Origin of the sequence: Echinicola strongylocentroti (assembly GCF_003260975.1) — a bacterium.
Classification (GTDB): domain Bacteria; phylum Bacteroidota; class Bacteroidia; order Cytophagales; family Cyclobacteriaceae; genus Echinicola; species Echinicola strongylocentroti.
In genome coordinates, this window is the sequence record NZ_CP030041.1 from 2,306,374 (window position 1) to 2,364,044 (window position 57,671).

Below are 57,671 nucleotides of genomic sequence, written 5' to 3' on the forward strand. Positions count from 1 at the left end.
CCACAGAAGTTCAGGGACCGGTTGCTAAAGGAAAGTGGCAATTTGGATAGGGCGGATTTAGAGAATTTATTTGAGGCTTATTATTGGAAATAGACATGAGAAATCTTTATATAATAGTAACACTTGCTGTTGCAATAGCATCTTGTGATCCAGTAACATTTATCAGTTATAAAATAGAAAACTCCAGTAATGAAGAGCTCTCTATCTATTTTTACAGCTCTATAAATGAGGTTCAGGACACATTGGTTTTAAAGGCAAAGTCCACTGAGTTTTGGCAAGATGTATCGGTTGGGGCAGATACTCCAGAAAAAATTGATTTAAATCAATACTATGATTCCATTAAAGTAGAGTCAGCAAATAGGGTAATAATCAACTACACCCCTGAGACCACAGGCAAAACAATATATGACTACAGTTACTGGTCAGAGCACAAAAAGGGCAAACGGAATTACGAATACGTGTATGAGATCACGGAAGAGGATCTCGCTTCGGGAGCTGGGCAGTAGGTCCAGTAGATTAAACATGAAATATATGCCCCTAGCAAAACCATCCGCCCCTCGCTTGGCTTACTAATTCCTCATAGAGAAAAGTGTAGCTGGTAACATGATCAAAAAAAAACCGATGTAGGTGGTATGGAGGTAAAAAACTCCATGCTAGCGGTTCCGCAGCTCAGCTGTCGGAACAACGGCTATCTGCTGTGCGCTTAAGCTGCTTCAACCCGGTTTATGCATTAGGAATCGTCATCGCCTGTCCCGATAGCTATCGGGAAGGTTTGAAACTGCAAGAAAATCAGACTGTTTGGAGATTGAGGCATAGCACAGCTATGGTGAAATCGAAAACAGCAGCGAAGCAACTGATTTTGAAGCAGTTTCAGACCGCAATAGATAGGCTAATGCATATTCCGGGTTAAAGGCGATTTAATTAGAAAACCCCAGCAGCCTCCTTTCAGCGTGCTGGGGTTTTCTCTATTTTTACTTGATCGATGGGCTTATTTCACCTCTTCCAGGTTGGGCTATATTACTTCACACCAAAGTGGTATTTGATGTTATGGCTGTAAGTTTCTCCGGGGTTTAACCTCGCCGAAGGAAAGCTCTCCTCATTGGGAGAATTTGGGAAAGTCTGCGGCTCCAGGCAAAGTCCAAAATACTGATCGTAAGAGACCCCGTCCACGGTGATGGTTCCATCAAGGAAGTTGCCGGAATAAAACTGTACTGCAGGAGAATCTGCATATAACTCCATCACCCTACCTGACCCGGCATGATAGAGCTCGGCCATTTTGGTCATTTGACCATCCGCTTCGGCCTTTACGACATAGTTATGGTCGTAGCCACCTTTTACCTGCTCGATACGCTCACCGATCTGGTGTGCAGTAGTGAAGTCAAATGGGGTTCCCTTTACCGGCGCCACTTCTCCAGTAGGAATCAGCGTTTCGTCCACCGGAGTGTAGTGATTGGCATACAAGGTCAACTCATGTCCTAGAATATTTTCCTTCAGCCCGCTCAGGTTAAAATATCCGTGATGCGTCAGGTTAACGATCGTAGCTTTTGTCGTCACTGCTTCGAATGCCACCTCTAAGTTGTTGTCATTGTCCAAGCTGAACGTAACGATCGTGGTCAGCTCTCCAGGATAACCTTCCTCTCCATCAGCACTTACATATGTCAATGAAAGGCCTACTTTTGCTGGGTTCTCGATCGTCTTGGCTTCCCAAAACACCTTGTTGAAGCCCTTGTCACCACCGTGCAGATGGTGAGCTCCATCATTGGTGGCCAAGGTATATTCTTCTCCGTCCAGTTCGAATTTTCCTTTGGCGATCCTATTGGCATAGCGGCCTACCGTGGAGCCAAAATAATTGGTACTGGTACTGTACCCCTCCAAATCCTGATAATGAAGTACCACATTTTCCAGGTTTCCTGCCTTATCCGGCACCACCAGTCGTGTGATCACTCCACCATAGTTGGAGATATCCACTTCCACTCCATTGCTGTTTTTTAGCGTATAGATCTGGGCTTCCTTACCTTCTACGGTAGCACTGGCCTCAGAAATACTTAGCCCACTGTCTGGAGATTGGGCGGTGACCTCTTTGGATGACTTCTCTGATGATTTTGGGTTACAAGCGTAAAAAGATAACGCAGCAGCAAGTACTACGGCACCAATAGCATTCAACTTTAATAGGTTCATAGGTTTTATTTAGTTATTTGGATTATATCACTAGTCATTGTTCTTTGATCTATGGCCTTGCTACTCGGCACTTCATACCTCGTACTTCTTAGCAGCCTTGTCCATAGTAAGCATCCTTACCGTGCTTGCGCTCATAGTGCTTTTTGATCAAAGCCTCTTTTAAGCGTGCAGCATTAGGATTTATTTGCAGGGTAAGATAGGCCATTTTTGCTACTTCTTCCAAGACCTTGCTATTATAAACTGCCTTGGCTGCTGATTTCCCCCAGGTGAACGGCCCGTGGCTCCCCACTAGGATCATTTCCACTTCCTCATAGTCCAAGCCTTTCTCTGCAAAACAATCCAAAATCTGCTTCCCTGTCATGTGCTCATAATCTCCTTCGATCAGCTCATCAGCCATGGGAGGAGCACATGGAATGTCCTTGGTCAGGTGATCAGCATGCGTAGTGCCAAAAATCGGCACGTCCATCTGCGCCTGCGCCCAAGACACACCGTAAAGCGAATGGGTGTGGACAATTCCTCCAATATTTCCCCATTCCTTATACAGGTAAGCATGGGTTTTGGTATCGGAAGAAGGACGCATCTCGCCTTCCACGATCTTCGCCTCAAAATCACAAATCACGATATCTTCCACCTTTAGTTCTTCATACGCCACACCACTGGGCTTGATCGCAAAAACACCTTCTTTTCTATCTACGGCACTGACATTGCCAAAAGTATACACGACCAAGTCCAGCGCGGGAAGCTGCATATTGGCTTCGTAGCATTCTCGCTTTAGCTCAAGGAATCTACTCATTGGTTAATTATTTTATGGGTTGTGAATGTCTCATTGCTTAACAACCCACAAGTTAAAAATAATATTTGTAAATATTACACTTATTACTATCGTATCATTGAAAAGGCAACTACTAGACTCTACCCTTAATTTATCAAAATGAAATGGACGACTTCATAAACTCAACAGACTTAAGACCGCCCTCAAGGATAACAAAACAGGTCTAATTTACACGCTTTGAAATAAATTATCTGCACTTCGTAGATTCGTCATCATCCCAGGCGAGATAATTTTATTCTACAATTTACGCAAAAACCTAGGAGAGTTATTTTCCCCAACAAAAAACAATCCTACAAGAAACACAACAACTGCTCCATTTTCATCTATAAATACACTAAATTAAGTATTGATTATGAAGCTACACTTTGCAAATTTTACCCATGCAAAAAGTCATACCTTATTACTGGTGCCTATTTCTGTCCATTTTTGCCCACACTGCCTTCCCCCAAGCGTCCCTCCCTGTCTTTAGGGCTTATGGTGCCGATCAGGGGATCAACCAGCCTTTTCCCTATGACATCCTCCACAGTGAAAGTGGATATGTATGGATAGCTGGTGAAAATGGCCTTTGGAAATTTGATGGGCAGAATTTCGGGCATTATACCCATGAGGTAGGCGACAGCGCCTCATTGGCATTTGATTTTATCTGGGTGCTTTTTGAAGACAGCAATAGCAATATATGGGCGGGAACATATGGAGGTGGTGTCAGTAAATATGACCCAAGAACGGATCGATTCACCAACTTTTCGTACAAAGAAAATAACCCCAACAGCCTTAGCGATGACCGAGTCAGGGGGATCGCCGAAGATCCTAACGGCAATATCTGGTTGGGCACCAGCAATGGACTCTGCAAGTATGCTCCTTCCAGCGGTCAGTTTACCCGATACAGCACTGAGGATGGGCTGTTCAGCAGCACCATTCGTCAGATCAAACTGTCAGCAGACCAGTCACAGCTTTTTATCGCCACCGGAAACGGACTGAACTTCTTGGATTTAGAGACCATGGAGTTTTCCGGTATTCAGCATGCAGCTGATGATCCCCAAAGCCTGAGCCATTTCTATATTTATGACCTTCAAGAGTATCCCAAAGGCACCTTATGGATCGGGACTGGCGAAGGCCTGGACAAGTTTCATCTGCCTTCTGGTCGATTTACCCACTACCAATCCTCCTCAGCTCCTTCCATGATCAGTCATGATGTTATCTTCTCCATTGAGCATCACCCTGACCATCCTGGCAAGTTATTCGTCGGTACCTTGGATGGGCTAAATGTGCTGGACATCAAAAAGGAAACGTTTGAGCGCATCCGGTCAGACCGCTCCAACCCCAACAAGCTCCAAGGAGACAATATCTATAAAGTAAGTGCAGGACGGGATGGAAGCCTTTGGGTGGCAGTATATAACGAAGGTGTCTTCCAGTATCATCCCCACTACCACAAATTCAACTCCCTCCGACTTATCCCTGATGCGACGGACAAATACTATTCCCGTGTATCCAGCATGATCCAGCACGATGAAGACGAGTACCTGTTCACCACTTACGCTGGGCTTTTTGTCAGGAATTTCAAAACGGGAAAGACAGAAAAATACACCATCAAAAAAGGTGATCAAAGCAGTGTCAACAGATTGGCCATGATCACCAGGATCAGTGAAGACATCTACTGGATTGCTACCTGGGCGCACTTTGTCTATGAATGGAACCACCGCACCAAAACCCTCCGCCCACTTCAGCACAAGACGCCTTCTGGAGAGTTTTTTCCGGAATTCAACCTTCCGATCTTGCATGATAGCCAAGGGAGAACATGGATTGGCAACTCAGAAAAAGGGCTTTTTATCTGGAATCCTGAGACCCAAACGGCAGTTCCTTTCCCACTCAGTGACAGGCTTATCCAAGGGGACAACCACGATGAATTTATCTCCTACATTTTTGAGGACAGCCAGCACCGGATTTGGGTGGGCAGTCAGGGAGGGCTTAACCTCCTTAATGAAAAAGACAGCAGCTTCACCAAGTTTGCCCACGAAGAAAACAATCCCCAAAGCCTCACCAACAATAAAATCAACCATATCTCAGAAGATCATCTGGGCAACCTGTGGGTAAGCACCGAGCTTGGACTAAGTAAGTTCAACGTGGAGAATAAGACCTTCACGAATTATTACACGCGCGATGGCCTACCGAGCAATGTCATCAGCTCCACACTTGAAGACACCCAGCATAACCTTTGGATAGCTACTGCGGAGGGTATCTCCATGATGAACGCAGCAGATGAATTCAGGAATTACAACCAACAGGACGGGTTAATGGACAATTACTTTATCTTCCGCGCTGCCTACAAGGACGATGACGGAAGGCTGTTCTTTGGGTCATCCAGTGGTCTGGAATATTTTGACCCGCTTAGGATTCCTGAAAATACCAGTCCGCCCAACGTTCAGATTACAGGAATTGACTTGTTCAACACCCCGATAACTCCTGGGGATTCCTCGGGGATATTGCAGAAGGCCATCCCTTACACTGAAGCCATCACCTTTGACCATGAGCAGTCAGTCATTTCCTTCCACTTCACTGCCCTAAACCTGGTCAATGGCCACAAGAATAAATTCCAGTACCGGCTTTATGGCTATGACAAAACCTGGCGACCAGTCACTTCCAACCGAAGTACTACCTACACCAATTTACCCCCGGGCAATTATACTTTCCAGGTCAAAGCCTGTAATAACGATGGCTTTTGGTCCACTGAGAATGCCAGTATTGCCGTCACGATCTTACCGCCTTGGTACTTGACTTGGTGGTTCAAGACCCTATTTACGATTGCATTGCTAGGCGTAATTCTTTACCAATACCAGCGCATTTCGCAAAATAAAGAACGACTCGAAAACCTCGTGGTACAGCGCACTGCCGAAATCCAGCTACAGAAAGAGCAGATAGAAGTACAGCACGACAGCTTACAACAAAAAAACCAGCGGATCGAAAGTCTCCTGCGCGAACTGAACCACCGTGTCAAAAACAACCTCCAGCTCGTCTCCAGTATCCTCAACCTTCAAAGCAGAAGTGTCAAGGACAAAAACGCCAAAGTGGCCCTGATCGATGGAAGGATGCGGATGCAGGCATTGTCCCTTCTTCACCAGAAATTATATGTCACTGACGATGATTCCCAAGTCAACTGCAAAAACTACATCAATGATCTATTTGACCAGATAGAAGCAGCCTTCAAAAGCAGGTACAAAGCTTTTCAGTATGATTTTACAGGAGATGATTTCTCCTTAGGACTGGACAAAGCCATTCCGCTGGGATTGATCCTGAATGAGTTGATCACCAATTCTTTCAAGCATGTTCAGAAAGAAAAGATCGAGATCCACCTCTCCTTGCGATTGGAAGAGCAAATCGTTCATTTTACCTTTTGGGACAATGGGCGGGGACTTACCGCTTCCACCATTAGGGAGTCCCACTCTTTTGGGTGGAGTATGATCCGGTCACTGGTGCTGCAGCTGCATGGGAAACTGGATATCTCAGAAGGCGAAAACACTAAAATCCAACTTATTTTCAAGAAATAAAGCGATGGAAAACACCAAAAAAGTACTGATCATAGAAGACGAAATGCTCATTGCCAAAGACCTTTCCTACTTGCTCGAGGACATGGGCTATAAAAACATTGGAATCGCCAATAATGGGGACAAAGCCCTCGAGCTATTTTGTGACAATCACGTAGACCTGGTGCTGTGTGACATCAATATCAACGGGGACAAGGACGGCATCGAAACTGTACAGGCCATCCTTCAATATAAAAAAACTCCCATCATCTATATCTCGGCCTTTTCGGACAATAAAACGGTACAAAGGGCGATCGCTACCGCCCCTTCTTCCTTTCTCACCAAACCCTACAACGAACGAAGTGTCCAAATTGCCATCGATTTGGCTTTCGCCAATTTTGAGCAAAAAGCCCTCCACTTGGAGGAAAATGAAATTTACCAAAAGCTCACCCAGCGCGAACGTGAGATCATTGCCTTAATAGCAGAAGGGAAAACCAGTGCTGAAATTGCCGAGCAGCTTTTCATCAGCCCTACCACAGCCGCCAAACACCGCAATAACATCTTGGCCAAAACAGGCTGTAACAACACCTCGGAGGTCATCAAACTAATTTACACGTAAGGCCAATTCTTATTTACCTCAGTTCGATTATAAAATCGTTTCCGTACAGTGGTCGGAACATACACTGCGAGGCTTAGAGGGAGATTTGAGGGCTGGAAGCCGTGGCAGCTCGCCGCGGCGAGTTGCCACACCCTTTTCCAACCCACATCCTCCTTAAAAGGGTTCGCTTTTAATACTAAAATTAAGTCGAGCTCAGGTTAATACATAAATTTTGCTGTTCGTGAGTTGTATTTCCGAATCGAGATAATGGGAATTTGAAACCGCCCTATGCCCTATGTGAATTTACAGACATCAATAAAATATAGATTTTCATCAACATACATGCGGTAGCCTGACTACTATTATTGTCCCGACAGCTGCGCTGCGGAAACACGAGCATGGAGTTTTTAACCTGATTTATGGATGCCTAAGACAGCCTCACCATTGCCTTGATGACCTTATTTGCCGGATCTAGCCAAGAAGCAAAATCAGCTTTCACTTGGTCAAAGTCCACCTGATGGGTAATATAGGAAGCTGCTTTCACTTGATGTTCTTTCAATGCCTTCAGTACAGTATCAAAATCCTCTCTGGTGGCATTTCTACTGCTCATCAGGGTCGATTCCCGTTTGTGAAACTCCGGATGGTTAAACTCAATGGGGCCTTTTTGCAAGCCTACCAATACATACCTTCCACCATGTGCCATCAGCCCAAAGCCATTGTGAATAGCGACCGAGCTACCCGTGGCATCGATGACGGATTCGGCAAAACTTCCGCCTGTAATTTCCTCGATTGCTGCTTTGTAATCACCTTTGGCATTGACTGTGTGCTCGATGCCAAGTGTTTCGCGGCAGAAGGCCAAGCGATCCTCGTTAATGTCCATGGCAATTACTTCTCCTCCGGCAATCCGCGCAAACTCCATCACCCCAAGACCGATCGGGCCGGCTCCCATTACCACCACAAATTCTCCTGGCCGCACTCCTGCTCTTCTCACGCCATGCGCTCCGATGGCCAATGGCTCGGCCAAAGCCAGCTGGTCAAGAGTGAGTCCTTCTTGTTTGACCAAAGACGAAGAGGGCACAGTAATATATTCTTTCATCCCTCCATCTTCATGCACGCCAAAGACACTGATCGTGGCACAGCAGTTTGGCTTACCCGCCTTGCAGGCCACACATGTGCCACAGTTAAAGTACGGAATAATGGTCACCAGGTCTCCAGGTGAAAAGCCATCAGCCCCATCGGCTTCTACCAATTCACCGGCCAGCTCATGCCCCAGCACCCGCGGATAGCTAAAAAAAGGCTGCGTACCCTCAAAAGCATGAAGGTCCGTGCCACATATCCCAATGCGCTTGATCTTTATAATCGCTCTTCCTGACGTTAGTGAAGGCTTTTCTCCTTCGCTACAGTCAAAATTTCCTGGCGCTGTACAGGTTAGTATTTTCATAAGTTGGTTATTGGATATTTAGTTATTGGATAATTCAGGTATGGGAACGGTACCAAATGTAGTTGACAGAACTGATGTTTCTGCCTTTGGTACCTTTTGACGCTTGACCAAACCCAAAAGTCTCCCAAAGGTCATTAACTCCTTACTTCGTTCCATCCTGCCCTTTCGGGTGTTGCATTCCAACAATTATTGAACCTTATAAAACAGGGCATGTGGAAGCAATACACTGTTTTGCTCCCACATGCCCTTATTTTTAATTTAAATTCCTATCAATCTCCTGCTGCCATTGCAGGGATCTCTTTCTTGTGTTTGTAATGGTAAAGCCCATAGGCTACTACTACCAAATAACAAGCTGCAGGGACAAAGAATGAAAGGTGAATACTGTCCAGACCATCGGAAACCAATCCTTGGATAAATGGGAATATAGCACCACCCAAAATGGCCATGATCAACCCAGATCCACCCAGTTTGGTGTCATCACCTAGGCCTTCCGCAGCAAGCCCATAAATGGTCGGGAACATGAGGGACATACACCCTGAAATGCACACCAGCGCAACAGACCCTACCATGCCATTTCCGAAGATCACGACCATGGTCAGCGCAATAGCACCCATAGCAGAGATGGCCATCAGCAAGCTAGGCCGTACGAATTTCATCAAAGCAGTAAACAAGAAACGGCTCACCGTAAACAATACAATCGCTGCGAGATAATAATCTGAGGCATCGCTTTCGTTCATATCAAGCTCTATCATGACATAACGGATGGTATAGGACCAAATCCCAATTTGCGCACCCACGTAAAAAAACTGCGCCAATACCCCAAAGACATAATTTTTATTGCCCAAAAGCCGTTTTAGACCATTTCCTAGAGAATCCTGAAGACCTCCTTCTGAGGCAGTTGGCATTTTGGTGAATTTGATCAATACCCACATCAGCACCAAAAACAGCGCAACCCCAACATAGGTACTCATCACTGCATCCAACTCTGCTTGCCTTACCTGCTGCAACTGCTCTATTGTCATTTTACTTCTCTCATCTGCCTCCGCCACATTCAGCTGGGAAAGAATAAAGAGTTTGCTCAGTAATACTCCAATGATAGAGCCTACGGGGTTAAAAGACTGAGCAAGGTTAAGACGTCTTGTGGCCGAGGCTTCTGGCCCCATTACCATGATATAAGGATTGGCAGACGTCTCCAAGATGGACAGACCTCCTGCCAAAACATACAAAGCAAAAAGGAAGAATCCGTAGGACATGGTAATGCTGGCGGGATAAAACAACAATCCTCCAACGGCAAACAAGCCTAGTCCTAGCAATACGCCAGATTTATAGGTGTATTTCTTGATGTATATCGCCGCTGGCAAGGCCAAGCAGAAATAGGCACCATAAAAAGCCAATTGGATCAGACTGGTCTGCGTATCGCTCATGCTGAGGATTTTCTTGAATGCCGCCAGCAACGTATCTGTCATATTATTGGCCAGTCCCCAAAGCAAGAAGAGACTGGTAAGGAGTATAAATGGCCACAGGGTCGCTTTCGATACCAAGGCCGTTTTTGATGGGTTATTCATGAATTTATAGTTATTGGTTATTTGGTTACTACGTTATTTAGTTAATGGTTATTGGGACGGTGGTAGTCGGTGTTCGACTTGACGCAAATCGGGACTTGTCTTCATTCTCGTCAAATGTAAACTCCCACTGTCTGCAACAGCTGTAATTTATCAATTTACTACCATTTATAAAGGACTGTGCTCGTGCAGCAATCCTCTTTCATGCATTGCTGCCCAAAATTCAGCAGGCAAGGTTTTTTCCGTCGCGTCCACATTCCTTTTCACCTTGGCAGGGTCAGAGGTGCTAAGTGCGACACAGGCCACTCCCGGAGCAGACAGTCCAAACTGTACACAGGCATGTGCTGGTGGTATTTCAAATTCCTTACAGAGAGCAAAGAATTGCTCTCTCCACTCAAAGCGGGCCTTATTCTCTGGTGAATCAGGCTTGATCAATTGGTAATCGTAATAATCTCCCCCCACCAAAAAACCGGATTGGAAGACAGCAGAATTCAGAATACCGACACCATCATCGGACAACTTCTGCATAAACTGCAATAATTCTTGTGGGTGGGAATGGATGGTCATGCTATTGGCAAACATCACCCAATCCAACTTGATATGCTCATAGATCCTCGGAATGACCTTCCAATCTTTTGCGCCCACGCCAATTCCTTTTACCAAGCCTTTTTTCTTTAAATCCTCCAAAGCCCTGTAGGCTTCCAAGACATCTTCAAAAAGGGCTTTTTCCTCCTCAGCAGAAGTGGCTTTGGCCAAGTATTCATCAGGATCATGGACAGATGCCAGTTGTGTGGAATACCCCTGTAGCAGTTCATTGCCTTCTTCAAAACACTCCAATATGCCATTATAGCTGATTTTTTGGACCGCATCATGCTTCAGGTCTCGCCATACGCCTTTCTCAAACTGCGGCTCATCCCCTACCAGCGGGCTTCTCACCCAGCCTAGTTTGTTGCTGACCACTACTTGGTCTTTGGGCACGTTTAATGCGTTCAGGGCATTGCCCAAGGATTCCAAGGCCAGACCGGCTCCATACTTTCCTGCCGAATCGAAAAAAGTCTGTGGCTGGGTATGGCGAATGCTCTCTTTTACAATGGCTTCTTTTTCTTTTGGATCAAGGGCTGTAAACAAATTGCCCAGTGTACTGGTGCCAAAAACGATGGATGGTACTTTGATTCCTGTGTTACCTAATGGTCTTAATTTCATACTCTTTATTCCTTCTCATTTTGGGAAAAACACTCCAATTTAACCATATTTTTGGTCAAAAAAATACCCCTGCCAATTCTCATGGAAAAGCAAGTACCTGCAAAGGTTTGCGAGAAGCTTTGCAGGTCAAAATAATTTTATTTTTTTTACATTATGAAGAAAAAAAGGGTAACACTGAAAGACCTGGCCAATGAACTGGGAGTGTCCATTTCAACAGTAAGCAGGGCACTAAAAGACCATCCTGACATCGATAAAAACCTTACCAAGAGAATACAGGCCCTCGCCCAAAAGTGGAATTACATCCCTAATCCGCTCGCCATGGGGCTCCTCCGTCAGCAGACTCGGGTAATCGGAGTGATCGTCCCCGATCTGGTGACCTATTTCTTCTCCTCCATTATTTCCGGAATCGAAGACGAGCTTCAGCAATCTGGCTATTATATCGTCATCTCATCCTCAAAGGAATCGATGGAAAAGGAAATCGAATGTGTCAACAATCTGCTTAACTTACGCATCGATGGCCTTATCGTCTGTTTGGCACAAAACAGTAACAACAGAGAGCACTTTAGAAAAGTAATGGAACACCACGTTCCCTTGGTGTTTTTTGACAGGGTGTGTTTAGAAAAAGAGGTTTCCACAGTGGTCGTGGACAATGTCTCCATGGCCAAGGACATCACAACACACTTCCATGCCAATGGCGCCCGTACTCTCGCCCATATCACGGGACCAAAGCACCTGAACATCGTAAAAGAAAGAGCAGAAGGCTTCCTTAAAGGCCTAGAAGAAGTAGGCATCCCGTATGACGAAAAGTACTTGGTACATACAGACCTCTCTACAGAAAGTGCAGAAAAAGCCATCACAGGGCTTCTTCGCCTTCCCCAGCGGCCAGATGCCATCCTCGGGGTAAATGACACCGTTATCTTCGCCACCATGAAGGCTATCAAAACATTTGGCCTAAAGATCCCAGATGATGTGCTACTGGCAGGTTTTTCGGATGAGTTCCACGCTACCGTCGTCGAGCCCAACCTCACTTCCGTGGCCCACCCCACACATGAGATCGGCCGCAATGCTGCCAAACTAATCCTCGAACAAATCGAAGAAGAAAAGCCTATCCAAAAGAAAATAGTCCTCAACACCTCCCTACATATTAGGGCCTCTTCCCAACAAAAATCAACTATTACTCCATGACCATGGACCATTATCTCTCTAGGAACAGCGAACTTCCTTAAAAATAAAGCATATGCTTCCATAACTTTTGGTACCTTTGCTCAATAGAACACTACCGGCAGAGTGCAAATAGCCGGAAAACATAAACATATTTATCCATCCATATCCGGAGATTTTGTCGGTTTCGGCCATAAATTAGGCCCAAAAGCAAATCCTGCACTCGATTGTTGACCTGCCCGGGAATACCCCTTATCATAACACTATGAAATTTAAAGACCTGAGGATCATTCCTCCCATATTAGATGCATTAGAGGACAAAAACTATAGTGAACCTACCTCTATCCAAGAACAGGCCATTCCATTTATCATTCAGGGCAAAGACGTTTTGGGATGCGCCCAGACTGGTACTGGAAAAACAGCCGCCTTTGCCATTCCCATCATCCAGCATATCCACGAAGCACCCTATGCCAATGAATCAAGGCCCAAGATCCGTTCACTAATCGTCACACCGACGAGGGAACTGGCCATTCAGATTGGTGAAAATATTGAAGAATACGCCAAATATACCAATATCAAGCATACAGTGATTTTTGGTGGTGTAAAACAAGGAGCTCAAGTCAATCAACTGAACAAGGGTGTACATATTCTTGTAGCTACCCCAGGGAGGCTCCTTGACCTGATCAACCAAGGTCATATCAGTCTAAAGGACATCGACTTATTTGTACTGGATGAGGCGGACCGGATGCTGGACATGGGCTTTATCAATGATATCAAAAAGCTCCTCAAAATCCTTCCCAAAAAACGCCAATCCCTTTTCTTTTCGGCCACCATGCCGGACAATATCCTCCAACTGTCCAAGGAGATACTGAACAACCCACACAAGGTAGAAGTCACACCTGTTTCATCCACTGCGGAGACCATCCAACAATACCTCTACTACACTAACAAAAGCAGTAAAAAATCCCTACTGATCCATATTTTGGAAAAAGAAGGGATGGATCAGGTTTTGCTGTTTTCGCGCACCAAGCACGGTGCTGACAGGATCGTGCGGGACCTCAAGAAACAGCATATAAAAGCGGCTGCCATCCATGGTGACAAGGCCCAAAACCAACGTCAACGGGTACTCAGTGATTTCAAAGATGGCAAACTACGTATCCTAGTGGCCACGGATATTGCAGCTAGGGGCATTGACATTGACAAGCTTAAATATGTCATCAATTTTGATATTCCAGACACTCCTGAAACCTATATCCACCGTATTGGCCGCTCTGGAAGAGCAGGGGAAGAAGGAAACGCTATTTCACTCTGCGAACCAGAGGAAAATGCAGATGTAAAAGCCATAGAAAAACTGGCCAACAAAAAAATCACCGTCATCAATGACCACCCCTTTCCCCAAACGGACAAACCGATGACCGCTCAGGAGAAAAAAGAATTCAACAAAGAAAAGCAGCGCAGAAAGCAAGAATTCTTTGCCAGCAGAAAAAACAACAGGGGTGGATCAGGAAGAAGATAAATAACGCCTTTACTGATAGGGGCCAGTATTAGCTCTTTCAGATCACCCTTAAGGACATCGCCCAGTAGAAGCCACTCCAAGGTTTTCTGCTGGGCGATACGCTTTTTCATCATTTCCACCAATAGCCTACCCTGAAGGCTTCCGAGGAAAAAATGCTGGCTGCTTGAAAAGGTTTACCTGCATAAGGGAAGGTTTTAATTAATTGATACACAACTGTGTGCCATGGCGCCATTAGTCAAGCCATCCACTTAACCATTTTAGCATACAGAAGGCCAGCGGGGATGTTCCGCTAGGAGCATTAGCTTGGTAACAGAGCGTACACACAACACCCAACCAGTGCCATAGGTACTGAACAAGAGCCTGAGTACCAAACCCATCGGTCCATGAATTCCTTCGCCCACTACTGCCCATTACCGCTTAACTTACCCAGCGTAAATCCAGGGCAAACGCGTTTAGTGTTTTGAAGGGAAACAATTTTCGTGTCGGCATAGCTATCATCCGTGCCGCTGGCACTTCTTCGGGAGGTTGAGGAGAGCTTAAGTTCCTGCGGATGAATCCGCAGGTTACAAAATTTATCGTGCCGCTGGCACTTTGCCCCGATTTGTACATTGGAAACCGCAGTAGCCTATCTTACCGAATGGGCTGAAAGAATGATTAGTTGATTTGGTTGAGGTTAAACCCCGAATATGCGTTAGGAACTGAGCATCCTGCCTAATCCGCCTTTGGCGGAGGGTCATATAGAAGGTGCAGGTGACAACCTGCACCAAAAATGATTACACACAAAAGGGTAAGTTCCGTAGGAACGGCAGATATAAATGCAAATAGGAACATTTTTTTTAAATGCGTTTGCCCTGGCGTAAATCATCTAGAATCGAAAAAAATCAGTATTTTGGGTAAAGTGCACAAACTATGGAACAAGGCGACCTACAAACCATCATCAGCTCGGTCAGGGATTCCTGGCAAAACTTCCTGGCTAGTATTCCCGGAATCATTTTAGGGATTATCATTGTGGCCATTGGCTACCTCATCGCCCGCCGGATAGGGGAAATCACCAGGACACGAATCAGGCGAAAGTCCAGCGACCCGCTGATGAGCCGATTTCTGGGCAATACCGTGAAAATCTGTTTGTTACTTTTGGCCATTATTTATGCCATGAATATTGCTGGACTGGGAGAAATCACCACTTTTTTGATCACCTCCATCGGTGCCTCAGCCATCATTATTGGCTTTGCCTTTAAGGATATTGGTGAGAATTTTATCAGCGGTATTATACTGGCCTTTAGCCGCCCATTTAATGTCAACGACACAGTGGAAGTCGGTGACCTGTTCGGGAAGATCAAATCCTTGGAATTCAGGTACACCAAGCTCAAGACCTTTGATGGCCGAGACGTGTACATCCCCAACAGTGATGTGCTCAAAAAACCCGTGATCAACTATACAGAAGATGGTTTTTTCCGTTGGGATTTTGTGGTGGGCATTGCCTATGAAGACGATGTAGAAGCCGCCAAGCGTGTCATTATGGACACCATCAACAGCCACCCTTCCGTGGTGCAGGACGGGATACATGAAAACTATGTCGCCGAGGACCAATTGGCCACCAGTACAGTAAACTTGAAAGTCTTTTTCTGGGTAAATACTTTTGAGTTTCGTCGGGAAGCAGTAATGGTGAGGGGCGAAATCATGAAACAGATAAAAGAAGCCCTTGAGACCGGCGGATTCTCCATGCCAAGTGATATTGTAGAACTAAAGCTGTACAGCAGCCAAAAAGACCTTCCCGTGAAGTTGCAGCAAACAGATCAGAAACAGTAACATATATGGCGACAGACTGGATGAAGCAATCTATCTGGGAGGATTTACGACACACTTTCTTAAACCCGGTTTTTGCAGTACCCTATCTGCTCCACGACGCACAGGTATTGTAATCTGATCGCGGCGGACAAAATCAGACGCTTCACTTTAGTTTTCGGTGTAGACGTAGCAACGCAACGCCTACACCGAAAACTAACTGATTTCCTTGCACTTTCAGCTCTTCCCAACAACATCGGGACAGGCTACTACGATTCCTAATCCATAAATCGTCTTCAAAGAAAAGATTGCTTCTTCCCGCTATCGCTACATTCGCTATGATGCATTGATAGCTGTTTTATGATCGAACTCAGGTTAAGGGCAACATCTTATTGATCAGCAAGAGCGGCCGATTTTTCGCCTTCCACAAAGGCTCCAAAATCAGCGTACTTAGCATATAATGTTTTATAAACTGCGACATTCTCCGGAATCGGCTCATAGACTTTGTCAAAGCCATTGGTCATGGCTGCTATTGCCGACTCGGTGTCAGGATGGATCCCTGCCGCCACGGATGCATACATCGCCGCTCCCAAAGCGGGCGCTTGATCAGAGGTAGCGATTTTAATCGGCATGTTCAGTACATCGGCCATGGTTTGCATCACCAGTTTGGACTTCTTCGCAACACCACCCATTCCGATCACCGCATCGATGGTCACGCCTTCTTCCCTGAAGCGGTCCACGATCTTCTTGGACCCAAAACAGATCGACTCCACCAGTGCCTTAAAGACCCTAGCGGCATCAGTCCCCATATTGAGACCCATAAGTGCGCCTTTGAGCGATTGGTTGGCATCAGGCGTCCTCCTGCCGTTCACCCAGTCCAAGGCCACAGGAGCGGTCTCAGAGAGCGGGATGTTAATCGCTTCTTCTGATAATTTGATCAACAGTTGGCTATCGATCTCATTGATCAGGGCTTCTTTCTTGGCATCATCAAGCGCATTGCTCGCACGGATAAGTTCCGCAGTTGGCTTGACCACGAGGTTTTTAAACCAGGCCAACACATCACCAAATCCAGACTGTCCAGCTTCCAGGCCTACAGTCCCCGGAATAACAGAACCATCCACCTGACCACAAATGCCCTTCACCAGATTATCGCCAATGGCTTCATGGGAGGCCACCATGATATCACAGGTAGATGTTCCCATCACCTTTACGAGGGTATTTTCGGTCACCTCTCCACCTACGGCACCGGCATGGGCATCAAAAGTCCCCACGGACACCACGGTATCGGTGCTCAGCCCCAATTTCTTGGCCCATTCCTCACTCAGGTTACCCGCAGGCAAATCGGAAGTAAATGTCTCGGTATAAAGCCGATCTCTCAAATCTGCTAACCTCGGATCGAGCTTGGAAAGGAATTCCTTTGGAGGAAGGCCATCCCAGCTTTCGTGCCATAGGGCTTTGTGGCCAGCAGCACATCGGCTACGCTTCAGCTCCAATGGGTCATCAGAACCGATCAATTCGGACGTAATCACATCACAGTGCTCCATCCATGAATAGGCCGCTTCTGCTACGGCTTCATCTTCACGGATGACATGAAGGATCTTTGCCCAGAACCATTCTGATGAGTATATACCTCCTTCATATTTGGTATAATCCTCGCCTCCCCATGTCCTGGCCAACTCATTGATTTCGTCAGCTTCTTTGATCGCGGTATGGTCTTTCCATAGCACCATCATGGCATTGGGGTTTTCAGCAAATTCAGGAGACAATGCCAGCGGTTTGCCCTGTTTATCCACTGCCATGGGGGAAGAACCTGTGGTATCCACACAAATACCCTTGATCTGGTCAGAAGGCACACTGGATTCCTTGATCACTTCCCGGATGGTCTCTTCCAAGCCTTCCAAGTGATCCAATGGATGCTGCCGAAACTGATTGCTTACAGGATCACAGTATTTTCCTTCCTTCCATCTGGGATACCAAAAGACATGGCTGCCCTTTACTTCCCCATTGCTCGTATTGACGATTACGGCCCTGACAGAATCAGAGCCATAATCCAAGCCAATGACAAATTTATCGTTCATCTTCTAGTTATTGATTGTTCTTTATTCGTTAGCGGTACTTTTTTCTTGATACATGATCGCCATTTGTCTCAAGACTATATCTCAAGTCTCATATCTCAAGACTCAAGACTCAATATTCATACCCCAAATCTCACTACTACAAACCTACCTTACTTTACCCGAAGAACTATCACGGACTTTGCTGGTACCTTTACGTTCAGCAAACCATTTTCCCATTTGAAATCATCAAACGCTTCAATGCTCACCACATCATTGTTTTCGAAGGAATTGTGGCTGCTCAGTTCAGGGGCGGTCAAGTACCTTCCCGACACATCCTTAGCATCCGTACCATGAAGGAACACCTCCAGGTCAATGGCCTTATCAGGGTCGACATTGGCAATACTGATATTCACTGTACCATCTTCAGAAAGTGAAGAAGACACGTTAAGCGCTTCCATCTCCACATCACCTGCTTTCACCTTTTCGGAAGTCAAGTAAGAGGGCAACAATGTCGCATCCATATGTGGTTTATAAAGGTCAAATACATGGTAAGTTGGCGTCAGCAACATTTTATCCTCCTCAGTAAGGATCAATGCCTGAAGCACGTTTACCGTTTGTGCCAAGTTGGCCATGTGGACACGGTCGGCATGTTGGTTAAAGATATTCAAGGTAATCGCTGCTACAAAAGCATCCCGGAGGGTATTTTGCTGGTAAAGGAAGCCAGGGTTGGTATTAGGCTCCACATCGTACCAAGTCCCCCATTCATCCACGATCAGCTTCACACGCTTCTCTGGATCGTACTTGTCCATTCTGGTTTCATGATTGGTCAATAGTTGATCCATAAAGGCTGCTTTTTCCAAAGTCGTCAGGTATTCTTCTTTGGAAAATTCCGTGGATGAGCCCTTTTTGCCCCAAGTACCCGGCACGGTATAATGGTGGAGTGACATCGCATCCATCATGTGTAATGGAATTTTCTGCATCAGCACTTCTGTCCAGTTGTAGTCGGTAGAATTGGCACCACCGGCGATTTTATAGAGTTTTGCCCCTGGGTAATCTCTCGCAAAAGTGGCGTATCTTCTGTATTCGTTGGCATAGTACTCGGGGGTCATGTTTCCTCCACAGCCCCAGCTTTCGTTCCCTACTCCCCAGTATTTGATCTGCCAAGGTTCTTCCCTGCCATTTTTCTTTCGCAGTTCGGCCATTGGGCTCACTCCGTCAAAGTTGATATATTCTACCCACTTGGACATTTCTTCCACAGAGCCACTGCCTACATTGCCGGTAATATAGGGCTCGGTGCCCAGCATCTCCACAAAACCAAAAAATTCGTGTGTACCGAAAGAATTATCTTCGGTCACGCCACCCCAGTGGGTATTGATCATCTTAGGGCGTTCACTTCGTGGACCGATCCCGTCCGTCCAGTGATACTCATCTGCAAAACACCCTCCTGGCCACCTGAGGTTGGGAATGTCCAATGCTTTCAAGGCTTCGAATACATCTGTTCGGTAGCCATTGATATTATCGATTTCCGAATCAGGGCCGACCCAGATACCACCATAGATACAACGCCCTAGGTGTTCACTAAAATGTCCGTAGATATGTCGGCTAATTTGGGTCTTTCCCTGGTCTGCATTGATGACCAGTTTGTTTTGGGCCATGGTAGCGAATCCGGACAGCATCACTACTACCATCATCAGGCCGCCAAATATGGTTTTCTTCATGATTTTAATTAGGTTTATCGGTTATTAAGTGTCTAAATTACATTTTTTATTTCATTTGGAAAAGCACGAACCCTTTATTTGCTGACAACTTCACCTCATCCATATCATTAGCAACCACTTCCCTCACATTGAAGCTCGATAAATCATCCGTGTCGGTGATCAATAGCCACTTGCTGGACGATGCTGCAAATGATAAATCGAGCGGAATGTTCTTGTCTTCGTCTGATCCGTTAATTCCTGCCACATACCAGCCTTCCGGTCCCTTTCTTGCAAGCACCACGAACTCCCCGGGGTAGCCATCGATGAACCTGGTGTCTTGCCACGTTTTGGGTAAGTGCTGGAGGTATTCGATAATTTCTTCAGGTTGCTTGGCGGTACCTTCAGGCGATTCGGCCAAATGCTGAATACCGGATTCATAAATCACCGTCAAAGCCAACTCAAAAGCCTTGCTGGTCTTCCTGTCAATGTTTGGAATCTCATCGAGAGACATCGGCGTAAAATCCATCGGATCAAAAACATTCCGCGTAAAAGGCAGCACTGCGCAATGTGCCGCCACCCTATCCGCAAAAGCCTGCTCAAAGGTGATCATCTCAAACCCTTTCACTGACTCCATGGTCATCAAATGAGGGTAAGTCCGCTGCCAGCCTCGCGGCAATGTCGTTCCGTGAAAGTTCACCATCAACCCAACTGCGGCGGCATCCTGCAAAATAGCATGATAATACCCGATCATCGATTGGCCGTCGCCACCGAAGAAATCAATCTTCACTCCTGCCACGCCCATTTCCTTGATCCGCTGAAACTCCTTCCTTCTGCCTTCATCTTCTACCAGCTTATTCCTCGGGTGGTACGGGGTGGTGTTCCAGCTCCCCGCGGAATTGTACCAAAGATGGACGCTTACACCTTTCTCCGCTGCATAAGCTACGAGTTCGGCTATCTTGTCATCCCCGATTGTGGTGTCCCAATTGACATCGATCAGGCAATGCTCGTAGTTCATCTTGGCCGCAAAATCAATGTGCTCTTTCTGGATATCATAGGTAATGGATTGGTCTTTGCCCAATGCCCAGCTCCAAGCTGCTTGGCCAGGCTCGATAAAATCCGTAGACATGGCTATTTGCGGCTTTGCCAAGTCCGTCCCCAGCGTGGATTCGACTACTGTCCCAAGGGTGCCTACCGCCAAAATCCTCCACGGAGATTTCCATGGCAATGTGCTGGTGGGTTTGGCAGGACCACCGGGAAAAGCCTCTTCGTCGCTGGGGAAGGTCACGGCATATTCTCCTTCTGGAGACTCGGCATGGAGCCTGGTAGCACAATAATCACTTCCAAGTCCCGCTTCCGACACCAACACCCATGTGTCATGGCTTTCGAAAAGTGCCGGATAAACCCAACCTGAAGGGATCGGTGAAACCGTACCCACCAGCACGCCCATTTGATACTCCTCTTCATAAGATGGATTGCTACTCTCCCAACCGGTATTCACCTCGGCTATAGGCTGCATCCAGGCCTTCGCACTCTCGGGAAAATTATAGGTGGTCTTTTCTTCTTCGATGGTATAGGCCGCTTTACTTTCTCCATCAAATTGGTACTGAAATGCCAAACCGTCATCACTCAACCGAAAGGCGATTGCCATTTTCTCATCTTTGGCATTGCCAAAAGTGAACACTTTCTCATGGGCATAGTAATCGATCTCACGCTTCTTTCCATGTACCAGCGCATAATGTTCTTCCACAGATCGCTTATCAGTAACTTCCTTCAGTGCCAGGCCCTCAAAAAAATCACCTTTGTCCATCACCAAGCCCAGTCGTGACCATTCGAGAACTTCCTGACCATTTCGGCTGAGGTGATAGTACGCGTTTCCTTCTTCCAGCTTCACATCCAAGGTGAGCTGGCCATCAGGCGACTGCAATGTCATGTCTTCTTTCTTCTCTGAACATGCCCAACAGCTGAGAATCAGACATACAATTAAGGTTGTTTTCGTCATGAGTAATGAGTATTAAGTAGTGAACTTATAGTGGGTTAAATTTCGATTTGAGGGGAATACAAATCCCTTTTATTTGAAGTTCGGATGATAAATCCGGACTAGTGCTCTAGCGGGAATGCTGGCTTTGGCTCCATCAGCCTTCACACTAAACACCTACCATTTTCACCGCATCAAGCGCACATAATAAATCCGCTCGGTTGATTGGCCGTTCTTCGCCCTGAACTCCAGTACCAGTCGCGCTTCCTGCTGTAATGATGCTGGCAGTGGGTAATCGATTTCCTGACTAGATCCCTCTTTGTTTTCTAACTTGACTTCCTGAAACATTTCACCGTTGATAAAGATATCAAAAGGGTTTCCATCCACCTTGGCAGGAAAAACCACCCTCAGTTTTTTGCCTTGACTATTTTTATTTTTCAGTTCGTAGCTAAACCAATCGGTAGTGCTTCTCCAGAAGTACCCTTCATTATTGCCCGACAGGGTATGCTCACCTTTGAAGAAGTGATCCGATTCTGGTTGCTGCTCACCAGTGGCCACTTGATCTACCGTCGCCCGCTCCAGAGCCAGCATTAGCTCATCTTTTTCACCGATTGCTTTACGAGTAGCAGTAACCTTGTCGGGTTTACTGATTGGCCAATACACCTGATAACGCGCCTCATGCACTTGATAGAATGGCCTAAGTGTAAAGGCATTTTCTTCCGCATCTACAGAGGCCAATGCAAACTGCATTGGATTAGAAGAAGGTACTGCCAAGTCCTCTGGGCGAATGCCCTCCGACACCAAAACTGGTGTCTCTGCCAATGGGACCATCTTCCCTGCTGCCACATGCCCCATTCTACTGTCATCAGCGAAGAGGCCAGGCATATCCTCCGTTCCCTCAGTGGCTGCCAAGACAATCGGACCGTACACAAAAGCCCCCCAATCAGATCCATCAGGTAGTGGCTCCCACTGCATATTCATAGGTAACTTCACCTCCAGCCGATCACCATTTTTCCATTTTCTGTCAATGGTCACGAAGGAGGAAGGCGCTGCGTCCACCTCAACCGGGCGGCCGTTTATTGAAACCGCCAAAGCACCTTTTGCTACCCATGATGGATAACGCAACTTGATGGCCACCTTTTGCGGCTTTTTCATTGCTAATGTAAAGGCACTACTGGCTGCTTCAGGGAAATTGTTTTCCTGCTTCAGCACCATTCCCTTTTCATCCCAGTGCAACTCAGAAGGAATAAAAAGATTGATGTACAAGGCATCCTCCGAATGAGCGTAGATAAACTCCCCGTATTTGGCATGGTTCTCCAGTCCCGATCCCACACAGCACCAAAATCCCTGATGTGGCTGGGAATATACCCGATAGTGTTCGGGGCGCATCGGGGTGAAATATACAAAACCGCCCTTCTCAGGATGCTGGCTCGACAGGATATGGTTATATAATCCCCTTTCGAAGAAATCTACATATTTTGCTTGTGGATTGGATATGAAAAGCTGCTCGCTTAGTCGGAGCATATTATAGGTGTTGCAGGTTTCGGGACCTTGGTTGGAGGAGACCATGGAAGAAAAGTCATTGACAGGGTGAAAGTGCTCACGGACGCTGTTTCCGCCAATGGCCACTGATCTTTCTTCCACTACATTATGCCAGAAAAAATCCGCTGCGTCTTGCCAGTTGGCTAAATTGCCCTCTTGGGCAATCCGCTGAAATCCGATCACCTTGGGGATTTGTGTATTGGCATGCATGCCTGTAAGTTTGTCCTCTTGCTGCTCTAATGGCTCCAGCACCAACTCATGTGACATCTTCTTGGCCAGTTCCAAGTATTTCTCCTCTCCGGTAATGGCGGCCACATCAGCAAACACTTCGTTCAACCCTCCATGCTCACTGATCAGCATTTGCTGGAACTGCTCATCGGTAAGTCCTTTGGTCAGTTCATAAAACCACTCGGTAAGGGCTACAAGAACAGTTTTGGCTTGCTCATTTTGCCCTATCCAGTAGGCATCTCTCAAGCCTGCATAGAGCTTATGGATATTGTATAGCGGCACCCATTTTTGGTTAAGCGAAAAACCTCCTGCATCGATTTTGCCCTGGCCGATTTCCTCCCACATGGCCATTCCTCCAGGAATACCTCCCACATAGCCGTTTCCATTTTTACCTTGGGCGATGGCCAGCTGACCCACCATATAATCCATCCTGCGCTTCATTTCTTCATCTCCTGTACTGGCATACATCATCGCTAAAGCAGAAAGATAATGACCACCAATGTGTCCGTCCAAACCGGTATTTTCCCAATTGGGATAGCGTTTCGCTGGCCAATCTAGCCCTGCCTCCAACATATATGGGGCAAGTAAACGGTCCACATCCATGGCTTTCATATAAGTCATGTCCACTTGCTGTGCTTGGGAGAAAGGACTCGGTGACAATGTGACCTGATCAAGTCCAAAAAGCTTTAACTGTGCCTGCTGGGCAATCGCATTCCCCAAACAACAACAAAAAGCTGTGGTCAAGACCATATAGCTAAACGTTGAGTAAGCCGTCGATTTCATAGTTGTCAATTGTAGGTTGCTAATAATATTAAACTTCCAATCTCAGGGCATAAAGGCTACTAATAGCCTACTTCTGGCCAACCTTCTTCATCCCAGCTGATCTCTCTTATAAATAACCTTGGTCTTCCATTTTGACTGGCATCATAGCCATGAAAGATCAAATAATCCTTTCCGTCAAATGTGTAGGCAGCATTATGACCTACGCCATACCAGTCCTCGTTTCCTGCCAAGACCAATGTACCTCCACCATTATACATGCTATTGCCTTCTCTGTCCAGGTAAGGGCCGGTCAGGTTTTTTGACCTTCCCGCCATCATCTTGTAGGTACTCCGCTCCCCTCTGCAGCAAAGATCAAAAGACACGAACATATAATAATAGTCATCTTTTTTGAAAATAAACGGCGCTTCGGCAGCGGCATCCCCAGGGTCTCGCTCATCCAACTCAAAAGTCCTCTTCCTTCTCACTAAAGTAAACCAGTCCTCAGGGCCATTTTTTACAGATAACATATCATCAGAAAGCTTCACCAATTTCAGCCCAGCCCAGAAGGACCCGAAGGACATCCATGGCGTCCCTTGCTCATCGGTAATGATATTGGGGTCTATCGCATTCCACATGTCCCGACCAGGTACACTTTCGATGACAATACCATGATCTGTCCACCTAAAATCAGGCGAAGAGGGATCGAGTGTTTTATTGGTGGCCACACCAATGGCAGAAGTGTTTTTGGCAAATGAGGAAATGGAATAATAGAGGTAATACTGACCATTATGGAAAGAAATATCAGGTGCCCAAATATGGTTTCCAAAATCAGGGACCACATTCTTTGTCCAAGTGGGTGCTTCCGCAAAAATCGGTGCTTCCCGCTCCCAGTTTTCCATGTCTGGAGAAGACCAAACCGCAATTCCCCTACCCGTACAAAACAGGTAATAGGTATCGTTTTCTTTGATCATCACAGGGTCATGGACAGAAATGCTCTGCGCCATTCCAGCTGTAATGCATGTCAATATCAGTAATAAGGCTATTAGTGGTTTTTTCATGTCAATTCATATAAATGAGAATTCAGCCACCCTTTCAGATGGCTGAATTTCCCGGTTAATTAGTCGGTGATCGTTACAACTTAATTGATGGACACATTGTCCACTTGTGAATAAAGCAACTCCTCCACTCCAAGGGTTTTCACACCTACTCGCACAAACAAGTCCCCTCTTCCACGCAATCCGTTAGGGATCGTAACATCTACTGTAGCTGGAGTCCCAGGAGTAATTTGCTCTCCAAAAACTTCTTCATCCCCTTCTTTCCTTACTCTATCAGTCAATGAAGTCCTGCCCAAATATACCGCTGCTAATTCCAAGGTGCTCGTAGCATTGATTTGGTTGACCGTGAAATTGGCCCGTACAATTGTGTCATTGACAATCTCATAACTTGGCGCATCTATGGTAAAGTAAGGATTTACTTCCACATCGATTTCCTGAGATCCGCTCAGTGAAACGTCCAAAGAGTCAGTCTGATCCATCCACGGTCCATTGCCACGGATCAAGGTGAGCTTGTAATCACCGTTAAATAATTTGGCAGAAAAGGTTCCGTCCTGCGAAACATAAACAGGTATCTTTTGGAACAGGTCATAGCCGTGTTGCCAAAGTTCCAGTTGGACCCCTTGATTTCTTACCCCAAGTGGCTCTCCTTCATACACAATCCTACCGGTCAAGGTGGATTTTGGTTCTTCGAAATTATCGTACTCGCAGCTGGCCACCATAAAACCCAGCACCAGCAAAAGGCACGATTGAATGATATTTAGTTTCATAATTGGCATCTTTTAGTGGAATGGATTTCTTACAATTTTCGGATTGGCATCTATAATGTTCTGCCCGATCAAGGAATAATAATTCCCCAAGCGGAAGAAGCGGGGAGCCCTGAATCGTGGCACCACTTCTTTTACAAACACAAACTTGCCATCTCTAGGATCACCTGGCCTTACCACCCTGTACGGATACAGGCTATAGGCCATACTTTCAGGGTTTTCGGTACTTCCTGACCATTTCAGGTGCGCTACTCTCCATCGCTTATAATCCCATACCACATGGTCTTCAAAAGCCAGCTCCACTCGTCTTTCATGACGGATTTGTTCCAATGTCACGCTAGCAAGACTATTGGCTCCGAATCCAGCTCTTTCTCTCAGGGTATTGACATAACCAAGCGCCTCACCGGACTCCCCTAGTTCAAAAGCAGCCTCGGCAGCATTCAGGTAAATCTCTCCCAAACGGAACCTTACCCACCATACCTCACTCAAGTTACCCCTGGTACTCGCTCCAGGAGTATCATCTACATACTTGCGAAGGTAAAAACCAGTATTACTTACATCTTGCAGGCTTCTGTGGGGGCCAGCTTCAGCTTTCAGTACTCCGCCATCAGCGTACACCGAACCAAGGTCTGGCTGCTGATCAGCAAATTCAATCCTATCGTAGCCTGAGCCGTTCCACTCCATTACCCCTGCTTGCATAAAGATCTCTTGCCCCCTGAACGGAGCCCCTGGATAGATGATGGTTCCGTAAAGACGGGCATCTTTATTGGCAAAGATATCTTCCACATTGTCATAATAAATATAATCTGAACCGTCAGCGGTGCGGGTTCTCAACTCTCCTGAGCTACCATCCAAGTACTCATAATCTTCCACCAGATTCAAGATCGGCGTAAGTGCCGATGAAGCCAAGTTATCTTCCCGTACCGACCTCGCCACGTTATCATAGGTAAACCAATGACGCTTATCTGCAGAGGACAGGTAATCTTGCACCCACAGAACCTCCGAATTACTGGACTTGGAGACAATCGCTTCGTAGAAGTTTTCACCAAGATCAGGATTGTTGTTATAAAGCGCATATCCACCTTCTTGGAGGATGCTTCTCGAGGCTTCCAAAGATTTGGTAAAATATCCCTCAGCAGCTGAGGCAGGAATTCCTACCTCACCTCCAGGCAGGGAAATCGGTGATGGCATCAGGTTGTTGTACTTGGCAATCGACCCAGCATACAGGGCTGCCCTGCTCACTACGGCCAAAGCAATAAAGCGATTGGCTCTGGTGATGCTTTGTCCATTGCCCAGTGTAGGCATGATTTCTTCCATCTCGCTAATCACAAAATCGTAAACTTCCTGCTCTGTATTTCGCGGAAATTGGAGGTAGGTAGGATCACCACTGAAGTCATAAACCAATTCTTCCGTAATGATCGGTACACCACCCATCCGCTTCACGTGCTCGAAATAGACAAACGCACGGATAAAGCGCAGCTCACTGATAAACTGCGTACGCTGATCCTCAGATAAAGTGGAATAAGTGTTTAATTTCTGGATCGACAAGTTGATGTCCCGAATCAAATTATAATCCCACAAGCCCCATCTGCCATAGTCATAAGTGAGCAGATTATTCAGGTAGTCATTCCCCGTATAGCCTGACCACGTGGCTTCGTCATAGGCCGCAAAGTCCACCCATCCCGCTTGTAGCGTAGTATGTGCCGGCAAACGGTCATAGAAGTTGGACAGGACACCGGTAATGGATCCCGGGTCATTCCAGACTTGGTCATCAAGCAATATATTTGGTGGCTCACGGTCCAACCAATCGGATTCGCAGGAGCTCATTATCAAACCTGCAATTACCGCCAGTGTTATAGTTATTTTAGATAATCTCATCATTTTGGGGTTTAGAAGGTTAGGTTAAATCCAAAATTAAACAGTCGTTGCTGCGGATAAACCAGCCCATTGGCAGAGCCAATTTCCGGATCGATACCAAAGCTCTTGACATTGTCAAAGGAAACCAAGTTGGTACCATTGGCATACACCCTCAGTGATCCGATGCCGTATTTCTCCAAGAAGGCTTTTGGCACGCGGTAACCTAGCTCTAGGTTTCTCAGTCTCAGGTAACGAACGTTGGTCAGCCAGAAATTACTGTGTCTGTAAAGGTGGTCAGCCCCTGCTCTTCTGATGGCCGGGTAAGTGCCCGGTACCCACTCGCTGTCAGCATTGAAGAGGTCTTCACGGTGCCACCTGTCCTCAAACATAAAATCGGGCGAGTTACCATTGTTCTGAAAGGGGTATCTCAGCTCCCAGTTTCTGGTAAAGGTCTGCATAGAAGCCCCAGCAAAGCTAAAGTATAGCTCGAAGCCTTTATAGCTGGCCGATCCGTTCAGGCCAAAACTCACATAGGGATTGGCTCCTTCTGCATATCCGATAGGACGTTCATCGAGGTTGTTGATCAAGCCATCCCCATTGACATCTTCATAGATAAAATCTCCAGGAAGGACATTTCTATTGCCATTTCCATCGATATCCACTGGATAGTTTTCGATTTGCTCTTCACTTTCAAATCTTCCGACAACATTATAGCCCCAGTTGATATTGTTCCATCTGCCATCATCCATATCACGGTATTGGTTCCAAGAATTACCGAAACGAGGCTTATACCTTTCCAGTGTTTTCAAACGTGATATGGTCGCATTGGCACTTAGGGAGAAGTCCACTTCACCAGTCCTTCCGGTATACGTCACCATTCCTTCTACGCCGCGGTGTACATCGGACTCTAGGTTTTCGACCGGGAGGGTATATCCTACCTCTACTGGCAATAGCACATCATATCGACTGGCCGGAATCCCTGTTCTCTTTCGTTGAAACACATCGGCCTGCAAGAATAACTTGCTATTGAAAAGGTACGTATCGATACCGATATCTACATTCGTATTGGTCACCCAAGACAGATTGGTCACCGGCAGTCCTCGCGGATCCACACCTGGCACAAAGCCGCCGTCCAAAACGGCACTTCCACCAGCACTTGGGATAAAATCGTATCCAGCATAATAGCTAAATGGCGCTACGATAAATTCATCGCTGCCGATCCATCGGTCATTTCCGGTCTGCCCCCAAGAGGCGCGGATTTTCATGTCCGAAAGCACATTGCCTTTGACATTGTCCATAAACGGTTCATCGGTGATTTTCCAACCTGCCGAAACCCCAGGAAAAAAACCGTAGCGGTCTTCTTTAGGAAAAAGGAACGATCCATCGTACCGGGCAATAAACTCTACTAGGTATTTTTCCTTGTAGTCATAGTTGATTTTACCCAAATAACCGTCTCTGGCTTCCTGATAAATCTCATCGATCAGCACATCCTGATCGGCAAAGGACATCAATGGAATGTAATTATTAGGTGGCACGGTGTGCACGATCATATAATGGGACTGTTGGTCCCATCGCTCATAACCTAGGATTGCAGACAAGTTATGGGCGCCAAAATTCTTGGCGTAATTGACCTGAAATTGGCCTACACGGTCTACAGTGTTTCTTTTCCTTCGTTCTCTCCAAGGGTTTTGGTTACCCATATTGTCATTGGTAAAGTACGTATCCGTCGCTTCATCATAACCGTAACCATCATACGTGTACTCAAAACCATCAAAGTCCAGATTGGTATAATTGTACGAGTAAGTACCTTTCATGGACAGGCCAAAATCAAAGTCATACTGTGCAAAGAAATTGCCCTTAATCGCTCGTTGTACTTCATTTACATAACCTGTGATGTCCTTGGTATAGGTAGCAGGATTTACGTTGATGTTGTGCACCTCGCCATTGACATAGTTTGGATTATCATTGGCATACGGGCGCTCTGTAGGCCACATGGTAAAAATACTCAGGAAAGGGTTAAAGTAATCATCCAAGCCTGGTACACCTACCTGTTCTCTATTCTCGATACGGCCACTGAGCTGCATCCCTACTTTAAAACCATCGGCCAATGTCACATCAATGTTTGACTGGAAGTTGGTTCTTTCGAACAGATAATCCTCGATCGTAGCATCTTGCTTCAAATGTCCCAATGAGATATAGTATTTCGTATTCTCAGAACCGCCCACAGCACTCCCGTTTAGGGAATATTGCGGCACATTTGGTTTGATCACAAAATCATAATAGTCCGTGCTGACATAGCCCTTTTCCGTACCTTGTTGCCATTTGGACAGTTCATCAGGGGATATTCCCGGTGCTCTTCCTGCATTGACATTGGACTCCGCGTTGGCGCGTAAGTATTGGTATGCATTGGCTGGCTCAGGGTAGCGGGTAAAGTTCTGCAGACCATAATAGCCACTTAGGCTGATCTCTGCAGGTTGGTTGGCTTTACCTTTTTTGGTCGTCACCAATACCACACCATTGGCTGCACGCATACCGTAGATCGCCGCAGAAGCATCTTTCAGTACAGAGATGCTTTCGATGTCATTTTGGCCTAGATTGTTAAATTGCGCTGCATCAGAAGGGATTCCATCGATCACATATAATGGAGTCCCCATATTTCGGATTTGAATGGATGCACTAGATCCTGGCCTTGCATCAGTCTGCCTTGCTGTCACTCCTTGGATCTTCCCCACAAGGGCTTCGGAAGTAGTGACAGAAGGTGTTTTGATCAAGTCTTTTGAATCTACTTCACCTACCGCACCAGTAATGGTGCCTTTCTTTTGGACACCATAACCTACGACCACTACTTCTCCAAGGTCACTGAGGTTTTCTCCCAAGGTAATGTCTATGGTCGATTGGTTACCCACAGTGACTTCCTGCGCTTCGTAGCCTAAGTACGAAAATACCAAAATGCTTTCTGATGATGGCACATCCACGGTGTACTTACCATCCAAATCGGTGGCTACACCGATACTGGTTCCCTTTACCAATACGCTGACTCCGGGAATGGGCATTCCCTCCTCGTCCACCACTGTACCAGATACAGTAAGCTCCATTGCTTGGCTTTTAAGGAAATTGGGGGTGGATAAGTTAGGGTGAGTGAGCGGTGCTGCTCCAAGTGGGGGGACTTGCTGTAACAGAAAGGTTACCAGCAAAGTCACCACAGCAAAATGCTTGTGTAAAGCTTTACATTTCATATTAATGGGGTTTATTGAAAATTAGAAACTCATTAACTACTTATTAACCCGCTAATAACGAGTACCTTGGGCGACAACATTCCACTTCACCCGATTGCTTTAAAATTAATAAGTGGCTTTAGTACACTTATTAATTATTTCGAATATTAGAGAATATTCTACTCTTTCGCAATAATTAAATGTGTTTTAAACACTAATAATTTATAAAAACAGCTGGTGGTAAATTCTGTAACAACAGGTTTCGGGAAGGATTTTTAAAAATCTGGAATTTTAAAGTGTATTATTAACAATTATTAGTAAAAAAATCGAGCGCTATTTATAAAAAGTGGAAAAAAGTATTTTAGGGAAATTTTATTTTCACTGCTTTGCCCTTCAATCAGAAAAACATCTATGCTAGCCAACCATTTAGAGGAGACCGAACTGGGTTTTATCACAAAAATGCTTTCCGGCAATCGTCCCCGGCTACATTATTGGCCATAAAAAAAGGCGGGATTTCCCCGCCTTTTTATTAAACCTTAAATATATATTCACTCAAGGATCATTCCTCTTCATAGATAGCAGAAGGCCATTTGTCATTACCGATATTCACATCAGGCAACACTTTGTCAGGATCGATCACGATGCTTTTCACTTCCTTATCGGTCTTGTAAAGATGGTTCCACTGATCTCCTCTCTGCCAGATTTCCACTGGCAGCTTAAATCTCTCAGAAGAGCCATCTTCAAAAGTAACCTCTACCAATACCGGCATCGGCACGCCGCCCCTGTTGGACAGTGCCAACACATAATTGCCACCATAAGGATAAACCCCATCTAGGGACAGGTCAATGTTTTCGGTACCGTAGAACCAGTTCTGCCAGAACCAATTCAAGTTCTCACCCGCCACATTCTCTATGTGGTTAAAGAAATCTGTAGGCTGAGGATGCTTAAATGCCCAAGTTTCGATATAAGACTTGAAGGCATTGTCAAACCGCTCGTGTCCAAGAATATACTCCCTCAACATGATCAAGCCCATTCCCGGCTTCATGTAAGCAGTCATTCCCAAGTTACTGGTATTGACCACATCTGGATAGGTGTCGATTCCTTCGCGGGTTTCTCTATTGAACCAAGAAACGTACTTTCTGGTATGGTCCAGATCAGCTGGATACTCACCATTATTGAACTCCAGTGTACTATAATGGTTGATAAACGTATTAAACCCTTCATCCATCCAAGGATAAAGCCGCTCGTTACTTCCTACGATCATCGGGAACCAGTTATGGCCAAATTCGTGATCGGTCACGCCCCAAAGCGACTCGCCTTTGCTTTCATATCCACAGAAGTTAAGGCCAGGATATTCCATTCCTCCAATATCAGCGGCCACGTTGGTAGCGGTAGGATAAGGAAATTCGTACCATTTCTCTGAATAGTGCTCTATCGACGCCTTGCTGTATTCCGTAGATCGTGACCAAGCTTCCTGTCCATCACTTTCCTTGGGATATACAGATTGTGCCAAGATCGTTTTGCCGCTAGGCAGGTCTATTTTGGCTGCATCCCAAATAAATGCTTGGGAGGAAGCAAAAGCAATGTCCCTGGAATTTTGGATCTTAAATTTCCAGGTCAACGTGCCGTCCTGCTTTTTCCTTGTAGCAGGGTCAGCCACTTCATCCGGCGTAAGAATATACACGGTGCTGTCGCTTTCCATGGCCTTTTCCATCCGATCTTGCATGGTACTGGACATCACATCACCCGGATTCAATAGTTCCCCAGAACCAACGACAATATGATCTGAAGGTGCCGTTACAGAATATTCAAAATCACCATATTCCAGATAAAACTCACCTGCGCCCAAATAAGGCTCCGTGTTCCAGCCTTTGACATCGTCAAAAACTGACGTACGAGGATACCACTGTGCGAGGGCATAGATCGTACCTTCTTCTACGTCAAGACGTCCCATTCTGTCCATGCCCTTTTCAGGGATTTTGTAGGAAAAGTCCATCGAAATGGTCGCTTCACCGCCCTTTGCAGGAATCGGCTCGTCCAAAAACACTTGCATTCTGGTATCGTCCACCAAGTATTTGTTAGAAGCATCACCTCTCTTGCCCACTTTAGCAGAAACATTGGACAACTGGTATCCGCCGTCCACATCGCCATTGTAGCGGTTACCTTGGATCGGTGTGGTCAAGGTACCCCGAGAGTCTTCGGTAAACCTGTTCTGCTCCAGATAAAGCCATACAAAATCCAATGCTTCCGGACTGTTGTTGGTGTAATGAATGGTCACACTTCCAGTGATGGTATGTGCCTCATCGTCCAAGGTCACATCGATATTGTAATCGGCACGGTTTTGCCAATACATCGGCCCAGGCTTTCCTGAAGCCGATCTGTACATGTTTCCTTTACGGTAAATAAAATCGCCAAATTCACTTTGGTTGTTCTCTTCCACCTGCTGTGCCACCGTAACCTGCACCATAAACAAGCATAAAAACAAGATTGAGAGTTTCTCTAAAGTATATTTCATATCTTGAGTTGATTATAATATTTCGCCAAATTTACATAAAGATTGACGAACAGAAAATGTATTTATTTTAATGGTAGGGAATTAAAAAATCAACTGCCGGAAACATTACCAAAGTTTACTTCCTAGACTACCTATAAATCTCAAAAACCAGCAAGCACATCCAAGCCTTTACTTATTTGACGGAATATTTTAACCTGTAGGATTTTAAGGCAAGCGTATCACGGTCTGTTAGGCTCTCCAAAAAGTCCTCATCAAATTCATTATGGCGTGTCCCAAAGTCCACAGACACCAATTTATCATCTTTATCATAGCGAACAAGCTTAAAATATTGTAATGCCACGTCAAGGGCTGACCGTTCATCACCATACATGACATGATGAACACTATACCGTCCGTTATCGGTGACATCATATGGATACTTAAAAAAATCGGACTCAACCAACGGGAAGTCCTCCACCTCATTGGTCACTTTTGACTTCATGATTATGGTCCCATCTTTTCTTTTCACCTCTATGATTTGTGAGGCGTAGTGAATCCTACCATCAGCAAAAAAGGTGATTTCTGCGCCATCTCCATAATTAGCCCCTGGCTCCACAAATTTGGAATTATAAGAAGTAGAACCGATGCTATAATACCTATCCAAAAATTCTCCAATCACCTCAATGTCCCCGTTACTATCCAATAGCTCGCCTCCTGCAAATACACGCATTTCAGATACTGTGACTATTTTATCAAAAGTCATGGTAACTGGATAATCAGGAGTCTCCTCTTCCTGTCCACATGATCCGAGAATAACCACTAAACCTAATAGCACTATACTTCGCTTAAAGTCCATAATATTTTCCATATTCTTTATGTATTAACTAACCTGACTCATACTTCCTAGTATGACCTTTCTCATTTAATTCACAGCAATTACGCAATGAACAAGCCATTTCTGAGAAAGCTGGAATTTATATAATAAAGACCAGGGGCAGGCTAAGGCCGAACTTCTATTGAATTAAAAATCCATTGTCATGTCAACCAACTTCCATGCGAAACCGCCCAATCCCCATAATTCCACAAACTTAATCATTAAAATTTCACCAAGTGGTGACATAAATTAAATTTTGTCACCACTTGGGAATATATTAAGAAACTAAACCATTATTTTACCAGATTACTAAAACAGCAAATCATTATGGCTCGAAAAATCCCGCATGGAGAATTTCGTAACAAGGAACGTACGAAGCTAAAACTCATCCAAGCAGTAGGAGAAATCATCCGCACCCAAGGTTATACCAAACTTGGAGTCAACCGAATTGCAGATACCGCTGGGGTGAGCAAAAAATTGATTTATCGATATTTTGGAAATGCAGACAAACTGATCGAAACCTACATTAGAGGCGAAGACTACTGGATGGCCTTCTATGATTCCTTGAGACAATTGGCAGACCACAAAGACGATGATTATGGAAAAAAAACGATAGAAATGACACTTAAAAATCTCTACGAGCACATGTCCAACTCACAGGAAGCTCAAAAAATTATTCTATGGGAGATCAGCGAAAAAAGCCAACTGATGTTTGAAATCTGTAATGATCGTGAAAAGCTTGGTGCTACAATATTGGCTAAAATGGATCCTCTTTTTGATAAAACGGATATCGATATCAGGGGAATCCTAGCATTAATACTCGGAGGGATATACTACATTGTCCTCCATTCAAACAGCACAGGAGGAAGCTTTTGTGAAATCGAAAACGAAAACAGGAAAAATCGAATCTCCCGAAGTATAGAGACCATCCTAGAGTGGGCCTATAATGAAGCGGAGAAACAAGCCAAATAGACAAAACAACCAACGTAAAATAACACTTCCGCATTCACGCTAGCAGTCGAAGGAACCGTTTTCTGTTTTTCCATGACTTCACCTGCAGCTCCCTCTCTCTGACTGCTGACTTTGAGGGGTATAGCTCAGCATAACAAAGTTGCCAGCCATTTCCCGGCCACCAAATCCTTTGTGATTGGCATTATGCCGTCGTAGGCACTGTCCAGCGCGTCGATGTATGACCGGTATAAAATCTATCAAGTTGTTGGGAATAATGAATATAAAAGTAATGATCCAATACGCCTTAAAATAAAATTAGCCTTGGTGTGCACCAAGGCTATTCAAGTGGGAATTGAGGGATTCGAACCCCCGACCCTCTGCTTGTAAGGCAGATGCTCTGAACCAACTGAGCTAAATTCCCATTATTTTTAAACCACTTTATGTCTCCAGCCATTGCCGGGAAACGCTGTGGGAATTGAGGGATTCGAACCCCCGACCCTCTGCTTGTAAGGCAGATGCTCTGAACCAACTGAGCTAAATTCCCATTATTCATCAACCATTTGTTGTTGAATTGGATTGCAAAGGTAGATGCTTTTTTTATTGCAGCAAATAATAATTAAAAAAAAATATCAGCCAGATACTAACTGGCTGATATCCTGAAATAAAAGTTATCGAGATGACAATTGTCAAATATCAAATTTTATTCCTTGGGCCAAGGGAAGCTCAGTGGTATAGTTAATCGTATTCGTCTGTCGCCTCATATAAGCTTTCCAAGCATCCGAACCTGATTCTCGGCCTCCTCCTGTTTCCTTTTCTCCTCCAAAAGCCCCGCCAATTTCTGCTCCTGAAGTTCCAATATTGACATTGGAGATGCCACAGTCCGATCCTTCACTGGAAAGATAACGCTCCGCCTCACGCATATTAGTGGTCATGATTGCAGAAGAAAGGCCTTGGGGGACGTTGTTTTGCATAGCAATGGCCTCCTCAAATTCCTGGTACTTAATAAGGTATAAGATGGGACCAAATGTCTCTTTTTGGACAATTTGAAAATGATTTTCTGCTTCAAAGACACTTGGCTTCACATAACACCTAGATGAATAATCCTCTCCTTCTAAAAGCCCCCCGGCTACCAATTCGCTTCCACCTTCTGCTTTTACCCTTTCAATCGCCGTAAGGTAGTTTTGTACTGCTTGCTCATCAATCAGCGGACCTATATGATTGTTCTCATCAAGTGGATTCCCTATGGTTAGCTTGCCGTATGCCGAGACAAGTCTTTCCTTTACCTCATCAAAAACTGATTCTTGAATAATCAACCTCCTAGTGCTCGTACATCGCTGCCCAGCTGTCCCCACTGCACCAAAGAGTGCCCCTCGGATCGCTATATCCAGATCAGCATTTTCGGTAATGATAATGGCATTATTACCACCAAGCTCCAAGAGCACCTTACCTAATCTACCCCCAACGGTCTCGCCGACTGCCTTGCCCATATCGGTAGATCCCGTGGCTGAGATAAGTGCTACCCGTGGATCTTGGGTAAGAAATGCACCTACTGTAGCACCTCCAGTGAGCAGGGAAGAAACACCTTCAGGAAAGCCGTTTTGCTTAAAAACCTCCGACGCCAACACCTGGCAGGCCAACGAAGTCAACGGGGTCTTTTCGGAAGGCTTCCACACACACACATCACCACATACCCATGCGATCATCGTATTCCAAGACCAAACAGCCACAGGAAAATTAAACGCCGAAATCACCCCCACGACTCCCAACGGATGCCACTGCTCATACATTCTGTGGCCTGGTCGCTCAGAGTGCATCGTTAGCCCATACAGTTGACGGGAAAGGCCTACTGCAAAATCACAGATATCAATCATTTCCTGCACCTCCCCGAGTCCCTCTTGGTAGGATTTGCCCATTTCGTAGGACACTATTTTGCCTAACAAGTCCTTTTTGTTGCGAAGTTCCACTCCAATTTGGCGGACCACTTCACCACGCTGCGGTGCTGGTACATTTCGCCAAACTTTAAATGCTTTTTCAGCTTGCTCCAAGACTTTTTCATAAGACTCACGTGTAGTCATCTGGATCTTGCCTATCTCTTTCCCATCCACAGGAGAGTGGCTGCTCAGCCATTCTCCTTTGATGTCTATATACTCTACTCCTGTCCAAGTCCCCTTGTTTACTTCATTGAGCCCAAGGTCTTGAAGAAGGGTTTTAGTATCGAATGTGTCAGTCATGATAGATTTATTGTTTAAGCTAATTTGTGGTAATCCAGTTTTGAGCCTCTTTCTTAGAAAAGAGATGAGAAGTTATTCATTAATTTGAAGAAATTAAAGAAGACGTATTGATAAATAACCAGCCCTGAAACAAATCACCTCATTTTCTTTTCAAAAAGCTCCCCACTTTTCGACTGGATACTAACCGAATTCATGATGGATCACAGTCCCCTTTTACTGGCACACCTTTTGAAATGGCGAGTAAAACGCTACTGGTTTTTAGACTCAAACAAGATGAAAAGATACCTCCTACTACTTACCGCTTTCTTGCTGCAACAATTGGCTTTTGGCCAACTCATCGAACGCAATTTTTTTGGGCATTTGGAATACAGCTCCAGAAATGGCGAATACAAAGCCTTGTTGGAGAAGAATGTCTTCGACAACCTTATCTTCACCGACAATCAGCAAAACAACATCACCTTTGAGAAGAAATACCTCCACCAAGAATACGGGGATATGCTGAAAAACGAGCGGGAAGAACGGATGTTCCTAATGGACCTGGTTCGTCAATACAGAAGAGAAACCAACTATAAAGCCACCTATGAAATTGACATTTTCGATAAGCTGATCATCCAGGACAACCGGGATTATAAGCTGGAAATAGGCGAAGATATTTTTGGCAACGTCACTAGGACAGAGTCCATCAACGGAAGGCGAATGGCCTTTACCCGAGAAAAAAACGGCGGCCTTTCCTACGAATCCACCACCGAAAAAGCCTCCTTGCGAAAGGACATTTTCGGACATTGGATCTATGAAGACAGTCGGCAAAACAAATTGGAATTTGGTAAAGCTACATGGGATAGACTGATCCACAAATATGGTGGCAATGAGGTCATTTTCAATCAACTCATGAACGAATTGCTGTTTTTCAAGGATACACGAAAAACGAGGAACAGAAGATAAGGACGCTATATGTTTGCATTGAAAGTTTTTAAAATTAAATTTTTATTCACTATTTGGAGCAACAACGATCGGTACCCACTTCCAAGATCTCTGTAGTTACAGGCTTGGGAAACGTATTTTGTTTCAGCTGCACATGAAAACACCAAACGAACTCCGCACAGTAAATGTAATGAGGTACATTTTGCCCCTTAGGGAAGGTGGCTCATTACCGGCCCTTGCCGAAGCCGATGATGGGTTTAATTATGTGCTGAAATTTAGAGGAGCTGGCCAGCGGGAAAAAGCCCTCATTGCTGAACTTCTAGGCGGAGAGATCGCCAGGGTTTTAGGCTTCAAAGTACCAGAACTGGTGTTTGCCGAACTCGATGAGGCATTTGGCCGATCGGAAGGAGATGAAGAAATCCAAGATCTGCTCAAAGGAAGCAAAGGCCTGAATTTGGCCTTGCACTTCTTATCCCACGCGATCAACTTTGACCCATTGGCCACGGAAGTAGATCCCCTTTTGGCTTCAAAAATCGTCTGGCTGGACATGCTGATCACCAATGTAGACAGGACCTTTCGCAACACCAATATGCTGATGTGGAACAAAGAGCTGTGGCTGATCGACCACGGGGCTGCCTTCCTCTTCCATCACAGCTGGAACAACTGGGAACGAAATGCCCAAGGGACCTTCCCTATTATCCAAAACCATGTCCTCCTGCCCAAAGCCAGTATGCTGGACGAAGCCAATGAAATATTAAAGCCGCTATTGAGCCCTGAAAACATCAAAAACATCGTCTCTCTTATTCCAAAATCATGGCTGCTCGCAGGAGGAGAAAGTGACGACGCCGATGAACTGGCGGGAGTTTATGACAACTTCCTGAACTTAAGGCATGCTCACGCAGATCAACTCACAAAAGAAGCGAAAGATGCAAGGACAACTGTTATATGATTATGCCATCATCCGCGTCGTTCCCAGGGTAGAACGGGAAGAGTTCATCAATGTAGGAGTAATCATCTGCGGAACCAAAAGTGGATTTCTCCAAGTCAAACTGGCCCTAAACGACACTAAACTGTTAATGCTGGACCCTGAGGTAGATGTATCCATGATCAAAGAAAATTTGGCTTCCTTTGAAAAAATCTGCAGTGGATCCCAAGGCCCAATTGGCACCATGGACAAGGCCTCCCGCTTCAGGTGGCTCACCGCTGTAAGAAGCTCGATTATCCAGACTTCCCGACCGCACAGCGGTTTTAGTGATAATTTGGACACCACTTTGCTTCGGCTATTTAATGAATATGTCCTGTGAGCGTTGTTCACCCACCGTTAAACACTCAAACCCACACGATCTATCTATTAAGTTAAAATTTTGATAGATTTTTTGAATAAGGTTTTTATTTAAACTTAATCTAAATAATCATATCTTTGCCTCCTCATCACTCAAATCATGACGAGGAGACTACTACTTATATTGCCATTTATAGTTTTTGTCCTGCATAATGCTCTTTCCCAAGAACGTGAAAAAGTTACATTAAAAGGAAGTGTAATTGAATCATCAAACGGAACTCCCCTGCCTTATGTGACGGTAAAGGTAGCCCATTATGCCTATGCGATTACGGACGAAAATGGCAACTATACGGTAACGTTCAGAAGACCTACTACCGAAGATATCCAAGTGGCCTTTAGCCTTGTGGGTAAACAGGGACTGGAAAAGACCGTCTTCATAAATCCCAATACCAATATGGTACAAGTATCCACTGTCAGCATGGTAGACCATGACCTCTACATGGATGAAGTGGAAGTAACCGCACAAAGGGACGAGGAAAATGTATCCAATTCCGCCTACAAAATCGACCGTACAGCCGTAGAGCAGGCCCGAGCCAATAACCTTTCTGACCTTCTCCAAATGGCTCCCGGACAGACGGTTTTGAACCCTATGCTCCATGGAGCACAAACGATCAACTTCAGGGCAGACAATCTATCGCCCCAGGATGAATTGAACAACTCTTTTGGGATTGGACTCTTTGTCAATGGCAGCCAGATGACCAAAAATGCAGATATGCAAGGTACCAATCCGGTGCAAGGTGGCCGGTTTGATTCTTTTTCCAAATCTCAATATAACGGAAATGATTTTGCTCCGGGGGATAACCCAGGAGGTGGATTTGACCTAAGACAAATACCTGTGGGCAACGTCGAAAAGGTAGAACTGGTACAAGGAGTGGCCTCTGCAGAATACGGCGACATTACCGAAGGAGCCATTATTTTGGAGACCATTGCCGGAAGGTCCCCACTTAACTTTGCCGTGCGCTATGCTGGAGGGAATACCAATGTATTTGCCAATAAGGGCTTCCAACTGGATGATCGTAATTCCCTTTCGGTTGGGGTGGATTATGTCTACAGCAATGCCAACCCCGTAGATCGGATGAAATCCTATAACCAGATCAATGGAAATGCATTGTGGACTTCCTTCTTTGGAGCAGAAAAAAAAGTAAGGAACAACCTGAGCATTACCTATAATACAAATTTGGATGATTTTAAATCCGACCCTGATTTGGGCAGTACTTTGAGGAATAAGTACCAACGGAAATTCCTCTCTCTATCCAATAAAATCAGCTTTAATTATACTTCTTTGGTGTTTGATGGAGTGGAAACCTCTTTCAGTTATTCATACGGGGAAAGTACTTCCGAGACCATCCAATTGATCAATAGAGGTGTCACGGCGGTTACCGGTGTCACCGAAGAGGGCATCCATGAGGGTACATTTACTCCGGGGACCTATACGGCCTCTATGCGGATACATGGAAAACCCATATCTGCCGGTGCCAGAATCAAATTTTATAAAGATTTCAAAACAGGTACATGGAAACACCACCTCAGCTATGGGTACAACTTCAGTTTTAGTGCCAATAGAGGAGACGGCAGGGTGTTTGATCCGCTACGTCCAGTTACGGGAGGTTCTTCCCCAACCTCGGATCGACCCTATTCCTTTAAGGACATTCAACCAGAGCTGATCCAGCATGGTTTTTATCTTCAAAATGGGATTAAGGGAAAGTTAGCCGATAACGACATCCACCTGACCTTGGGTGCCAGAGGGGATGTACAGCTTGGGTTTTTTACCGTATCCCCACGGATCAATGCCCGTTACGATTTGGGAAAAAAATGGGCGGTCACCGGAGCCTACGGCATCCAGACCAAAGCGCCCGGCTTGGCACACCTCTACCCAGGGCCCAGCTATCAGGATATCATTCTGCTGAATTCTTTCAACGGCAAAGTCAATGAAAGCCTTTATCTGGCCTATACCCATGTGGAAACCCAAAATGCAGAGGGCATAGAACCTATGCTTTCGAAGCGCCATGAAATTGGCCTTAACTACAAATCTGAAGGTATCAACCTGTCCGCAACCTATTTCAGGAACAAGAACTCCAGTGGGTTGAGCATTAATAAAATCCCGTACACGGCCCTAGTTTCTGCATATGAAATCACCGGTTACCCGGAAGGCCAGACCCCTGTATATCGGCCCACAGGAGATTTAAAGACCTATGTCTTTACGGCAAACCATGTCATGAACAATAATTTCACCAATAGCTATGGGATTGAGCTGATGGGAGCCATTCCCAAAGTGGAAGCATTGAACACCAGCTTTAACTTTTGGGCCACCTATTACGACACAAGGGCCAATAGCCTTTACGATACATTTGATACCTTGAGTGATGAGATCAAACAGCAAACTGATTATTCCATTGCTGTATATGGACCGCAATCCAGGCAATCAGGACGTCTCCAGACCAGTTTCTCATCCACCTATCACTTGTCCCAGCTTGGGCTCATGGTCCAGCTAAGAATAGAGTCATTTCTCTACAATTACTCCAAAACCTCCAAGAAGTCCATCAGGGCAAAAGCCTATTATGACAAAGACCTCAATTATATTGAGATCCCGGAAGACGAAAGGGACAATGAAGAATATGACATCATAGCGCGTAAGGGAGATGCTGCCATTTATTCCGAAAATCCTCCCATTGCCTATTTCAATGCCCACCTTAACCTTTCCAAGAACATCAACAAAAACATCCGATTCACCTTCTTTGCCAACAATTTTCTCAATATCAGGCCAGAAGGCGAGCAAGTGTTGTCATCGGGAGAGATATCCGCCTATGGCCCACTCAATCAAGCACCTTATTTCGGAATGGAACTGAATTTTAAATTTTAATTATCAATCAACATGAAAAAGTCATTACTATTACTTTTGGCTGTAGCCACCATATTCAGTGCCTGCAACCAGGACGATGAACCTACAGTCCAGCCAGTCGATCTTACCATCCAGGTATTGGTGGATGAAAGCTTGGGCGGTGAGCCCATGCGAGGTACTGAGGTGACCCTCACCAATGTGACCTCCACACAGAATTATTCGGCCACCACGGACGCAGATGGGACTGTTCAATTTGAAGCGTTGCCTTCAGGCACCTATGACGTAGTAGCCGTAAGGTCCTTTACCGATGAGGAATTTTCCGAGTACTTCGGATACAGTTCGGAAGAGGCAGAAGTGGTCTTCAACGCCTCTTCCCCAAGCTTGGCAGTCAATGCCCAAACCAGCTCACCCGTCATGCTGACCCTAGCGTCAGGAAAGATAGGAGACCTGCTCATCAAGCAGGTATATTTTGCAGGGTCAGATGTACGGGAAGGTGCCCTTTACAGGGACCAGTTTATAGAGATCTATAACAATTCCAACACCACCATCTATGCAGATGGGCTTTACGTAATGGGTGCATATGGCAAAAACAATACAAAGGAATCCGACTACGATCAAGACAACGGTCAGTACGACTGGAACCAATCCATCGGCATGGCAGCAACAGGTGATCCCAACAATGACTATTTCTACACCAGATGGCTCTACCAAGTGCCGGGAAATGGGGAGGATTATCCGCTTGAGCCTGGCGAAAGCATCGTGATCGCCCAGTCCGCACAGAACCACAAATCACCCTTTACCGATTCGGATGGTGAGACCATAGCGGTACAGGACCCCTCCCTGACCGTGGACCTCAGTGGGGCGGACTTCGAAGTCTATGTAGGCGACCAGGTCGACAAACCGCTTCCAAGTGATATCGACAATCCCAATGTTGAAAACATGATCCCACATTATATTTTTGGAAAGGATTTTCTTTTGGACAGCCCAGGAAGAGACAGTTACCTGATTTTCAGAATGGATGAAGATGTAACCACGTTGCCCTCTTATCCAGATCCTACTGACCGGGAGATCGATGAAGAGACAAATTTGCGTATCCAAGTACCAAAGGAATATGTCATTGATGGTGTCGAAATCCAACGTGCTCCCACCAACTTGATCCCCAAGAAATTGACCACCGATGTGGACGCCTCCTATACCTATGTACCTGGAGGATCTTACAGTTCACAGTCCGTGATCAGAAAGACAGCTTCTATAGTAAACGAACGGATAGTCCTAAAGGACACCAATAATTCCTCGGAAGATTTCACCTTCTTGGAAAGGGCCGCACCAAAGGCCTTTGCTAATTGATAATAACTGCTTGGCTTAAAAATGAAAAATATCCTCCGATTTGGTCTTTTGATAGTGGCGTGGCTTGCTGTCCTGCAGCCCTTGCTGGGGCAGGAGCAGGACAGTATTGGTAAAAGTGAGGCATTGCTTTCTCCATCATTTGAACTGAAGTGGGAACAAATGTCCGCACTTCCACTAAAACCTTACCTGATCCAGGAGCAGTTTGGAAAGAGTTCATTGGCGCTATACCAGCAAAACGGGGACTTTATTACTGCCCAACAACCTGAAAGGGAGTGGGGACTGAAGGTACAATCTGAAGGAATCCGGGAAGTCAACGGCTTTTGGATGGAGGGTGGTTTTAGCTACCAAAAGGTCTTCAGTGACAGCATGGGGTGGCGGCTCTCAAGAGAGCTCGCCTCCAACCCCTATTATATCGGAAACATCAAGAAAGGCAATTGGGACAAGGATTATTTTGACCTCTACATGAAGGTCGCCAAACCACTCTGGAACGACCGTATCCTATTAGGGCTGGGAATAGATTACCAACTACAGAAACATGCCCGGTACAATGATCCAAGGATAGAGATCAATAGTTATCAGCTGGATATGGACGGACAATTGGGGTACAGAATCGGCAAGGGACAATTTGCGGCAGTCAACCTCGGTTTTGGGAACGCTGACGATAAGGGAGGCTACCGTTATTATGATGAGAATAACGAAAGCTTTGGGGCTGCAGAGTATGTCGTTTATAACCTTTATGGACTGGGCTCTTACGACTTGGTAAAAAGAACACGGTACATCCAAACGTTAAACGAAAAACGCTTGGGAATCCAATATAATATCCACCGGACAGGTTGGAACATCAATGAAGAATTTACCTATTCCTCATCCAGTTCCAATTATGAACGCCGTATCACCAACGGAGGAGAAACCATCATTGAAGATGTAGGCGACTATAAGCTCCATGCCTCCCGAAACAGGTTATATGTGGAACTTCGAAAAGGTAAATGGAACCACCAACTGGTGTCGCTGTCAACTCTGGAAAAAGGAAAGGATTATAATAAGTTGTTCCTAGGGGGCAATTATTTCTATGACAGGTTCTGCCAGGAATTATCTTATCAAGCAAGCGATTACGTTTCCCGTTTTAGCATCAAGGGTACGGCCTTTTACAATCAAGTTTCCAAAAAGGACTTCAATGCCTCCCACGAATACGATTATGCCAATGCAGGATTGGAGGTGGAAGTGCAAAAAGGGATAAAAATCAATGAGGTGCTTTACAGGGGTACCTTGGCCGCAAACTACCGATACAACCTAAATGGCCAGGTTAGGGTCAACCCACAGTATGAAAATATCGTGTCCCAATCGGTAGTCTATCCGGAATGGAGCTATCAGACCGCCAACTTCATCAGTCCAATGGCACAAGTATCTGCCGAAAAATCCCTTGAAAAGCTAACCTTACGGGGAAGCCTCCGCTATCAAAGTGAAATTGCGACCAAGGTAAACGAGGTTTCTAACAGCATTTATCTTCCGGAAGGAAGAAGGAATTATATTAATTTTACGATTACCGTTCTCCACTAGGGGCAATTGATCGTAAAATGGAGTGCTAACTGGAAGAATACAAGGGTTTTCCTTGAACAAACCTATGAAAACACGTCAAAACAAGCCCATTAATTTATTGTTGATTTCAGCCACGCTTTTATGGTGTGGATTTATCGGTTATCAGCATCACCGGTACACGGCCGATGAACTGCGGGAAATGTACAGCAAGCCTGCCTCCGAATGGCCGACTCCACTGGTGGACGAGGGCATCGCTTGGAAGGAAATCGCCCCCATTCCTCCATCACCGTACAAGGATGTGGATTCTTTACGGCCCTTGGTAGATTTGGGAAAGGTGCTCTTCTTTGACCCGAGGCTTTCCTCTTCCGAGCAGATTTCATGTTCCAGCTGTCATGATCCACAGCTATCTTGGAGCAATGGACGGACGGTAGCCGTTGGCCATGACCATCAGCTGGGCCAGCGCAATACACCCAGTTTATTTTACACTTGGGCAGGAGAAAGCTTTTTCTGGGACGGGCGGGTAGCTTCGCTGGAAGAACAGGCCAAAGTACCGGTAGAAAACCCCTTGGAAATGCACCAAGGGCTGGAAGACCTTCCTGCCAAACTGGATCAAATCGATGGTTATCATCCGTATTTTGAGGATGCTTTTGGCGACGGTGCCATCACCGTAGACCGGATTGCCGCTGCTTTGGCCTATTTCCAACGGACATTGGAAGGAAGAACCAGTGACTTGGACAAGTTCCTCAAAGGCGACAAGGACGCTATGAGCGATGAAGCACTGCGGGGACTTCACCTCTTTCGTACCAAAGCCCGCTGCATGAACTGCCACAGTGGCCCCTTCCTTACAGACAATAAGTTCCATAACCTTGGACTCCACTATTTTGGTAGAAAATACGAGGATCTGGGAAGGTATCAGGTTACCAAAGACCCTGAGGATGTAGGTAAATTCAAGACCCCGACACTACGAGAGGTCATGCGTACCGGTCCTTGGATGCACAACGGCCTTTTCCATAGTATGGAAGGCATCATGAACATGTATGACCACGGTATGTCGCGTCCAAAACCAAGACCGGAATTCAAGGATGATCCACTGTGGCCCACTACCTCTGAGATCCTAAAACCGTTGGGATTGACACAGGAGGAAAAGCATGACCTGATCGCATTTTTGGAATCCATGACCACGCTTATTTACCGAATGCCAAGGCCTGAATTGCCCCAATGATAATAGGCAACGCTGCTCTACGTCCCTGTGCTCCGTCACGTAGCGGCGGGGTTTCCTCCTGAAGCGGCCTTGTTTTGGTGGCTTTTTTGACTTGTAGTAGCGGGATGAAAACTACCTGGGAATTTAACAAAAAAAGTAGCTGCACACTGTAAATTCAAAACCAAAAAACCCTTCAAAGTTCTTAGCTCTGAAGGGTTTTTTGGTTACGGCAGGCGTCTCCTGTCCGATTTTAGTAGGTCAATAATAATGATGCATTTAATTCCACCCTCCACCGAGGGCTTGGTACATATTCACAAAAGCGTTCATTTGTTTCATTTTTGTCTCCACCAGATCAAACTTGGACTCTAAGGCATCGCGCTGGGTCATCAACACTTCCATGTAGTCCGCCCTTGCTGATTTGAAGAGGTCTCCTGAGATATTGATAGAGGTAGTCAGTGCCTGCACTTCCTGTTCTTTGAGTCCGTAGCTTTTTTCCAGATTCTTAATCTTGGCCAGCTGATTAGTCACCTCCACATAAGCGTTCAAGATGGTTTTTTCATAATTATAAACCGCCTGAATCTGCTTGGAATTGGCACTTTTATAGGTTGCCTTGATCTCATTTCTGTTGATCAAAGGCGCCGCCAAGTCTCCAGCCAAGGAGTACAGCAATGATTCTGGTGTCTTGATCAGGTACGATGGGTTAAATGCCTGAAAGCCGATTCCTGCAGAAATCCCCACCGACGGATAAAATCTCGCCTTGGCCACTTTCACATCCAATTTGGCTGCGGCTAGTTCCATTTCGGCCTGTCGGATATCCGGCCTATTATCCAGCAGCTGGGCGGGAAGCCCTGCTTGCACCTGCTTCGGCACCAAATCTATAAAAGCCTCAGCATCCCTTAAGACAGGTTGGGGAAACCTTCCTACTAGGAAATTCACCTTATTTTCGGCCTCCGTTATTTTCTGCTGGATATCGTACTGCAAGCTTTTGGTATGAAAAACCTCTGCTTCAAACTTCTTCACAGCGAGCTCAGTAGCCTTAGCAGCACTTTTCTGAAGCTTGACAATCTCCAAGGCATCGCTTTGGATTTTGATGTTCCTTTTCACGATCGCCAGCTGATTGTCCAATGCCAGCAGTTCGTAGTAAGAATTGGCAATTTCGGCAATCAGGTTGGTCACCATGAAGTTTTTCCCTTCTACAGAAGAAAGGTACCTGGCCACAGCAGCTCTTTTGCCATTGTGCAGCTTGCCCCAGATATCCGCTTCCCACGAAGCAAAGGCCCCGACCATAAAATCAGGCAGTGGCTCAGGCATTTCCCTGCCCGGCTTGATATCAGTAGTCGCCTCACTGGCGCCACGACTGGTATATCGCCCCACTTTATCTAAACCAGCACCCGCTCTGATGTCCACAGAAGGCAGGTATTCGCCTTTTTTGGCTTGGATTTCATTTTTGGACACGGCGATTTCCTGCAGGATGATGTTCAGCTCTTGGTTATTGCCCAGCGCTGTATCGATCAAAGCATTCAGGTAGGGATCCGTAAAGAATTCTTGCCATTGCACCCCTGCCGTGTTGGTAGTATCCGAAGAGCTGTCAAAGCTCTCCGGAACTGCCGTATTGGGCGTTTTCTCTATTACTGAGGGAGTTTTGCACGACGTCACAGCCAGCAACATGAAGGCAACTCCCAGCGATATATATATTATTCTCTTAATCATTATAATCGTAGTCTTCGGTTAAAGGAACTTCGTCTTCGTCTTTGATCAGGTGACGACCATCTGCCAACTTGCCAAATATATAATACAGGCCTGGTACGATAATCACCCCGAAGATGGTACCGAACAGCATACCGCCCAAGGCAGAGGCACCAATGGTACGGTTACCGATAGCCCCCGCTCCTGTGGCTATAATCAAGGGGATCAGTCCAGCGATAAAGGCAAAAGAGGTCATCAAAATAGGACGGAAACGTACTTTGGCACCCTCTATGGCAGCCTCCAAGATCGTAGACCCTTGCTGGCGCTTTTGCACAGCAAACTCCACGATCAATACGGCATTTTTACCCAGAAGACCAATAAGCATGATCAAGCCGATCTGGGCATAAATATCATTATCCAAGCCCATCATTTTCAGCAACAGGAATGAGCCAAACACCCCCACAGGCAGCGAGGTCACCACTGCCAATGGAATAATGAAACTTTCGTATTGCGCAGCGAGCACAAAATACACAAACACCAACACCACTAAAAATACATACAAGGATTCATTGCCCCGGTTGGATTCGTCGTAAGAGAGCCCCTCCCAGGCGATATCATATCCCTGAGGCAATGTCTGGGAGGCCACTTCCCTGATGGCGGTGATGGCATCTGCCGTGGTGTACCCTTTTGCCGGAAGTCCTCTGATAGCTGCGGAGTTATACATATTGAAGCGCGTCACTTCATTTGGCCCCTGTGTTTTCTTCAGCGTCATGAATGCTGAATAAGGCACCATTTCTCCTTCTTCGTTTTTCACATACAGGTTCAGTACATCAGATGGCATCCGTCTAAACTTGGGGTCAGATTGGACATATACTTTAAAGAACCTTCCATACTTGATAAAGCCTTGCTCATAAGTACTGCCGATCATGATATTGAGGTTTTCCATGGCTTTTCCGATAGACACCCCCTTTTGCATGGCCAGTTCATTGTCGATCACCAGTTCGTACTGCGGATAGTTCGCTGCGAAGAAAGTAAATAGCCCTGTGAGCTCTTCGCGCTTGCTCAAGTCATCCATGAATTGCTTGTTGATCTTGTCAAAATCCTGGTAATCTGTATCGGTTGTTTTATCAAGCAAACGCATAGAAAAACCACCAGATGAACCAAAACCAGGAATGGCCGGGGGCTCGAAGAACTCGATCACAGCTCCCAGCCCTTTTGATTCTTCTTCCAGCTCCTCCATGATTTCTTTCACGGTATGCTCTCGATCAGACCACTGCTTCAAGTTGATCAGACAAGTACCGGCATTAGAACCACGCCCTTCTGTCATGATCTCGTACCCTGCCAAAGAAGATACCGACTCCACTCCTTCTATCTCTTCACAGAGTTTTTGGAGCTCTTGAGACACCTTGTTGGTACGCTCCAAGGTAGCACCGGGAGGCGTCTGGATGATGGCATAGATAGTACCTTGGTCTTCACTGGGGATAAAGCCTGAGGGCAGTATTTGGCTTTCTAAGTAAATCCCCGCACAGAAGGCGATCAGAATACCGAATGTCAACCACCTTCTGCTCACCATTCGCTTCAGCAAGGCCACATACCTGCCAGTAAGCTTATCAAATCCGCTGTTGAACTTGTCCAATGATTTGGTGAGGATATTACCTTTTTTCTCTTTGCCATGGTGATTTTTCAGCAGCATGGCACAAAGCACCGGCGTAAGCGTCAGGGCGATCAGTGCCGAAATGACGATAGCACTCGCCATCGTAATGGAGAACTGCCGATAAAACGTACCGACAGGACCACTCATAAAGGAAATCGGCAAAAACACGGACACCATCACCATGGTAATCGCGATAATGGCTCCGCTGATCTCTCCAAGCACCCTTTTTACCGCTTGGTAAGGCGTAAGGTGAGGAAAATCCTCCATCTTGGCGTGCACCGCCTCCACCACCACAATGGCATCATCGACCACAATACCAATGGCAAGCACCAGCGCAAAAAGCGTCACCAGGTTGATCGAAAGTCCAAAGAACTGGATAACGAAGAAAGCCCCAATCAAGGATACGGGAACAGCCAAAATAGGAATCAAGGTGGACCGCCAATCGCCTAGGAAAATAAAGACCACCAAGGCCACCAAGATAAAGGCATCCCTCAAGGTGTGGATCACCTGTTCAATGGAAGCGTCCAAGAAACTGGAAACGTCATAACTGATCTTATAATCCACTCCGGGAGGGAAATTGGCTTTCATCTCTGTGAGTTTTTCCTTCACTGTTTCGATCACCTCACTGGCATTGCTACCATAACTTTGCTTCAGTACAATGGCCGCAGACGGGTGGCCGTCCAAGTTGGAATAAATGTCGAAAAACTCACTTCCCAGTTCCACCTTACCGATATCTTTCAGGTGGATACTTTCCCCTTCGGCATTGGCACGGATGATGACGTTTTCATATTGCTCAGGCTCATTATACCTGCCCTTATAGGTCAGTACATACTCCAGCGACTGTGCCTCGATGCCCGAGCTTCTCCCCAGTCTACCTGGTCGCCCCACGACACTTTGCTCCTGAAGTGCTTCCATTACTTCCTCCACGGAAATATCATAGGCCCTCATTCGATCAGGATTTAGCCAGATACGCATGGCGTAACGACGGCTACCCAAAATCTGCGCATTTGCCACCCCTTTGATCCGGTTGATCTCGGGGATCATGTGGACATTGGCGTAATTGTAGAGAAACTTCTCATCCATTTTTTCATCCGACCCATATAAGTTGACATACATCAACATACTGGGCTGGATGGGAGTAATGACCACCCCCTCCCGCTGCACCAGCTCTGGCAACAGGGGCATGACGCGGTCCACACGGGTCTTGACCCGGATTACAGCCTGGTTTGGATCCGTCCCCGGTTCGAAGATCACACGAAGAGTAGCTTCCCCTGCACTCGTAGCATCAGTAGCCATGTAGCGCATTCCTTGGGCACCATTAATGGAGTTTTCGAGCGTAATCAGTGTTGACTTCACCAGCACGTCTGCACTGGCACCAGGATAAGCGATAAATACGTTTACAGAAGTAGGTGCGATTTGTGGAAATTGAGAAATGGGTAATTTCTTAATGGCCAATGTACCTACAAAGACGATAATGACCGAAATCACAATAGCGAATACCGGCCTATGAATGAATTTTTGAAACATTACTGCTCTTTTTTTATGAGACTGGTTTATTCCGCGTAAAGGCCCAAGCTGGAGATCGCGGCTTCGGGAGACACGATATCCGGATGGATCACGTCGTTTTCCCTCACTAGTCGCAAGCCTTCCAGCAGTACCTTGTCATTCTCCTCCAAACCGTCTTGGACCACATATAAGTGGGGCATTTCTGCAGCCACGGTAATCTCCCTTGAATGCAGTTGGTTTTCATCGTCCAACACGTAAACGTATCGTTTGTCCAGCACCTCAAATGTGGTTTTCTGTGGAATGATCATGGCATTTTTGAAAGGCACAGCCATTTGGATATTGCCTGTCTCACCATGTCTAAGAAGACCGTTAGGATTAGGAAAAGTAGCCCTGAAAGGAATATTACCCGTCTCATGGTTAAAGTCCGCCTCGATGGTTTCTACTTTTCCGGAGTGACCAAACACCTTGTTATTGGCCATAAGGAGGTTTACCATAGTGGCAGCGCTGTCTTTTTTTAGACTGGTCATATAATCCAAGTATTCCGCTTCCGGCACATTGTAGTACACCCACATTTTGCTGTTATCGGACAAGTTGGTCAGCAGCTCCCCTTCATCGATCAAGCTACCTACCCGTACATGAAACCGGTCGATGATCCCATTAAAGGGTGCTCGGATTTCAGTAAAATCAAGGTGGGTCTGTGCCAGTGCCAACTCCGCGTTTGCTTTGTCCAGCTTGGCTTTGGCCATGGCCAGCTCATTTGGTGCCACGACATCTCTGTCTGCCAAGGATTTGGTGTTTTGGTATTCTATTGCTGCAAAACTCACCTCTGCCTTGGCACTTTGAAGTTCTGCTTCATACAGCTTGGGCATGATTTTGAAGAGGAGCTGTCCTTTTTTTACAAACTGTCCCTCATCCACATAGATCTTGTCCAGATAACCGCGCTCTTGGGCGCGTACTTCTATATGGTTGATGGAGTGGATCTGGCACACATAATCCTCTGTGATGGTGGTATCCATCCGGACAGGACTGGTGACCTGAAGCTTGTAGACCTCTTCTTCTTTTTCCTCTCCATGGGAGGTACAGCTCGTGTGCAGCAATAAGGCACACAAGCCCATTAACATGAGGATACTCGTTCTCATAATTTTTCTTTTAAATGTTTTGGTTTCTTGTTTCGTGGCGTGGTCATAGCAGACACGCCCAAACATCCGGGACATCAAACCAAGAACATGCATCAGCCTATCTATCGCGACCTAAAACTGCTTCAAAACCAGCCGTTTCACTACGATTCCTAATGCACAAACCGGGTTAAACGCCACAGAATGCCAGGTGTTTTTTGGGTAATTGCGGAATTAGAAAATAATGGGTAATAAATGGAATATCAGGCAATAGGATTATTGCCTTGTCGAATACATAAAAAGTGGTAAATCATATTAAGAACACCTGGATAAATAGGTGCCAACGATAGGATAAAATATGGGAAAAGTGCTTACAGAACGGTAAGCCGCTTAGGCTGGTGGTAGAAAATTCACCAATTAAATAATTAAAAAAGAAAACAGCGAGGTGCTCACCATTTGCAATATTCTTTCTAGATGAAGTGCTTTCGCTCTCCTCCTCTATATTCTCCCCTTCTGCAGAATATATTCCTTTTTTAAGGCCAGAAAAAGAGGTTTTGAAAACAATATCCTCTAAATGACGGGAGGACTGACTTTCAACATTTGAAAGGTATGATGCTGGCTCAGAAAACTTCTCCTGATGCTGGGTCGAAAACAGCGGTGCTATTCCACTCGAAAGCAGAATACTAAAGGACAATATTAACCTGATCAACATTTTCATGATATGAGCCAAAAGTATGCAAAGGAATTCTCTCTGTCAAGAGTAGTAGTACTAAATCTTTTTATACCGTATACTAAATTGCTTTTAAACACCTTAAGTTTGCTGTTACTGACCCAAGGAAATCGCTTTTAACCCCATGAAATTATTTAATTCTGGCAAAAAGAGTCAGACCGAGCGGACCTGTCTATCCTCCAGGTAGAGTCGAGGTCCAACGTCTAGCCTTCGACTCCGCTCAGGCTGACATCTCTTTACTAATAGTTTAATAGCGATTTCCCTGGTTACTGACCGTCCAATCCCTTGGAATAATTCAAAAAACAGGTTGAAATTTTTCAAAAAAAACCATCACTCAGCCAACTTACCAAAAAGGAGCAATTGATAAAAAAAGAACATAATTGGGAAAGCATTTGTATCAAATTTTCGAAAATTCTACTTTTGAAAAGGATAATGATGCATGTGGAACTTAGGTTTTTGACTACTGTTTTAGGATATTGCCCCCTATCCGGTACCTCCACAACAGCCAAATTAACATCATCTATCCACCGCCCCTAAAAGCAATTGATCTATAAATATCCACGATGTTCGCATTTACTAAAATGTACTTACTGGCTTCTTTGATTTCCGGTTTTATCATGCTACAGTCTTTCTTTAATGGAGGGCTTAAATTCCATGGAAACGAACAAGCTATTAGCCAGCGCACATCCTACACTATTTTTGGGGAACATGATGCGGAATTTTCGGATCATTTTGACATTGCCTTCAGTTTATCGCTGAGCTCCGTCGAAGAAATCGGGTACATCCTCCGGATTAAAACTGGCGTAAACAATCGGATTTTTAATTTATTCTACGACAGCCAAGGCGACCATATCGTTTTTAAATTCAACGAGGAAGGCAAAACCAATCTTATCGTGGCCAATATGGACAAGGACCAATTGTTTGACCAGCAATGGTTTGACATGAAACTTTCATTTGACCTCATCGGGGATTCCATCACACTTACCATTGATAACAAACCATTTACGACCAATAATCAGCACCTCCAAGACACCTATCACCCCGATATTCTTTTTGGCAAAAGTGATCACATCATCGATGTACCCGCTTTCTCGATCAAAAATCTATCTATTCTCGGAAAGGAAACCTATCATTTTCCCCTCTATGAAAATGAAGGCAGTATCGTCCACGATATCAACGGCAATGCATACGGTAACGTAATCAATCCAGACTGGCTGAAAAACTATGCCTATTATTGGAAACACCTGGCTTCGTTTAAATCCGCAACCGTAGCCGGAGCAAACTATGATCCCAACAAAGAGGAAATCTACTATTACAACCAAGACTCACTCTGGAGCTACAATGTTCGTTCAGGTATTACCCGAACAGTTGTTTTCGATCAAAAATGCCCTGTAGAGCTCATATTGGGCACTAACTTTATCGATAGTGTCCAAAATAAATTATACACCTACGAGGTATATTATGACTTCCCTTACCAAGGTCCTACTGTGGCCAGCCTTGACCTGGACACCTATCAATGGACCGAAGAAAGCTACCAACAACTCCCTACCCAACTCCATCACCATGGATCCTCTATCGACCACAGCTCCTCCCAGTACAGTATTTTTGGAGGTTTTGGCAATATGAAGTACAGTAAAAATTTCTTTTCCTTCGATTTGAAAAATAAGGAATGGAAACTTACCGAGGGATTTACAGGTGATGTCATTACTCCGCGCTACTTCTCTTCTGTTGGTTATCAAGCTGAAAACAACAACTTACATATCCTCGGCGGAATGGGAAATGAGTCTGGGGATCAATCTGTCGGAAGGAAATACTACTATGACCTCTATCAGGTAGACATGGATACCAAGCACGTAACCAAACGCTGGGAAATCCCTTGGGAAAATGACAACGTCGTTCCGGTGCGGGGAATGGTCATATTGAATGACTCCAGTCTATATACACTCTGCTATCCCGAGCACTTTTCGGAATCCTTTCTTCACCTGTATCGCTTCTCCCTAACGGATGGCAGCTATGAAATACTCGGGGATTCTATCCCTATCCGATCTGACAAAATCACTACCAACGCCAACCTCTATGTTGACAAAGGACTCAACAACTTGTATGCTGTGGTGCAGGAGTTTGAAGATGATATTTCCTCAGACCTAAAGATTTATTCCTTGGCATTCCCTGCTATTACGAGGGCAGAGTTGTCAGATTTTCCAGCAAAGCGACATAGCAATACTCCTTTATTGATCTTGCTCCTGGGTGTCGGAGCAATCGCCTTGGGTTTGTTTTTATATAAAAAATTAAAATCAACATCCCCGGAGGCCGCCAAAAATCCCGAGGAGGAAGCAGTAGAAAAAATCCATGTGCCAACCACTGCACACACCGTACCGACCAATTCCATCCACCTATTCGGCAACTTTATGGTGCGAGACACCAAAGGCAGGGACATTACCTATATGTTCAGCACCCAGCTGAAGCAGGTATTTTGTCTCATCCTACATTACAGTCTATCGGAAGATGGGATTACTTCGCAGCACCTCAGCAATTTACTTTGGCCGGATAAACCTGCTGATAAGGTCAAAAACTCCCGAGGAGTGACCATCAACAACCTGCGAAAAACCTTGGGCGAGCTAAATGGAATTGAATTGGTCCACGAAAAGGGGCATTACAAAATAATCCTCCATGAAGAGGCTTATTGTGACTATGCAAGGTGCCTACAACTTATCGCTGCCCACAAAATGGACGAACTTCGAGATGAGTTTGCCGGAATCGTATCCAGAGGAAAATTCCTCTACCTTTTGGATGATCCTTTGTTCGACTTATTCAAAGAAGAAGCAGAGACCAAACTTGAACCGGCATTGATATTGGAAATGGAAAAGAGCTTTACCAGCGAATCGTATACTACTACGATTTCGCTGGCGGAAGCTCTTTTCAATATTGACCCTTTAAATGAAACAGCACTGGTACACCAGGTTAAGGCGATGCTGAAACTTAATATGATAGAAGACTCCAAACTCGCCTACAGGACCTTTGCCATCGAATACAAGCATGCCACCGGCAAGGATTTTCACCGCTCTTATCAAAGCATCATTTCCTAATGAAATGATGCAGTCTGCATCACCAGTTCAACCTTACGTGAACTCCTTCAGGGTTATTTTCAAAACTCAGGAAACAGGTCTTGCTGCCTTCATCCCAAGCACTCTCTGCCTGCAATTCCCCACCATTTGCATCTGTAATCTCGATGGAATCCACTTTTTCTGGTAGAAGAATTCTCATCACATTTGTGGTGTTCAGGGGACTTTTGGCTATCAATGAATAGCTATTCTTGGTCACTTCCTCATCATAAACCCTAGCTGCAGTGGCCAAAACCTGTGGGAGCTGTGGATCCTTGACACTTTCGATATTGTACAAGAAGGCTTGCTCACCGGGCATCACCCGCTTTTCGTCCAAAACAGGAATCGCTGGATCAAAAAGGTCAATGAATTTACCCTTGGCGATATAAGGAGAAGTGTCTTTGTTTTCATTGACAACGGAAATGATCTCATAAGCCCCTCTTGTCAAGGAGAAGTGGTTTTTAAAAGCGAGCTTACCAGAGACTGGTGCTGAACCATACAGTCTTTTTATGGTGTTTACAAACTCCACATCATTGTTTTCCTCTAGCACAAACTCCTTGGGATCAACCCGCATAACGACCACTTTTCCCTTGCCATAGGAAAACTCCCCTGCCTCAAAAGGTGCTTTTAGCCCTAGCTTCTGAAACAAGTCCTCCGATGGGGCGTTGAACGTGTTACCATCCGTATTCCACCATTCCTGGACGCTCTGAAAGGCATCTTTGTCCCTGCCGCAATAGACCAAAACGCCTCCCTTTTTGACCCAATCGGCGATATGGTCATGTCCCTCTTGGTTCATCGGCTTCATATTGGAATAGGACATGATCAGGATCTTTAAGTCTTCCCAAGTTCGCGGAAAGGACACATTTTCGATATGAACGGTCTTCACAGGCACGCCACGCTTGAGCAGCGGCATGGTCTGTCCATAAAAATTGGACAACTGTGGATCATCATAGCCCTGATGGGTAGGAAACCGCTGAAACATCAGGGAATTGGACATCAGGACCCCGATCCCTTGCGACCCACTTACTTTGTTGTCAGACTCGGGCATATCGTTCAGTGTATTGACCATCACCTGCATCTGCGTGGAATAAAAGCGTGGAATTAGCGCTTTCTCTTCACTATCTGCACTTGTTCTATAGAGCCCTTCGTAGATGCGGTCAGGCCAAGGCATCACTTCATAATTGGCCACCATCGGGT

At 45.6% G+C, this 57,671-nt stretch carries 36 protein-coding genes and 2 tRNA genes (2 of these 38 only partly in view); 16 read left to right on the forward strand and 22 right to left on the reverse strand.

The features are described 5' to 3' along the window. Together DN752_RS08875 and DN752_RS08880 are read left to right on the forward strand one after the other, a co-directional pair. Positions 1-93: the final stretch of a hypothetical protein gene (locus DN752_RS08875; protein ID WP_162633178.1), read on the forward strand. 1,686 nt of this gene lie to the left of the window's left edge; 93 of the gene's 1,779 nt are visible here — the last part of the coding sequence; the start codon falls outside the window, past its left edge; the stop codon is at positions 91-93. A 2-nt stretch (positions 94-95) separates the two neighbouring features. Continuing rightward, on the forward strand, positions 96-506 hold the full coding sequence (locus tag DN752_RS08880; RefSeq protein WP_112783612.1) for a hypothetical protein: 411 nt from the start codon (positions 96-98) through the stop codon (positions 504-506). A gap of 511 nt (positions 507-1,017) precedes the next feature. On the opposite strand, the gene DN752_RS08885 is transcribed toward DN752_RS08880, so the two are convergent. After that, entirely contained in the window at positions 1,018-2,178 is a 1,161-nt protein-coding gene (locus DN752_RS08885; protein WP_112783613.1) for an aldose epimerase family protein, read from the reverse strand. Positions 2,179-2,266: 88 nt separating this feature from the next. Then, positions 2,267-2,971 carry an L-ribulose-5-phosphate 4-epimerase gene (locus DN752_RS08890; RefSeq protein ID WP_112783614.1) on the reverse strand — a complete coding sequence of 235 codons (705 nt, stop codon included), beginning with the start codon at positions 2,969-2,971 and terminating at the stop codon, positions 2,267-2,269. Between the two features lie 419 nt (positions 2,972-3,390). On the opposite strand from DN752_RS08890, the gene DN752_RS08895 reads away from it, so the two are divergent. Both DN752_RS08895 and DN752_RS08900 read left to right on the forward strand, forming a co-directional pair. Beyond that, positions 3,391-6,552, forward strand: a complete 3,162-nt coding sequence (locus DN752_RS08895; protein WP_112783615.1) for a ligand-binding sensor domain-containing protein — start codon at positions 3,391-3,393, stop codon at positions 6,550-6,552. Positions 6,553-6,556: 4 nt separating this feature from the next. Continuing rightward, the gene (locus tag DN752_RS08900) at positions 6,557-7,147 is read left to right on the forward strand and encodes a response regulator transcription factor (protein ID WP_112783616.1); all 591 of its coding nucleotides are present in this window, start codon (positions 6,557-6,559) and stop codon (positions 7,145-7,147) included. A 406-nt stretch (positions 7,148-7,553) separates the two neighbouring features. Here the strand turns inward: DN752_RS08900 and DN752_RS08905 are convergent, their stop codons facing one another. From DN752_RS08905 to DN752_RS08915, 3 genes are all read right to left on the reverse strand, one after another. Then, positions 7,554-8,567, reverse strand: a complete 1,014-nt coding sequence (locus DN752_RS08905) for a zinc-binding alcohol dehydrogenase family protein (protein WP_112783617.1) — start codon at positions 8,565-8,567, stop codon at positions 7,554-7,556. A gap of 269 nt (positions 8,568-8,836) precedes the next feature. Continuing rightward, positions 8,837-10,132: an L-fucose:H+ symporter permease gene (gene fucP, locus DN752_RS08910; protein ID WP_112783618.1), complete on the reverse strand. Its 1,296-nt coding sequence runs from the start codon at positions 10,130-10,132 to the stop codon at positions 8,837-8,839. Between the two features lie 165 nt (positions 10,133-10,297). Next, entirely contained in the window at positions 10,298-11,332 is a 1,035-nt protein-coding gene (locus DN752_RS08915) for an aldo/keto reductase (protein ID WP_112783619.1), read from the reverse strand. A gap of 153 nt (positions 11,333-11,485) precedes the next feature. On the opposite strand from DN752_RS08915, the gene DN752_RS08920 reads away from it, so the two are divergent. From DN752_RS08920 to DN752_RS08930, 3 genes are all read left to right on the forward strand, one after another. After that, positions 11,486-12,517, forward strand: coding sequence for a LacI family DNA-binding transcriptional regulator (locus DN752_RS08920; protein ID WP_112783620.1), 1,032 nt, complete (start codon positions 11,486-11,488; stop codon positions 12,515-12,517). A gap of 241 nt (positions 12,518-12,758) precedes the next feature. Continuing rightward, positions 12,759-14,009 (forward strand): DEAD/DEAH box helicase, encoded by a 1,251-nt coding sequence (locus tag DN752_RS08925; protein WP_112783621.1) that lies wholly within the window; start codon positions 12,759-12,761, stop codon positions 14,007-14,009. 909 nt (positions 14,010-14,918) lie between these two features. After that, positions 14,919-15,818, forward strand: coding sequence for a mechanosensitive ion channel family protein (locus DN752_RS08930; protein ID WP_112783622.1), 900 nt, complete (start codon positions 14,919-14,921; stop codon positions 15,816-15,818). Positions 15,819-16,183: 365 nt separating this feature from the next. Here the strand turns inward: DN752_RS08930 and DN752_RS08935 are convergent, their stop codons facing one another. The 10 genes from DN752_RS08935 to DN752_RS08980 all read right to left on the reverse strand — a co-directional run bounded on the left by DN752_RS08935 (position 16,184) and on the right by DN752_RS08980 (position 34,308). Next, positions 16,184-17,872 (reverse strand): ribulokinase, encoded by a 1,689-nt coding sequence (locus DN752_RS08935; protein WP_112783623.1) that lies wholly within the window; start codon positions 17,870-17,872, stop codon positions 16,184-16,186. 149 nt (positions 17,873-18,021) lie between these two features. After that, positions 18,022-19,569 (reverse strand): alpha-N-arabinofuranosidase, encoded by a 1,548-nt coding sequence (locus tag DN752_RS08940; RefSeq protein WP_112783624.1) that lies wholly within the window; start codon positions 19,567-19,569, stop codon positions 18,022-18,024. 46 nt (positions 19,570-19,615) lie between these two features. Then, positions 19,616-21,547, reverse strand: coding sequence for a glycoside hydrolase family 97 protein (locus DN752_RS08945; protein ID WP_112783625.1), 1,932 nt, complete (start codon positions 21,545-21,547; stop codon positions 19,616-19,618). A gap of 162 nt (positions 21,548-21,709) precedes the next feature. After that, a complete protein-coding gene (locus DN752_RS08950; RefSeq protein ID WP_317048525.1) occupies positions 21,710-24,076 on the reverse strand; it encodes a glycoside hydrolase family 127 protein in 2,367 nt (788 codons plus the stop codon). Positions 24,077-24,135: 59 nt separating this feature from the next. Beyond that, on the reverse strand, positions 24,136-25,113 hold the full coding sequence (locus DN752_RS08955) for an arabinan endo-1,5-alpha-L-arabinosidase (protein WP_112783627.1): 978 nt from the start codon (positions 25,111-25,113) through the stop codon (positions 24,136-24,138). An 80-nt stretch (positions 25,114-25,193) separates the two neighbouring features. Then, the gene (locus DN752_RS08960) at positions 25,194-25,877 is read right to left on the reverse strand and encodes a DUF3823 domain-containing protein (RefSeq protein WP_112783628.1); all 684 of its coding nucleotides are present in this window, start codon (positions 25,875-25,877) and stop codon (positions 25,194-25,196) included. A 12-nt stretch (positions 25,878-25,889) separates the two neighbouring features. After that, positions 25,890-27,752 (reverse strand): RagB/SusD family nutrient uptake outer membrane protein, encoded by a 1,863-nt coding sequence (locus DN752_RS08965; protein WP_112783629.1) that lies wholly within the window; start codon positions 27,750-27,752, stop codon positions 25,890-25,892. An 11-nt stretch (positions 27,753-27,763) separates the two neighbouring features. Next, positions 27,764-30,967, reverse strand: a complete 3,204-nt coding sequence (locus tag DN752_RS08970; RefSeq protein ID WP_112783630.1) for a SusC/RagA family TonB-linked outer membrane protein — start codon at positions 30,965-30,967, stop codon at positions 27,764-27,766. Between the two features lie 538 nt (positions 30,968-31,505). Beyond that, positions 31,506-33,461, reverse strand: coding sequence for a M1 family metallopeptidase (locus DN752_RS08975; protein ID WP_112783631.1), 1,956 nt, complete (start codon positions 33,459-33,461; stop codon positions 31,506-31,508). A gap of 172 nt (positions 33,462-33,633) precedes the next feature. After that, positions 33,634-34,308, reverse strand: a complete 675-nt coding sequence (locus tag DN752_RS08980) for a hypothetical protein (RefSeq protein ID WP_112783632.1) — start codon at positions 34,306-34,308, stop codon at positions 33,634-33,636. Positions 34,309-34,641: 333 nt separating this feature from the next. On the opposite strand from DN752_RS08980, the gene DN752_RS08985 reads away from it, so the two are divergent. Next, the gene (locus DN752_RS08985; RefSeq protein ID WP_112783633.1) at positions 34,642-35,286 is read left to right on the forward strand and encodes a TetR/AcrR family transcriptional regulator; all 645 of its coding nucleotides are present in this window, start codon (positions 34,642-34,644) and stop codon (positions 35,284-35,286) included. A gap of 325 nt (positions 35,287-35,611) precedes the next feature. Here the strand turns inward: DN752_RS08985 and DN752_RS08995 are convergent. The 3 genes from DN752_RS08995 to amaB form a co-directional block, all read right to left on the reverse strand. Continuing rightward, positions 35,612-35,686: transfer RNA gene (locus DN752_RS08995), tRNA-Val, on the reverse strand. 48 nt (positions 35,687-35,734) lie between these two features. After that, positions 35,735-35,809: transfer RNA gene (locus DN752_RS09000), tRNA-Val, on the reverse strand. A gap of 142 nt (positions 35,810-35,951) precedes the next feature. After that, positions 35,952-37,496: an L-piperidine-6-carboxylate dehydrogenase gene (gene amaB, locus DN752_RS09005; protein WP_112783634.1), complete on the reverse strand. Its 1,545-nt coding sequence runs from the start codon at positions 37,494-37,496 to the stop codon at positions 35,952-35,954. 273 nt (positions 37,497-37,769) lie between these two features. Between amaB and DN752_RS09010 the strand changes: the two genes are divergently transcribed. The 7 genes from DN752_RS09010 to DN752_RS09040 all read left to right on the forward strand — a co-directional run bounded on the left by DN752_RS09010 (position 37,770) and on the right by DN752_RS09040 (position 46,703). Next, positions 37,770-38,438, forward strand: coding sequence for a hypothetical protein (locus tag DN752_RS09010; protein ID WP_162633179.1), 669 nt, complete (start codon positions 37,770-37,772; stop codon positions 38,436-38,438). Between the two features lie 133 nt (positions 38,439-38,571). Further along, on the forward strand, positions 38,572-39,366 hold the full coding sequence (locus tag DN752_RS09015) for a HipA family kinase (RefSeq protein WP_112783636.1): 795 nt from the start codon (positions 38,572-38,574) through the stop codon (positions 39,364-39,366). Next, entirely contained in the window at positions 39,344-39,721 is a 378-nt protein-coding gene (locus DN752_RS09020) for a DUF3037 domain-containing protein (RefSeq protein ID WP_112783637.1), read from the forward strand. The genes DN752_RS09015 and DN752_RS09020 overlap by 23 nt, the downstream gene beginning before the upstream one ends. A gap of 138 nt (positions 39,722-39,859) precedes the next feature. After that, entirely contained in the window at positions 39,860-42,619 is a 2,760-nt protein-coding gene (locus DN752_RS09025; protein WP_112783638.1) for a TonB-dependent receptor, read from the forward strand. 12 nt (positions 42,620-42,631) lie between these two features. After that, positions 42,632-43,945, forward strand: coding sequence for a DUF4876 domain-containing protein (locus tag DN752_RS09030; protein WP_112783639.1), 1,314 nt, complete (start codon positions 42,632-42,634; stop codon positions 43,943-43,945). 21 nt (positions 43,946-43,966) lie between these two features. Continuing rightward, positions 43,967-45,502 carry a DUF6850 family outer membrane beta-barrel protein gene (locus tag DN752_RS09035; RefSeq protein ID WP_112783640.1) on the forward strand — a complete coding sequence of 512 codons (1,536 nt, stop codon included), beginning with the start codon at positions 43,967-43,969 and terminating at the stop codon, positions 45,500-45,502. A gap of 64 nt (positions 45,503-45,566) precedes the next feature. After that, positions 45,567-46,703 (forward strand): cytochrome-c peroxidase, encoded by a 1,137-nt coding sequence (locus DN752_RS09040; protein ID WP_112783641.1) that lies wholly within the window; start codon positions 45,567-45,569, stop codon positions 46,701-46,703. Positions 46,704-46,958: 255 nt separating this feature from the next. On the opposite strand, the gene DN752_RS09045 is transcribed toward DN752_RS09040, so the two are convergent. Genes DN752_RS09045 through DN752_RS09055 form a run of 3 tightly spaced genes read right to left on the reverse strand, consistent with a single transcriptional unit; the run spans position 46,959 to position 52,667 of the window. Continuing rightward, positions 46,959-48,392: a TolC family protein gene (locus DN752_RS09045; protein WP_112783642.1), complete on the reverse strand. Its 1,434-nt coding sequence runs from the start codon at positions 48,390-48,392 to the stop codon at positions 46,959-46,961. Then, complete coding sequence (locus DN752_RS09050; RefSeq protein WP_112783643.1) at positions 48,385-51,549, reverse strand: efflux RND transporter permease subunit; 3,165 nt, start codon at positions 51,547-51,549, stop codon at positions 48,385-48,387. The genes DN752_RS09045 and DN752_RS09050 overlap by 8 nt, the downstream gene beginning before the upstream one ends. Before the next feature lie 26 nt (positions 51,550-51,575). Then, complete coding sequence (locus DN752_RS09055) at positions 51,576-52,667, reverse strand: efflux RND transporter periplasmic adaptor subunit (RefSeq protein WP_112786477.1); 1,092 nt, start codon at positions 52,665-52,667, stop codon at positions 51,576-51,578. Positions 52,668-53,936: 1,269 nt separating this feature from the next. Here DN752_RS09055 and DN752_RS09070 point away from each other — a divergent pair. Further along, complete coding sequence (locus DN752_RS09070; protein WP_112783646.1) at positions 53,937-56,459, forward strand: Kelch repeat-containing protein; 2,523 nt, start codon at positions 53,937-53,939, stop codon at positions 56,457-56,459. Positions 56,460-56,478: 19 nt separating this feature from the next. On the opposite strand, the gene DN752_RS09075 is transcribed toward DN752_RS09070, so the two are convergent. After that, positions 56,479-57,671: the 3' portion of a hypothetical protein gene (locus DN752_RS09075; RefSeq protein ID WP_112783647.1), read on the reverse strand. 1,009 nt of this gene lie beyond the right edge of the window; 1,193 of the gene's 2,202 nt are visible here — the last part of the coding sequence; the start codon falls outside the window, past its right edge — the gene reads right to left on this strand; it ends in the stop codon at positions 56,479-56,481.

Coding starts and splice junctions, on each gene's coding strand:
- DN752_RS08880 (WP_112783612.1), top strand. CDS start 96: ATGAGAAATCTTTATATAATAGTAACACTTGCTGTTGCAATAGCATCT.
- DN752_RS08885 (WP_112783613.1), bottom strand. CDS start 2,178: ATGAACCTATTAAAGTTGAATGCTATTGGTGCCGTAGTACTTGCTGCT.
- DN752_RS08890 (WP_112783614.1), bottom strand. CDS start 2,971: ATGAGTAGATTCCTTGAGCTAAAGCGAGAATGCTACGAAGCCAATATG.
- DN752_RS08895 (WP_112783615.1), top strand. CDS start 3,391: ATGCAAAAAGTCATACCTTATTACTGGTGCCTATTTCTGTCCATTTTT.
- DN752_RS08900 (WP_112783616.1), top strand. CDS start 6,557: ATGGAAAACACCAAAAAAGTACTGATCATAGAAGACGAAATGCTCATT.
- DN752_RS08905 (WP_112783617.1), bottom strand. CDS start 8,567: ATGAAAATACTAACCTGTACAGCGCCAGGAAATTTTGACTGTAGCGAA.
- fucP (WP_112783618.1), bottom strand. CDS start 10,132: ATGAATAACCCATCAAAAACGGCCTTGGTATCGAAAGCGACCCTGTGG.
- DN752_RS08915 (WP_112783619.1), bottom strand. CDS start 11,332: ATGAAATTAAGACCATTAGGTAACACAGGAATCAAAGTACCATCCATC.
- DN752_RS08920 (WP_112783620.1), top strand. CDS start 11,486: ATGAAGAAAAAAAGGGTAACACTGAAAGACCTGGCCAATGAACTGGGA.
- DN752_RS08925 (WP_112783621.1), top strand. CDS start 12,759: ATGAAATTTAAAGACCTGAGGATCATTCCTCCCATATTAGATGCATTA.
- DN752_RS08930 (WP_112783622.1), top strand. CDS start 14,919: ATGGAACAAGGCGACCTACAAACCATCATCAGCTCGGTCAGGGATTCC.
- DN752_RS08935 (WP_112783623.1), bottom strand. CDS start 17,872: ATGAACGATAAATTTGTCATTGGCTTGGATTATGGCTCTGATTCTGTC.
- DN752_RS08940 (WP_112783624.1), bottom strand. CDS start 19,569: ATGAAGAAAACCATATTTGGCGGCCTGATGATGGTAGTAGTGATGCTG.
- DN752_RS08945 (WP_112783625.1), bottom strand. CDS start 21,547: ATGACGAAAACAACCTTAATTGTATGTCTGATTCTCAGCTGTTGGGCA.
- DN752_RS08950 (WP_317048525.1), bottom strand. CDS start 24,076: ATGAAATCGACGGCTTACTCAACGTTTAGCTATATGGTCTTGACCACA.
- DN752_RS08955 (WP_112783627.1), bottom strand. CDS start 25,113: ATGAAAAAACCACTAATAGCCTTATTACTGATATTGACATGCATTACA.
- DN752_RS08960 (WP_112783628.1), bottom strand. CDS start 25,877: ATGAAACTAAATATCATTCAATCGTGCCTTTTGCTGGTGCTGGGTTTT.
- DN752_RS08965 (WP_112783629.1), bottom strand. CDS start 27,752: ATGAGATTATCTAAAATAACTATAACACTGGCGGTAATTGCAGGTTTG.
- DN752_RS08970 (WP_112783630.1), bottom strand. CDS start 30,967: ATGAAATGTAAAGCTTTACACAAGCATTTTGCTGTGGTGACTTTGCTG.
- DN752_RS08975 (WP_112783631.1), bottom strand. CDS start 33,461: ATGAAATATACTTTAGAGAAACTCTCAATCTTGTTTTTATGCTTGTTT.
- DN752_RS08980 (WP_112783632.1), bottom strand. CDS start 34,308: ATGGAAAATATTATGGACTTTAAGCGAAGTATAGTGCTATTAGGTTTA.
- DN752_RS08985 (WP_112783633.1), top strand. CDS start 34,642: ATGGCTCGAAAAATCCCGCATGGAGAATTTCGTAACAAGGAACGTACG.
- amaB (WP_112783634.1), bottom strand. CDS start 37,496: ATGACTGACACATTCGATACTAAAACCCTTCTTCAAGACCTTGGGCTC.
- DN752_RS09010 (WP_162633179.1), top strand. CDS start 37,770: ATGAAAAGATACCTCCTACTACTTACCGCTTTCTTGCTGCAACAATTG.
- DN752_RS09015 (WP_112783636.1), top strand. CDS start 38,572: ATGAAAACACCAAACGAACTCCGCACAGTAAATGTAATGAGGTACATT.
- DN752_RS09020 (WP_112783637.1), top strand. CDS start 39,344: ATGCAAGGACAACTGTTATATGATTATGCCATCATCCGCGTCGTTCCC.
- DN752_RS09025 (WP_112783638.1), top strand. CDS start 39,860: ATGACGAGGAGACTACTACTTATATTGCCATTTATAGTTTTTGTCCTG.
- DN752_RS09030 (WP_112783639.1), top strand. CDS start 42,632: ATGAAAAAGTCATTACTATTACTTTTGGCTGTAGCCACCATATTCAGT.
- DN752_RS09035 (WP_112783640.1), top strand. CDS start 43,967: ATGAAAAATATCCTCCGATTTGGTCTTTTGATAGTGGCGTGGCTTGCT.
- DN752_RS09040 (WP_112783641.1), top strand. CDS start 45,567: ATGAAAACACGTCAAAACAAGCCCATTAATTTATTGTTGATTTCAGCC.
- DN752_RS09045 (WP_112783642.1), bottom strand. CDS start 48,392: ATGATTAAGAGAATAATATATATATCGCTGGGAGTTGCCTTCATGTTG.
- DN752_RS09050 (WP_112783643.1), bottom strand. CDS start 51,549: ATGTTTCAAAAATTCATTCATAGGCCGGTATTCGCTATTGTGATTTCG.
- DN752_RS09055 (WP_112786477.1), bottom strand. CDS start 52,667: ATGAGAACGAGTATCCTCATGTTAATGGGCTTGTGTGCCTTATTGCTG.
- DN752_RS09070 (WP_112783646.1), top strand. CDS start 53,937: ATGTTCGCATTTACTAAAATGTACTTACTGGCTTCTTTGATTTCCGGT.